The organism is Psychrobacter sp. M4 (assembly GCF_055699795.1).
The window spans coordinates 2,133,848-2,191,518 of sequence record NZ_CM146740.1 but is presented as its reverse complement, the minus strand read 5'-3'; the positions used below and the strand labels follow the sequence as shown (position 1 = coordinate 2,191,518).

Genomic DNA, 57,671 nt, shown 5'->3' with positions numbered 1-57,671 from the left:
TAACGATGCGGCCACGTTGTACGGCTGGTCGCGCTAAGATAGCTTTTGCCCAGCGCTGCACATGGGTGTAATCATCGACTTGCAAAAAGTCCTTGGCCTCATACTGATTACCCAACACCAAATTGCCATACCAAGGCCAAGTGGCAATATCAGCGATACTATACTCATCACCAGCAATAAATTCATTTTTTGCTAATTGCTTATCGAGTACGTCCAACTGGCGCTTGGTTTCCATTGTAAAGCGATTGATGGCATATTCAAACTTTTCGGGAGCATAAGCATAAAAATGCCCGAAACCGCCCCCTAAGTAGGGCGCAGAACCATGCAGCCAAAATAGCCAGTTAAAGACTTGGGTGCGTTTGCTGCCTTTTTCAGGCAGTAGTACGTCAAACTTTTCAGCAAGATAAACTAAAATAGAAGCAGATTCAAATACCGTTTCAGACTCAGTGCCAGAGTAATCAACGAAAGCTGGAATTTTAGAGTTAGGATTGATATCTACAAAGCCTGATGAAAACTGATCGCCTTCGCCAATATTGATCATATGGGCGTCATATTCTGCGTCTTTGCCTAATGCTAATAACTCTTCTAACATGATAGTGACTTTTTGACCGTTAGGCGTGCCCATTGAGTACAGTTGCAAAGCATGTTTGCCTACTGGTAATTCTTTCTCATGGGTAGCACCTGAAACGGGGCGGTTCACACTGGCCCACTTACCGCCACTCTCTGCATCATGTGTCCAGACTTTTGGGGGTATATATTGGTTTTCCATTATTATTCCTATTTTTATGTGTATTGTTATGTTTGGGGTTATTCAGCGTTTTTCGCAAAGTTTTGTGGATATAGGGCACGTGCAGCTGCGTCATCAAAGTCAGATTTGAACACAACGTCTTTAGCAATATTGCGCGCTCTATCTACAGCAGGACGAGCATTGATACTAGCAAACCAACGTTTGAGGTTAGGGTAGTTGTCTAACCCTTCTTCGCCCAATACAAACGTTGCCTTATCAACCCAGCCCCAAGCTGAGATATCAGCAATAGAGTAGTCGTTACCAACCAGATATTCACGGTCTTCCATATGCTTATCTAGCACCTCATAATGACGCTCGGCTTCACGAAGATAGCGATTGATCGCATAAGGAACTTTTTCGGGTGCTTTATGTCTAAAATGCACAGATTGACCAGAAAATGGACCCAAGCCTGTCGCGATAAACATCAGCCATGACAGCATCTCGCCTCTATCTTCTGGCTTTCCTGCCAGCTTGCCTGTCTTTTCAGCCAAGTACATCAAGATAGCCGTCGAATCAAAGACACGGTTGCCATCATCTTCGATAGCGGGCGTTTTACCATTCGGGTTGATAGCGCGATACTCAGGCGTATGTTGCTCACCTTTCATCGTATCTATTGGCATTAATTCGTACGCTAACCCCGTCTCCATCAGATAAAGAGCTACTTTCATAGGGTTAGGTGTTTGGTGAAAATAAAACTTAAGCATAGTAGTATCCTAAACAACATAAAGGGTTTGAGGGTAAGTCTTAAACCACTATAAACAAAAATGAACGACCGTTCAAGTATGGTTTGAGTAGTTGTTCATGCCACTAAAGTTAAATATATAAAGATTGCTTACTAAGCAGATTTTTGTGCTCGTAATAATAAGGCAAGTCCAATGGCGACAAAGGCAGCAATGCCAGATACCAGATAACTAATGCTAAAGTCTCCCGTGATTTCTGCAAGATAACCCGCTGCTACTGGTCCAAGAGCCTGTCCACCCGAAAAGGCAAAAGTCAGCGCCGCCAGCGCACTTGCCGCCGCTGCAGGCCCAAAATAATCGCCAGCACAGGCTGCCATAATGACAGGAACGCTCCAAACTACTAAGCCAAACAGGATAATGGACAAATACAGACCTAAGGTCCAATCGGTCAGTCCAACCAGCAGATAAGCGATGGCAAGGAAGAAGAAGGCTAGCGCGAGCCCAAGGCGTCTGCCAATGTGGTCAGAGATCCAGCCAAAGAGCATGCCTGAAAAGACACTTAGCAGACCAATCCATGCCCAAATACCACCCGCGGTTGCTTCACTCAGCTGATACGAACCCACCATGCTAGTCACGATAAAGGTCACATAGACCATATAAGTGGCACCATAAATAGCAAAGATAATGCCCAAATGTACGAGCAGTTTGATATTAGCGCGTTCTAGTTTTTTCTTATTTTTGATAGGTGAGGTAGGCAGACGTCCAAAAGGATTTTGATTGACATCGTCTGGATGATTGCGGATCAAAGTAAAGGTAAGCCAAGCCACCACAATATTAATAAGGGCAAAAATCAGCCAGCCTGTCTGCCAAGAAAGTAAACCAGAGATGGGTAAGAGTTTTGGAACCACAAAGCCCGATAGAATAATGCCAAACCCGGGGCCAGCCATGACCAGTCCTAAGGCAAGTCCGCGATGCGACGGGAAAAACCAATGCGACATAACGCTCATCATCGGTAAGACCACGCCACCGCTACCAATGCCAGTCAATACGTAAAGTGCGCAGAGTAGGGGAAAGCTTGTGGTAATAGCCATACCAAGCATAGAGACGGCGATTAAAAGCAGGCTGGCAGTACCAGTGATTCGAGTACCAAATCGAGGTATGATTAGCGGGCTTAAAAGAACGGCAACCAGATATCCTATCAGGTTAGTGAAGCCCAATATTCCGCTTTGAGTATAATTTAATCCCAAAGAAGCCGACATCGACGGCAGCAACATACCGAACGCAAATCGACCTAAGCCAAGTCCGCAGAACATCGCTATAGAGCCTGTAGCGGCTACAATCCAAGCATAATCTAACCTGCCTAGTCTGAGCGGAGGCGTACGACCTTGGTCTTTTTGTTGGATGATTCGATCATGCATCACAGATCTCCGATAAGTCGAAGAATTTGATAGTTTGTGATATCAATCGTCATCGCGTTTAGGCCAAAGAACACTATTTCCTTATCTTGGAGTTTATCCATTTTACACTCATCCCTTTGTGCTTAGTTTCTGTAGACCTTTAAACAATTATGTTTATTATTTTTACAAAATTATGTGCTACAGAAAGGAGTATAACTCTACCTGAACGTTCGTTCAATTGATAATCAAAAAATATTTGAAATTATTTAGGACTTCTTCATTTTATTTGTTGACATCAATAAGTATGACTGGTAATTTTAGTTGAAAAGTAAAGTAATTATTCTAAGACCATGATTTTTTATACCTTTTTTCTATAGATAAAAGACGACTAACCATCAAGAAAGGATTCTATGATGAAAATGATGACACCCTTAGCCATGACTCTGGCGGTTCTACTAAGCTTTACAGGCTGCTCAAACGAACAAAGTACGGTTGTAGATAGTACAGATACTAATGGATCAGCAAATAGTAAAGAGGTAACCACATTGCGTTTCTCGCATTTATGGCCAGCTACAGCAGCTATGAATGTTGAGGCTTTTGAGCCTTGGGCAAAAAAGATTGCAGAAGAGTCTGACGGTAGACTTAAGGTAGAGATCTATCCTTCAGCCACGCTAAGTAAGCCTGATGTGACTTATGATGCGGTAGCTAACGGTACTGTCGATATAGGGTTACAGGTACAGGGTTATATTAATGGCCGCTTTCCATTGACTCAAATTGCTGAGCTGCCAGGGTTATCAGATTCTGCAGGTCAGATGAGCTGCATACTGCAAACTCTGTATGATGATGGAGTGATTGCGAATGAATACGAAGACACGCATTTGTTGTTTATGATCGGTAGTGAGCCTAGCACCATACACACTGTAGATAAACCTATACGCAAACCTGACGATATGAAAGGGATGCGTATTCGCAGGCCTTCAGCTATTGGCGGCGATATTATTGAAGCGGCTGGCGGTGCTCCTGTTGGTCTGCCCGCCACTGACCTTTATAATTCGTTGCAGCGCGGCGTTATCGATGGTATGGCTTTTCCTTGGAGTCCTACTGGATCTTTTAGGCTCACTGAGATTGTAAACACCCATACCAACATGCCTTTTTATAGTTCTGCACTGATGGTCACTATGAACAAAGATAAGTATGAAAGCCTTCCCGATGATCTCAAAGAGGTTATTGATAATAACTCTGGTACCGTGATGGCTGATATTACTGCTAATGTCTTTGATACCGAAGCGGCTAAGTTTTATGAAGAAGCCAAAGCGCGTGGAGACGTGATGATCGATATTCCTGATCCGCTCAATGATCCTGACTGGAGAGTACCATTAGAAGCGGGGACAGAAAAATATTTATCCGACGTTGAAGCACTAGGGCTAGACGCGCAAGGCGTGTATGTCAAAGCGCAACAGGCAAGCGTAGCGTGTGAATCTTAATAACTTACAAAGCTAAGTTTTATTTGATAGAGAAACAGCCCCCATAAGTTGCATAAACTTATGGGGGCTGTTTTATGAGCTATTTTTGATATGTTCTAAGCATTACGCTTTAGTCATCGCTATGCTCTAAATTGTCGAAAAGCCTTTTACTTAGCTCAAGAAAGGTTTCAATCTCTGCAGTTGAAAAGCTGGCAAACACATCTTCAAACATAGGCGCTGTTGCCTCGACGATCATGTTGACTTGAGATAGTCCTTGCGCTGTTAATTGGACTAATCTGACCCGGCCATCGCTTTTTTGTTTATAGACGGTGACTAAGCCCTCTTTTTCCATGCGCTGCACAATTTTGGTAATGGTTGGAATCTTCATTAATGCCTCATTGGCAATCTCTGAAATTGTCAACTCTGTATGTCTGCGTAGTAGCAGTCCTACCCGCCATCGGGATGCATCCATACCGACCTTTTTGAGCGTTTTTTCCATCTCTTGCGTGTACAAAGACTCTACGCGAGCTATCCAATAAAAAGGAAATTTTTGATAGTCAAATTGCTCACTATTTGGAAAGTATTTCTCTTTATTCGCCTGCATTTTCTCGTTTCCCAGTCATTTTATTTTTTTACTTGTATGATTTTTAAACAAATTTAGCTAAAGTATTTGACATTTCAACTAAATTTTAGGATACTTTTAATCAGGAGCAGTAATCAAGAAATGAGATTGAAAGGACTCAAACATGGACAGTTTTACAGTCACTTATCCATCATCAATGGCTACTGATCAGCCAACCGTTGCCATAAAAGACAGTATTGATGTCGCTGGAACACCCACGCGGCTAGGAAGTGCTGCCTGCTCTGATAATTTACCTGCCAACCAAGATTCAGCCGTTGTCAAACATCTAAAACATAACGGTTTTTCTATCACTGGAAAAACAGTAATGCACGAATTAGCCTTTGGCATGACAGGGGTTAATCACGCCTATGGTACACCAATCAATCCATTATATCCTAATCTAATCCCTGGCGGCTCATCTAGCGGCTCTGCAACAGCGGTCGCTGGCGGAGCCGTTGATGTAGCTATCGGAACCGATACTGGCGGTTCGGTACGCATGCCCGCTGCCTGCTGCGGTATTTATGGGTTTAAGCCTACTTTTGGTTTAGTGAGTCGAGAAGGGGTTTGGCCTACCGAAACTTTATTAGATTGTGTGGGTGTTTTTGCAAGAACGCCAGAATTGATCACTCAAACTATGCAAGCCATCGCACCAGAATTTAAAGCCATTGAGCTAAATCAAAATACGTTTGAATTAGGGTGGCTCACCGTTGAAGCCAATGATGACATCAGTGCTACTATCAAAAATGCTTTATTGCAATGCACAGGCATAGATCTTACTCCTGTGCATTTACCTGACTTTGATAATGCTTTTGAGGCCGGGCTGACCATTATTAATCGTGAAACTTGGCTGGCATGCAAAGATTTTTATGCGACTGGCAAACTTGGAGAGGATGTCGCAAAGCGTCTGGAAAAAGCCAGTCACACCACTGACGAAGCTGTCTTGCAAGCCAAAAAGCTACGAGCAGCATTCATTGCACAAGTAGATGCCGCTTTAGAAAAAACCCGGATTTTAGTATTGCCCACTCTGCCGCATTTCCCGATGACGCGCGCGCATGCTTTGGCGGGCGATACCGATATGACGATCTCTAAACTGGTGCGACCCTTTAATTTATCAGGGCATCCTGCGTTAAGTATGCCTTGCCCATCAACACTTGATTTGCCGATTAGTATACAGCTGGTTGGTCGCCGCGGCGATGATGCATTCTTATGCGCGTTTGCCGAGCATCTTGCCAAGCTGCTTTCTCAATAGTCAGATACTCATAGGAGTAATTACTATGAAAAATTTAACACCATTAACTGAGCATCCTAAGCTCAATGGTTTACTCGCAGACATTCGTAAGCGAGCAGATAACTTTGAAGAACAGCGCTACATCGATATGGATATTATTGAGCGTTTTAAAGATATAGGCGTGTATCGCTCTTTTGTGCCCAAGCGTTTTGGCGGCGATGAGCGTAGCCCTAGCGACTTTTTAAGACTGATTGAAACGATCTCTATGGCAGATGGCGCGGCAGGCTGGGTTGCAAGCTTTGGGATGCACCCCTTTTATTTAGGGGCATTACCTCTTGAGACTATTGAGAAGATATGGGCTGATAGTCCTGACATCGTGTTTGCTGGCGCTGTCTTCCCAGTACAACCGGCTCAAAAAACTAAGGATGGCTATACGATCTCTGGGCGCTGGAAGTTTGCCAGTGGCTGTATGGGCGCTTCATTGATGGGCGTCGGTATCAAACCTGAAGAAGAGGGGGAACTACCACGTATGGCGGTATTACCAGCGGATAAGTCTTATATCGATGAGACTTGGGATATGATCGGCATGCAGGCAACCGGCAGCCATGATATCGTTTTGGATAAAGCTCAGGTACCAGAAGAGTGGACGTTTATTCGTGGCAGCAAACCCAATTTGACCGAGCCCTTATTTAAGTACCCCACCTTATCTTATGCCACCCAAGTTCTCGCGGTAACCGCACTCGGCCTAGCTAGAGAAGCGCTAGAGATTATTAAGAATGAAGCTAAAGGCCGAAAATCCGTCACGGGTGCGCCCAATCTAGGCGAGCGTGAATACGTACAAATCGCTATCGGTAAAGCCCAAGCCAAAGTTTGTGCTAGCAAAGCTTTCTTCTATCAGGCGACTGATAATGTTTGGGAGACGATACTAGCAGGTGATGAGCCAAGCGATGAGCAAATCAATCTGCTGCGCTTATCCAGCTCGCACTTAACTCATGAATGTGTAGACGTGGTGCGCACGGTTTATGAGATGATGGGGATGACTAGCGCACAAAACAGTCATCCTATGACCCGTATCTTGCAAAATGTATCACTGGTTTCACAGCATGCGTTTATGGGGCAGATTACCTTTAGAAATGCCGGGGCAATGGTCTTTGGACATAAACCTTATCCCGGTTATATATAATTTGTGATTCAAATTTACCTAAATAAAATCAGATTTGTTTAAAAAGGAGAAAACAATGGAAAAGTCAAAATCACACCGCGTACTGTTTTGTATTGGTATTAATCAGAATTTTATGAGTGCACCAGCTGAAGAGATGAAACACGTTTGGCAAGCTTTTAGTCAAATGATGCAAAGCGTTGATAGCTTGCCCGGGGTAGATATCTTAGGCATTATGGATGATGATTGTATTCAAGTCGGTCCTTCTGCAGACGCTCCCTGGACGGCTTATATCATGGCTGACGTACCCGATCTTGAAACGGTCATTGAGGCCTGTAATTTCTTTAGAACCATTCCAGTCGGCGATGGTACTTACAAGTTATGGAAATACTGCAAGGTTGAAGCCCGAATCGGCAGAAAACTGGTCGTTCCTGAAGACGCGATCAGTAAGTAACTTGGTAGACGACTTTGTAAATGATTTCATAAGTAAATCGCTAGATAATAAGTAAGCCACTAGATAAACAGGTACTTTGATGACCGAAGAAATTATATCAAGAGCAACCCTTGCCAGTCTTAATAAACGCATCTGGATGCTTGAGCAAGAAAGAGAAGTGCGCGCCTGTATGCAGCGCTATATGGCACTGTGTGATGTTTTAGATGTGGGCTTTGATCTGTCTTTACTCATGGATTTATTTACAGAGGATGCGGTTTGGCAAGGGGTTGGTAAGCGTTATCAAAAAACCTTTGGTGCTTATGAAGGTAAAGAAGCCATCGCAAAAATGTTTGAAAAGTATACGGTGCCGCCAGCGCATTTTGCATTAAACTCACATTTTCTCACCAATGAATTTATTAACGTTGCAGAAGAGACGGCTGATGGTACATGGTTATTACTGCAAACGGCAACGTTTCATGATGGACGCTCACAGCTAAGTAGCGCCAAACTGACGGTAAAGTTTAGCCTTGAAAAAGAGCAATGGAAAATCAAATATTTTCAAACGGAAAGCTTATTTAATCGACCTATGGACACCCCATGGGATGTGGATAAAGACTTACCCACACCGAATAAATAAGTAAAAATCTTTTAAATGGATATAAAACTAATTAAAGGAGATAGAGATGTTAAAGGAAAATCGAATCCAGTTTAGCGAATTTGTCGCTCCAGAAGGCGATAAAGTGCTATCAGAGATGTACACCGATGAGCAACTGTTTGAAAGAGAAATGGATGCCATTTTTAATAACACTTGGGTGTGGGTTGGGCACGAAAGCGAGATTGCGAACAAAGGCGATTACAAAACCGCGCGAGTCGGTAAGCATTCAGTGATCGTCTCACGCGACCGAAAAATGAATATCCATGTCTTGGTAAATCGTTGTCGTCACCGCGGTGCCACCCTTTGTGAAAAAAACAAAGGCAATGCACGTAGTTTCGTTTGTCCTTATCATGGTTGGGGCTACGGCCAAGATGGTACTTTGCGCGCCATTCCCAACCCTGATCCTTACGAGGGCGTGATAAACAAAGAAGATTTTCCGCTCATCAGTTTGCGTACCGAGTCTTATCAAGGGATGATTTTTGCCACCTTCAAAGAGGACATCGAACCGTTAGAAGACTTCTTAGGCGGCGCTAAAAAATGGATGGACTTGTTTATGAAACAAGGCGGCGGCTATCCGATTAAAACTTTAGGCTCGCACCGCTTTCGCTTCCCCGGTAACTGGAAGATTCAGCTAGAAAATACGACCGATGCTTATCATTTCCCAGTTATTCATAAATCCTTTATCTCCTCACTCGATGGCAACACAGCTGAGATTTTTGACTTTCTAGACGGTGATGGTTATGTCGAAGATTTAGGTAACGGCCATAGCGTTATGGTCATGATTCCTGACTTAGTGGACTTAGAGGAAGATCTTGATAAGCCAATTCCTGAGCGCTTTCAAGCTTTGGCAGATGAGCTAAAAAAAGAAGGTCGCAGTGATGAGGAGATCAAAAAACTGGTTCGCGCAGCAGGCGGTTCAGGATTTAATTTGAACTTATTTCCTAATGTTGCTTGTTCAATGGCGTTCTTTCGAGTTTTAGCGCCGATCTCTACCAATGAAACAGAGATTCACCATGTAGCCATTGGTGGCGATGGTGCGCCTGCCGCATTTAACCAAGTACGTATGCGCCTGCATGAGCATTTCCAAGGGCCGATGGGTTTTGGCACTCCCGATGATTCAGAAGCGTGGGAGCGCGTTCAAAGCGGTGCTAAAAACGGCAACGATGAATGGATCTTGGTCAATCGCGGTCAAGTGATGGCAGAAGAAAACGAGCTTGGTAATAGCTATAGCAGCGTCTGCTCGGAGGTTGGCATGAAAGCCGCTTACCGCCAGTGGCAAAAAATGATGCGTGCCGCTGAGATAGGAGAATAACGATGAATAACGAGATATATGTAAAAGTTGCCGCCTTTATCGATTTCGAGAACGACTTGTTAGACGCGCAGCAATATGATGAATGGCTTACCTTGTGGCAACCAGAGGGGATGTACATCGTGCCCATTGATTTGGAAAATGATGATTACGTCAACCAGCTCAACTATGCTTATGACAATGCCGCTATGCGCCGAATGCGAGTGGCACGTTTGAGCAGTGGCGAGTCTATCTCTGTTGAAGCTAATGGCGGCACTATTCGTCTGACTTCGCGTCTGCGGATATTTGAGGCGGATAATGATATGGTTAAAGCGCGCTGTGCCCTGCTAATCAATGAGAGTCGCCTTGGCAATAATCAGCAATTTGTGGGCAATGTTGAGTATCAGCTAGTGCCTAACGAAGAAACTTTTACGATACAACAAAAGATTGTCAAACTGATCAATGCTGAAGATTATCTGCGAGCAATTAGTTATATTCTATAAACCGGTTAAGAGAGAACCCTAATGAAAGACGTCGTTGTAATAACAGGTGCCGCTCAAGGCCTAGGCGCATGTATCGCCAAAGCACTGCTTGCTAACGGTTTTTGCGTAGCTATAACAGATATCAGTGAAAAAGATGCTGTTGCGACTGCAAAAAGACTTAGTAGTGGTAGTGATAATGATGATAATAGCGGCGACGTTGCTGGGTTTAAATTAGATGTCACCCAAAAATCGGATTTCGAGCAAACGTTAGCAGCTGTCGAAGCGCATTTCGGTCAAGTCAATGGTTTGGTTAACAATGCTGCCCTTACGTTAACAACTCCTGTTATGGAGGTAACTGCCGAGGAATTTGATAACGTTCTCAATGTTAATCTGCGTGGTACGTTGTTTGGTTGCCAAGTATTTGGCGCCTACCTTGCCCAAAAAGGCTATGGCCGAATAGTCAATATCGCCTCACTCGCTGGTCAAAACGGCGGCGCGGCGGCGGGCGTGCATTATTCTTCTAGCAAAGGTGGTATTTTAACCATGACTAAAGTGTTTGCCGGCAACTTAGCCGCCAACGGCGTCACCGTTAATGCGATCGCTCCGGGTCCCATGGATTTACCGATTGTGCATGAGCTGGTACCACCTGAGAAGCTTGAGCATTTATTAGAAAATGTGATTCCTGTTAAAGCATTAGGTAGTCCGGATTTTGTCGGCGGCATTGTCGCGCAGTTGATGCAGCGCGATGCGTTTGGCGTTACGGGGGCTACGTGGGATATCAATGGCGGCTTGTTTATGCGCTAACTTTAATCTTTAAGCCAATGAATGAGTAAGCGCAGGAAGTTTTTAAGCGCAAAAGACCTACAGGCAACTTTTAACCCTTCAATCAAATCTATAAGGGAATTTAAGAGATGATGAAAAATTTGATAACGGTAACGATTGCCGAACGACAAGCTTTATCTTCTGACACGATAGCATTGACTTTGGTGAAGCCAGATCGCTCGCTTTTGCCTAAGTTTGATGCAGGGGCGCACATTGATGTCCATATTAATGATCATACGATTCGCCAATATTCGCTTTGTAGCTCGCCAAGCGAGACCGGATTTTATCGCTTGGGTATCCTAAAAGATCCCAAATCTCGGGGCGGCTCGATCGCCATTCACGATGAGCTACAAGCGGGAGATACAATTACCATCACTGAACCCAATAATTTATTTCCTTTAGATATGACTGCAGAGCACAGTATCTTGGCAGGTGGGGGCATTGGTATTACGCCGATGGTCGCAATGGCGCATAGTCTTAAAGCTGCTGGCAAATCATTTGATTTACATTATTGCGTACGGGCGCACGAAAATGTAGCGTTTTTGGATGAATTACAACGGGAGTTTGGTGATGCTTTAAAGCTGCATTGTGATGATTTAGACGACGCGCAGCGCTTGAATCCAGCTGTAGATTTTGGTGAAGCTGCGCCTAATACACACCTTTATACTTGTGGTCCCTCAGGTTTCATGGATTGGGTGATGGATTCGGCAAGAGAGCTAGGTTTTGATGATAGCAACATACACTGCGAATATTTTAATGTAGAGATTGATAGTAGTGGTGAAGCGTTTACGGTGATTGCTGAGCAAAGCGGTAAAACCATTCCCGTATCAGAGAGTCAAACGATTGTCCAAGCATTAGCCGATGCTGGGATAAAAGTAGAGGTGTCTTGTGAGCAAGGAATATGCGGTACTTGTATTTGTGATGTTATCGAAGGCGTTCCTGACCATAGAGATCAGTTTTTAACCGATGAAGAAAAAGCCGATAACGATCAAATTGCAGTTTGCTGTTCACGTTCTAAGTCATCTACGCTGATTTTAGATATCTAATTTTGTTCATAATATAGAGATAATAATGTTGCTTGACTGTTATTATTAATTGGCTTCTAGGAGAACACCATGCCAACTTTTGAACCTAAAGCGCTGCGCCAAGTTTTTAGTCAGTTCCCGACCGGCGTTACGGTTATTACCACTCGCAACGCTGAAGGCGCACCGATAGGCATGACGGCCAGTAGTTTTAATTCAGTCTCTGTTGATCCTGCACTTATTTTGTGGAGTATTGACAAAGGCGCTTATAGCTTAGAGGCTTTCAAAGATTGTGATTATTTTGCCGTCAATATTTTAAGTGATCAGCAAATTGCGCTCTCAAACCGGTTTGCTGGACGCGGCGAAGATAAGTTTCATGGGTTTGAATATACCAATGGTTTAGGAGACAGTCCTTTATTGCCTGAAGCACTGGCACAGCTTCAATGTAAAAACTGGAGTATTTATGAAGGCGGTGACCATCTTATTATGGTAGGAGAAGTTATTGACTATAAGATCACTGAAAATGAGCGACCACTCGTTTTTTCTCAAGGGTCTTATGCACAAGCTAGCCCGCATTATGATTCATTAAATAATTCGTTAGATGCGAATCAAATGGAGACCATCGGCCAACGAGAGTTTTTGGATGATCACCTACTTTATTTACTAAGAGCAGCCTATAATCAGTTAAGCGAGGTTTTTTACCAGCGCCTAAATACGGCCACCGGAGTAAGTCCAGATATGTGGCGTATTTATGCTTGTCTTGCTGATGGCCAGCCTTTATCGTTAGATGTTTTGGAAGGTTTTGTCATGCAACCTAGAGATGCTTTGTTAGACACTTTAGCTAGTATCGGTTCCAACATACACTTCGACAATGAAACCGTTCAATTGACAGATAAAGGTATGCAAATAGCACAAAAATTATTAATGATTGAAAAGGAGTATAAACAAGAAGTGTCAAATCGTGTTGACGATAACAGTTATGCTGAGATGAAGAGAACCTTACGTAAGTTATTCTAAATACTTTTAATAAAATAATCATACACTGAGTATGGTTACACTCATTCTTTGTTTATTTTATGAAATTAATTTTAATCGTCAAAAGGAATTGATAATGAAATTAACGCCACTTTGTACGATCGGGGTGTTGGCCGTTGTTAGTCTATTGGGTTGTTCTAATCCATCTGACACTGATGATGATAGCGCCACTAATGCCGCGCAAGACACGACGACGTTGCGCTTTTCATACTATTGGCCTGCTACTTCCAATATGAGTAAAGAGGTATTTGAGCCTTGGGCTAAGCAAATAGAAACGGATTCTGATGGTCGTTTGAAGGTTGAATTATATCCTTCAGCCACACTTAGTAAGCCTGAGGTTACCTATGATGCTGCGGTAAAAGGAACGGTTGATATTGGTTCTCAGGCTCATGGTTTCACCAGTGGTCGTTTTCCCTTAACTCAAATTGCAGAGCTTCCGGGTCTATCCAGCTCAGCCACACAAATGGGCTGTATCCTGCAAACTCTTTACGATGAAGGCAGTATTGCCAGTGAGTATGAAGATTCACACCTCCTGTTTATGTATGGTGCTGGACCTGGCGCGCTTCATAGTACCAATAAGCTGATCCAGACTCCTGAAGATATGCAAGGTATGCGGATACGTCATCCTTCATCGGTGGCCGCAAACATTATTGAGAGTATGGGAGCGTCGCCTGTAGGGTTACCGGTTAATGATGTGTATACGTCTTTGCAGCGCGGCGTTATTGAAGGGTTAAGTCTACCTTGGGGCGCGATAGATACTTTTAAAATTGGTGAGATTACAAAATATCACACCAATATACCTTTTTATAGCTCTGCTGCAATGGTGACTATGAACAAGGATAAATATGAGCGTCTACCTGATGACTTAAAGCGAATTATTGATAATAATTCAGGGATGGCGCTTGCTAAAAAGGTGGGTGAAATTCTTGATGCAGAAGATAAAAGCGCGGTACAAAATGCGAAAGATTCAGGCCATGAAATTATAGAAATTCCGGACCCCTTAAATGATCCCGACTGGAGAGATCCTTTGGAAAATGGCACGCAAAAGTATCTTGCCGACGTTAATGCTCTAGGTTTAGATGCTGATGGGGTTTATGAAAAAGCTAAAGCTGCCAGTGCGGCTTGTAGAGTTTAACAAAACACTTTTAGAGTTGTAAATCCTTCCTTTATTTAGCTGTTCAGCTAACATACCCTATTACCTTATTTTTGATAATGCTAAGTACATTGTTAAACAACACTAATAGACTGCTTTCAACTCCTTCTAAAAGCAAGAGTTTGCTATAATTATAGATATTCTGTTTGCAGGATAGGCACCAATTTTTACTTTAATTGGTGCCTTAAATCTAGCATAATTCAGACCATCGAATATAAGTAAAGCTATATTGCGGTTTAATTTATCCTTATTAACCGAGCAAACCATGTCATCAAACAACGCTGTAATAACTAATAAGAATCAAAGTGGCATTCAGTCTCTTGAGATTGGGTTGTCAATACTAGATGTTCTCATAGATCGCAACGAACCTATGATGTTAAAAGATATCGCTCATGCAATGCAAATGCCTGCTGCAAAATCTCATCGTTACTTGGTTAGCCTTATTCGTAAGGGCTATGCTCGCCAGCTTGATGATGGACGTTATAGGCTTGGAGATCGGATTAGTGCCTTAGGATATACTGGAATCAGTCAAAATAATATCCTTGAGCGCTTAACTCAAGTCGCCAACGAGATCAAGAACACTCTAAACTGCGGAGTACAAATTGCCAAATGGTTCAGCGATGGTCCAATCGTTATTCAATTGGTTGAACCTGACAGTCCCATTAGCATCATTACTCGTATAGGCTCACGTATGCCATTGACAACTTCTGCGACGGGTAGGTTATTTGCCAGCTATCAGCCGGACACTATCATTAAGCCTTTGATATTTGCAGAATGGCAGAATAGTAATAATAGCCTACCTGCTCCTAAAAATAGTAAAACTGAGTTATCTGAGCAGTGGGATAATTTTATTAGATTACGGACCACAATTCGCAAGCAAGGCTATGCTACAGTAACGGGCGTTTTGCTAATGGGTATTAATGCCATTAGCATACCTATAATCTCATCTGCTACTACAAATACTACCAACGACAGTCTTTCTGCCAAGATTAAACCATTAGAATATGCGATTACAATCATTGGCACTACTGAACAACTGCCGACAAAAGAGCAATATCAAATGGCAAATCGAATATTGTCTATCGCCCAGCGTTATCAAATGGCCTAATTGTAGTTAAGCCATCTGATAATTAGAGCATTTGATCATCAATAAACTAGTAATCAAAAGTCTGATAACTAAATAAAAAAGTTTAACCTTACTGCTTACTAGTAGGCGATACCTCTACCACACCAACATCTTCAGCATAATCGTTATAATATGCAATTAGACTGTCTAATATACCCGGATATTGATCAGAGATATCAGTGGTTTCGCCTGGGTCTTGAGCCAGATTATACAGCTGCCATTGCTGCGTTGGTATATCACCATCATCTAGTCCTGAAAACCTATGGGTGTTCGCCAGTGCTTTGAAATCTCCAAAACGCACCGTTTTAGCGCCGTTCATTTCTAGCACCTCAGCTTCATAAGGACCTTGTGATTGAACGTTGGGCTGCATTAATTCCGGTATCAACGTTTCACCATCTAATGGCGCTTTGCCTTTAGGCGTCGTTTTTTGTACGCCAGTGATATCCAAAATAGTAGGCGCTAAATCCATCAGATTACTATATTTACCAGATACCATATCTTTAGGGATGTTAGGACCGCTAGCTATTAAAGGCGAGCGCATGCCGCCCTCAGAAGTATAACCTTTGAAAAGACCAAAAGGCATGTTAGACGCTTGTGCCCAGCCTAGTCCTTGCGACACATAGCTATCATAATTACCCATATTCTCAAGCGAGTTATCATGGTCGTTATTGACCCAGTCTTTCCAGCGCCCAGCGGTTTCGCGGTATTTACCAGCAGCGCCATTGTCTGAAAAGAAGAAGATATAAGTGTTATCCAGCTCACCTTTGGCTTCAAGATTAGCTAGGACTCTGCCAATATTGGTATCCATATTATCAATCATCGCTGCATAGATCTGCATACGCTTGATCTCTTTTTGTCTGTCCTCCTCGCTAAAGCTGTCCCATTCAGGATAGGCTACCATGGTCGGCTGCTTAGCAGACTCGGGAATAAAGTTTAGCTTTTTGGCATTCTCGAAACGCTGCTCGGCAAGCGCGCGTGGTCCGTCTTGATAATAGTTATTGTACTTTTCTATGTCTTCGCGCGGTGCTTGCAAAGGCGAATGCGGGGCGGTGAACTGTAGATAAGCAAAGAAAGGCTTGTCGTCTGGACGAGTATTTAAAGATTCCATCAGAAAATCAGCATAAGAGGTCGATGAGTAAAAATCATCGGGTAGCTCAGTAAGCTCGCCATTTAGGCGATAGGGCTGATCGCCATCAGGACCGTCTGGATAATTATCACGTTTATAATGATTACCATCACCTTTTAGATAGACAAAAGACTCATCAAAGCCCCAGTTGATAGGTGCGTCTTCCTCTTCAGTACCCAAATGCCATTTACCAGAGATTACCGTATAATAGCCCGCTTGCTGTAAGCGCTGTGCAATGGTCAGTGCTTTATCATTGAGATGACCGACATAATCAGGGTCCGCGTTTTGCTCAGGTGTATTGAATACAAATAAATTACCTAAGCCGACTTCATGCGGATCTGAACCCGTCAAAAAAGCGGCTCTTGAAGGAGCAGAGTAGGGCGTCACCGAAAAATCAGTAAAGCTTACACCGTTTTCTGCTAGCATTTGAAGATTGGGAGTTTGGATCTCGCCGCCATAAGGAGAGATGTCCGAAAACCCCAAATCGTCAGCCATAATAACTAGAACGTTAGGCGGTTTTTGGTTGTCAGTATTAGAAACAAGATCAGTAGCAGTAGCTGCATGACCCGCCGACATTCCGGTCAGTACTACCCCTGAGCCTATCATTAGTTTATGATTAAAAACACTCATTACTTACATCCTTATATTATGTTAAGTCAGTTTAAATCCATTGGTAGTGGTATCTTGAAAATAGTGATTTATAAATTAGCTATAAATCACTATCTATAAGGTTATTGAAGAGGCAGTACTACCCAAGCAACGTCAGGGAGATCGCCGGGAAAGCGACTAGAATAGCCAGCCGTATAAAGTCCGAGACAATGAACGGTGCCACCCCCCGAAACATCTCACTAAGCTTAATATGCGGCGCCACCGCCTTAATCACAAAGATATTCATCCCCATCGGCGGCGTAATCAGTCCCAGCTCCACCGTCAATACCGCCACAATCCCAAACCAGACCGGATCAAACCCTAAGGCAAGAATAATAGGGAACACCACCGGAATGGTAATCACCAGCATCGCTAAGGCATCCATAAACAAACCCAAAAGGAAGTACATCAGCAAGATTGCCAGTAGCACCACCATCGGACTGACCGCCAATCCCCCAATCCAGGACGCTAGGGAATACGACAGACGCGACACCGAGATAAAGTAGCCCAGCGCTTCTGCACCTAAGAGCATAAAGAACACCACCGCTGACAACGCCAAGGTCTCAACCAACGACTGCTTTAAACCTTGCAGGCGCATCCCTTTGGCTGCGGCATACGCCCATGAGGCAAACGCACCCACTGCTGCGCCTTCGGTTGGAGTAAACAGACCAAAGAAGATACCAGCGATGATAATCACAAAGATAAAACCAAAGGGAATCAGACCGGTCAAGGATAATATCTTCGCTTTCCAGGAGGTCTTCTCGCCGCGCTGCGCCAAATGCGGCTTCCAGCGCACCATGATCATCACGGTTAAAGAGTACATGACCATGCCAAGGATACCGGGCAAGAAGCCGGCGATAAACATATCGCCCACCGACTGCTCGGTTAAGATGGCATAGACCAGTAGGGCAATACTGGGCGGGATCATAATACCCAAAGTACCACCCGCGGCTAAGATACCGCAGGCAAAGCCGGGCTTGTAGCCGTACTTCTCCATCTGCGGCAAGGCTACCCTTGTCATAGTTGAGGCGGTGGCTAAGGACGACCCTGAGATGGAGGCAAAGATACCGGAGGAGCCGATACCGGCAATCCCCAAGCTGCCTCTGACCCCGCCAAAGATGGTACGGGTGGAGTCAAACAGTTTACCGGCCATACCGGAGTGGGTGGCAAACACCCCCATCAAAATAAATAAAGGTATGGCACTAAAGTCGTATTTGGCAAGGACATCTACGGGGATGTCTTTGAGCATCTGCAGGGCGCCATCAGGGGTGGTGACGGCACCAAAACCCACTAGACCGACGCTAAGCATGGCAAGCGCCACTGGGACGCGAACCACGACGAGTATAATCATGACCAATAGGCCAATGGCTCCGATAATTTCTGGACTCATGCGCCGGTCTCCTCGGCGTCATAGAATTCGCCTGTTTTAAAGATGTTGATGGATTCGATCAAAGAGCGAATGGCAAGCAAAACGCTCAGTACTGAACTGATAAGATAGATGGGCATCATGGAGATGCGCAAATCTTGGGTAACTTTGCCAAATTCCATGGCGTCTATGGCACTTTCATACAGACCCCAGGCAAAAACAATGCCCAGTAAGAAAAAGCCCATCATAAAGACGCCCATCATGTAGCCTTTGACGGCTTTGGACATCTTTTGGGTGAAGACGTCGACGATGATTTGCGAGCGCTCGACATAGGCGGCAAAGGCGGCTAGTAGGGCAAAGAGCATAAAGTAGGAGACGATCTCAACGCTACCTTTGACGGTAAAGCCAATCTCGCCGCCGGTAAGCTTGAAGATGTAACGGGCGACAACATCAAGAATGGTGACCAAGACAATGATAACCAGACTGATGCCGCCGATGAATTGACACACTCGGGAGATGAGGGTGCTGAGGCTAACCATAGCGCTCATAAGGGGTTCCTCTAATAAGTTAGACTTTGCAGGCGGCGCTCGCGGCTTTTACTTGCTCGTAAACCGCTTCACCGTCCAAACCTTTTTCTGCAACTTCATTAAGATATCTTTGAGTGCCATCGAGTAGAGGCTCTCTCCAATCAGGATCATTCAAAGGATCAGGGATATCGATCATCGTATCGCCTCTAGCGCGAGCTGCAGCCATAACTTCGGCATTGCTATCATCAAAGATCTTGGCGATACGAGTGGACACCTCTATTCCGGAATTATCGTCGATAACCTTTTTAAGGTCGTCAGGTAGACTGTTGTATTTGTCCTTATTCATAGACATTACAATCGTGGAGTTATAAAAGGGAATATTGGTATGAGTATTGAGCATCTCATCGAGACGAAAAGCCTGAATAGGTTGCCACGTGACGGCCATGCCATCGATGACGCCGCGCTGCAATGAAGTATAAACATCACCCATAGGCAGACCAATAGGAGCTGCATCTAGAGCATCGATAACGTGGCTTGCAACCACAGAGGGCTGGCGGATACGCATACCTTTCATATCTTCAGGCTTGCGAATAGGTGTGTCCACAGTATGCAGTGCACCTTGTCCTGTGCCCATTAAAGATATGAGATGGGTATCGGCGTATTCATCTGAGATGACACCATCATCATAGAGCTTATATAGGATGCAGGTTTGCTGCTGTCCGGTGTTAGATATACCGGGCAGCTCTACTATTTGTGTGAGTGGGAAACGCCCAGCGGTATAACCTTGTACTTGCATACCGATATCGATAGTCCCTTTAGCAGACGCGTCATAAGTAGCGCCTGCCTCACTTAAGGTGGAGGAGGGATAGATCTCAACTTTTAGGCGACCATTTGACTCCTCTTCAATCTTTTGCGCCCAAGGCTCAAAGCCTTCGGTATTGATATTGTCAGTGGCCGTCAGAAAGTGAGAAAATCTAAGCGTAGTGACTTCATCTGAACCACCGTTGGTAGCGGTTTGCTCATTAGACCTCTTGCGAAAGTCACAGGCTATTCTCGAAGTTAACAATACCAGCAAACAGCTTCATTCTTAGATCATAGCGCTTACGTCTGTTTCGATAGCGTTCAGCTATGATTTTAAACAATTTAATTAAACCTATTTTGTGCTCGACTAGAATACGAAACTTAGCTAGATAGTGATTGGCTTGTTTTGCAATCTCGATGAGTCGGCTACCTTTAGGTTTCTTAAATGGTATAAAGGTTCGCTTATGTAGCTTAGCTATGCCTTGATAGCCACTGTCTGCCATGAAGCAAGTATTTTTAGGTAGCCATTTTGGAGACGTCTCTTTATATAATCTAAAGTCATGTACTGAGCCTTTGGAGGTTTGAACATCAAGTATCAGACCCGTTTTCCAATGTACAATAAGCTGTGCTTTTAAGGTATGTCGCTTCTTTTTTCCACTGTAGTAGTCGCTTTGGTTTTTTTTGGACGCTCAATGGGAGTCTCAGTAGCATCGATTATAACCGCTGACCAATTGACGTCTTCACCATTGCCGCGTGGTAATTTTCTTGGTAAGTCAAACTGACCTGAGTTTATCAGAACGTTTTCTACTTTATGAACAATGCGACTGGCAGATGATTCATGAATACCAAAGTCTATGCCAATATGATAAAGCGTTCGATATTCGCGCCAATAAGTTAGTGCTAGCAGTATTTGTGCCTCTAAACTAAGATCACTGGGACGTCCTGACTTAGTCTTAGAGGATTCATGATCTTGCATAGCCTCAAGCATTGCTTGAAAGGTAGTTTTATGAATACCAGTGTAGCGCTTAAAACCTGCATCACTTTGTTTGAGTAGTTTGGTTATGTCTGGCATATTTGTTAAACCATTAAAGTTCAATGATATACGTTGTGTCTTAAAACTACTTTTGCAAGAGGTCTATTATTAGAGCAACCCGCTAAGGTCATGCCGAACACAGCAATTACAGTAGCCAAAGTGATTCTAGTAGAGGGCTTATGTTTGTAGAGCTTAGTTTTACAAAGCCTAGTTTCACAAAGTTTGGTTTTCATCATAGAATCCTTTCCTGATGGGTGATCTTTAGTGGTCGAATATCTACGCAAAAACATAGCGCTACATTTATAATTATTCGACCTTGGTTCTTGGATTAAACTTTACAGCCAACACTAGCGGCTTTTACTTGCTCATAAACGCCTTCACCGTCAAGACCAAGCTCTGCTAATTCGTCAAGATAACTTTGCGTGCCTTGTAATAATGGCTCTCTCCAATTAGGATCATTCAAAGGATCAGGAATATCGATCATGGTATCGCCTTTCTCCCGAGCGGCTGCCATCGCGGCTTCATTACTTTCGTCAAAGATTCTGGCGATACGAGTTGACATCTCTATGCCTGAGTTGTCATCGATAACCTTTTGAAGATCTTCAGGAAGGCTTTCGTACTTATCCTTATTCATGGTCACTACAAAGGTTGAGTTATAAAAAGGGATATTGGTATGATGATTAAGTAGCTCATCAAGACGGAAGGCTTGAATAGGCTGCCAAGTAAAGGCTAGGCCATCAATGACGCCGCGTTGTACTGAGGTGTAAGTATCACTAGCAGGCATACCGACAGGAGCGGCACCAATAGCATCGATGACGTGAGTGGCAACTACAGAAGGCTGACGAATACGCAGACCTTTCATATCCTCTGGGGTACGAATAGGCTGATCAGTGGTGTGTAGCGCGCCCTGTCCTGAGCCCATTAACGATAACAGATGTGTGTCTTCATATTCGTCAGAGATCGCACCGTTATTATATAGCTCATACAAGATACACGTTTGCTCTTCAGCAGTGTTAGAGATGCCCGGTAGCTCCACAACTTGAGTCAAAGGAAAACGCCCAGCAGTATAACCCTGTACTTGCATACCAATATCAACAGTACCTTTGGCAGCAGCATCATAAGTGGCACCGGGTTTACTCAAGGTAGCAGAAGGATAAATCTCAACTTTTAGGCGACCATTTGAGTCCTCTTCAATCTTGCGCGCCCAAGGCTCAAAACCTTCGGTATTGATATTGTCGTTAGCGGTCATAAAGTGAGAGAATCTAAGAGTCGTAACCTCATCTGCGCCGCCATCGGCTGAAGCGGCTTGATCGTTATTGGAGCAAGCTGACAATGCCAGTCCAGAGAGGGTCATTACCGTAGCTAGTGATATTGAAGTAGATAGTTTAGTTTTCATCCTAGAGTCCTTTCTTGATGGTTGGTTTTTATCGTCATGCTTGATAGTCATATGATTGAGGTCAATTAATCCTCAAACATTAAAGCTTGATTAATTATGGTAATAAAGCTCTCTTTGTGACTTAACTTTGTCACTTAAAATGTTCGCATTTAATACTGTCAACTTTACTAAAAACAGTTCACGCTATTAACAAAACAACTTTAACACTATATTTAGCCAGCATAATCGCCGTAGTCATGCCTATGAGACCGGCACCAACTATGGTAACGGTCTGGTCGTCGGATTGGATATCCTGTTGACTATAAAAATAGGGATAGACTTGATAGTCAAAATACAATGACTGCCTAGGCATTTGTGACGGAATATGCATGTTTAAAGTCCTTTTAAACGGCTGCAGAAGTTTTTAAAGTATCGCTAGTAATACAGCTTATTCACCTATAGGTACATGCTTTTTAGCTTCCTCAAGCTCATCGGCATGCAAAAACTGCGTATGCGCGGGGGCACGCTTGGTGCGTGACCATTCATCGAGCATATCGTGCTTCATCTCTTCGGTGATCATAGAGATCTTTGATTCTGCTGCAGAATCGTCGTAGGTCAGCTCTAAACGATGACCATTAGGATCAAAGAAATAAATGGAGTGGAAAATACCATGATTGGTAACCCCAACGATATCAATGCCAGCTGACTCTAGATGCTCTTTGGCAGCCATGAGCTCGTCACGATCTTTTACTTTAAGCGCTAAATGCTGAACCCAACTTGGAGTGTTGGGATCAAACCCCATCTCAGGCTGATTAGGTACTTCGAAAAATGCTAAGACATTACCATTGCCTGAGTCCAAAAATACATGCATATAAGGATCAAAAGCTTTGGTAGATGGCACATGATCTTCAGCAAAAGCTAGCACGAAATCCATGTTTAAATGTTTTTGGTACCATTCCACTGTTTCTTTAGCGTCTTTACAGCGGTAAGCCACATGATGAATTTTTTCTATTTTAAAGCTCATATCAATATCCTTTTGATAGGGCGTAAAACTTTGAGCTGATTCTAAAGCTATTAAGAGTTACTGTTATTAAGAGTTACCAAAAATCACTCTAGTCATCTAACTCAAATAGAAAAACTATCGTTATGAACCATTATTGACGATAGTAGTTGATCGTCTTACGCCTGTTTTATACAAAATTTATGTGTCGAAATTAAAATCTAAGGCAGGTAGTACTTTACCGCGTACTTCACCAAAGCCAACACGGACACCGTCTTTTTCGCTATAACCTTTCATAATAACGGTATCGCCATCTTCGATAAAGGTGCGGGTCTCACCGCTCTTAAGCTCAACAGGTTTGGTCGCATTCCAAGCAATCTCCAGCATCGAGCCATAAGAGTCAGGCGTTGGACCTGAGATAGTGCCAGAACCCATCATATCACCGACTTCTACCTTACAACCTGTAATGGTGTGATGAGCCAATTGCTGCGCCATCGACCAATACATATATTTAAAGTTGGTTTCACCAATGACCGTAGCGCTATCATCATTCTCTGCCAGCAGCTCCACTGAGAGATTGATATCAAAGCTGCTATCAGATTTTGTCTCCCGTAGATAAGCCAGTGGCTTTGGATCTTGCGTGGGCAGCTCAGTTTTAAAAGGCGCTAGCGCATCCATAGTAACGATCCAAGGAGAGATCTCAGAGGCAAAAGTTTTGGCATTAAAAGGTCCTAACGGGACATATTCCCACTTTTGAATATCGCGTGCTGACCAATCATTAAATAACACCATACCAAAGATATGATCCCAAGCATCCTCGACAGCTATAGGCTCACCAATCTTGTTAGGTTTACCGACAATAAAGGCAGTCTCAAGCTCGAAGTCAAGGCGCTTACAAGGGGCAAAAATAGGCCGCTCATCAGGATTGGGCTTAAGCTGACCTGAGGGGCGAATAATATCTGTTGAACCGGTTACAAAGACTGTACTGGCGCGACCATTATAGCCGACTGGCATCTCTTTCCAGTTGGGCAGTAGGGCATTGTTGGGGTCACGAAATAGAGTACCAACGTTGGTTGCATGCTCTTTAGAGGAATAAAAATCAGTATAGCCTGGCACATGGACAGGCAAATGCATAGTTACGTCCGCTTGCTTAAATAGAGCTTTTTTCTGCAAGTCTTGATTGTCACGTAAAGCATCGTTGTCAGCAGAAAGCAAAGACTGAATGGCTTTACGCGCATGAGTCCAATTGTCCCGACCAGAATCAATAAAGGCATTTAGCGTGGGCTGATCAAAATAGCTACCACCGTCTATTTTGAGCAAACCTTCTTTTTCAAGAACAGATAAATCCAAGACATGTTCACCAATAGCTACACCAGCACGGCGCGTGCCATCAGCAGTTTCACTAAAGATGCCATAAGGCAGATTATGAATGGAGAAGTCAGAATCGGACGCAATGTCGATAAATGATGAAAGGTTGGTGTCAATCGTTGACATAATAGCTCCTTGCTTAAGTAAGACGGATTAAAATAAGATGAATTATTACGGTATAGTTAATCTGTTTCTTATAATGTAATTTATAGTGAATTAGATTGCAAGAATTTTATACCTTTTGATGTGATTATATGAATATATACTATAAGGTAACAGTTATAAATTATATTTATATGTCGTTTAAATGGTTGACTCGTGCTTATAATCATTTGGTCTTATTATTAAAGTATAAATTGGGCATTTAATAAAGATCTAAAACTGGTTATTATTGATTTATAATGTTTCCCACACCATCAATTAAAATTAAGGAAGATGACCATGGTAGATTTATTCGAAAACCCAATGGGTCTACAAGGTTTTGACTTTGTTGAGTTCGCCTCACCTGATCCTGAGGCAGTAGAAGCGCTATTTGAGCAGCTTGGATTTACCCACGTCGCTAACCATAGATCAAAGGATGTCTCTTTGTACCGTCAAGGTGATATCAATCTTATCTTGAACCGTGAACCTAGAAGCCAAGCCAGCTACTTTGTAGAAGAGCATGGGGCAGGTGCTTGTAGCATGGGCTTTCGGGTTAAAGACGCTAAAAAAGCCTACGAGATGACAATTGAAAATGGTGCGCAGCCGATTGAGGTACCTACAGGAGTGATGGAGCTAAGGTTGCCGGCCATTAAAGGTATTGGCGGCTCACTTATCTACCTGATTGATCGCTTTAAAGACGGCGAATCTATTTATGATGTGGATTTTGTATTTTTCCCAGAGGTTGATCGACGTCCTGTTGGTCATGGCTTTAAGGTTATTGATCATTTAACCCATAATGTTTATCGTGGCCGAATGACTTATTGGGCGAAATTTTATGAGCGCATATTCAACTTTCGTGAGATTCGCTATTTTGATATCAAAGGCGAATATACGGGGCTGACCAGTAAAGCTATGACCGCGCCTGATGGCAAGATTCGCATTCCTTTAAATGAAGAGGCTAAACAGGGCGGTGGTCAAATCGAAGAGTACCTTATGAGCTTTAATGGCGAGGGCATTCAGCATATTGCGCTGGCAAGCGACGATTTGCTTGCCAGTATCGACAAGCTAAAAGAGGCAGGCATTCCTTTGATGACTGCGCCTACCGCCGCTTATTATGAGATGCTTGATGAGCGTTTGCCTAATCATGGCGAAAAAGTCTCTGACTTACAAACTCGAGGTATTTTATTAGATGGCACCACAGAAGGTGGTACGCCGCGTTTGCTATTGCAGATTTTCTCTGAGCCTATCTTAGGTAGCCCTGTATTCTTTGAATTTATCCAACGTAAAGGCGATTATGATGAAGGCTTTGGCGAGGGTAACTTTAAGGCGCTATTTGAATCAATTGAGCGCGATCAAGTGCGCCGCGGCGCTGTTGGTCAGTCTGAGAGCGAGACAGATTAAAGGTATTGGTTGATAAGACTTAGCTTAATAGCCTGCCACATAAACGATGAAGGCAGGTGATTGATGTGCAGTAAAACCTGACAAAGTTTCGCGCTAATATGGTAAAGCGCTACTGAGTTGAGATAATAAATCATATTAGATATAAGGATACCTTATGCTGTCAGAAACATTGACTCAGTTTTCGCCCAAGCTCGCCTTTACCATAGCAGCGCTAGTTATCGCTATCATGGGTGTGACTATGATAGGTTTTGGCTGGGTACCTCATTTGTCATTGATACTAGCTATTTGTTTTTTGTTGGCTATTGGTCTGTTTAAGAAGCTTAGCTTTAACGATATGCAGGCAAAAATGGCCGAAGGGGTCATGAGTGGTATCGGGGCTATTTATCTATTCTTCTTTATTGGCTTAATGATTGCCGCGTTAATGATGTCTGGAGCAATACCGACCATCATGTATTATGGCTTTGAGATGATATCGCCTGAGTTCTATTATATCTCCGCCTTTGTGCTGACCTCGATTATTGGGATAGCTTTGGGCAGTAGTTTGACCACAGCGGCTACGTTGGGTGTGGCTTTTATTGGTATGAGTAATGCCTTTGATGCCAATGTCGCTATTGCAGCAGGGGCAATAGTATCAGGGGCCTTCTTTGGGGACAAAATGTCGCCGTTATCTGATACCTGTACCATTGCCTCATCAGTTGTAGGTATTGATTTATTCGCCCACATTCGCAACATGATGTACACCACCGTCCCTGCATGGATCATTACGGTAGCGCTATTTTGGTTTTTCTCCGGACAAACGGTTAGCTCTGATCTCAGTCAAGTGCAAGTACTGCAAGGACAATTGATTGATAGCGGTTTGGTACAGGGTTATGCGGTGCTACCATTTTTGGTATTAGTAGGACTAGCCGTATTTCGAGTCAATGCTATTTATACCATTATCTGTACTATAATCGTCGCCTTAATCATCACTTATCTGCATAGCACGCCCTCTATTGAGCAGCTTGGTGGCTATTTTTTTGCCGGTTATACGCCAGCTGAATCCTTAGATTTAGGAGAAGTGGGCGGGTTACTGTCTCGCGGCGGCGTGCAAAGTATGTTTTTCACCCAAACTATCGTGATACTAGCACTTAGCCTTGGCGGACTTCTTAGCGCTTTAGGGATTTTGCCTGCCTTGTTATCAGGTATCAAAGATCATTTGACTAGCTCAGGCCGCGCTATATTCGCCGCTGCTATGTCAGCGCTTAGCATCAATGTACTCATTGGTGAGCAGTATTTAAGTTTGCTATTGTCAGGCACCGCTTTTCGCTCAACCTTTGAGCGACTCAATCTACATCCTAAAAACTTATCTCGCACTATTGAAGATGCGGGTACGGTTATCAATCCGCTCGTGCCTTGGAGCGTGTGCGGGGTGTTTATCAGTCAAGCTTTAGGCGTACCGGTGCTTGATTATCTGCCCTATGCTTTTTTCTGCTATTTGTCTTTATTATTGACCTTGTTGTTTGGTTTTACTGGGATAACGATTAGTAAAGCAGATAACAGCTTATAGAGATAAAAAGAGCGGCTTATTCGAAGATAAGCCGCTCTTTTATAAGTTAAATAATACCTTTGTCATTATTAAATAAAAATTTATGCAAATGGCTACTCTTTTAAAACCTCAACCATAGCGTTAGCGACATAATCGATGTTATCGACGTTTAATCCCGCTATACACATGCGTGAATTAGAGATCAGATAAACGCCAAACTCGCTTTGTAAACGCTCAATTTGCTCAGGGTTAAGTCCAGTAAAGCTAAACATACCGTTTTGGCGGGTAATATAATCAAAATTTTGCTCAGGCAGTTTGGCTTCTAGCACTGATTTAAGCTTGAGGCGCATGGCCTTGATGCGATCGCGCATGCCGTAAACTTCGCCCACCCACTGCTGATATAATTTGTCATCGTTCATGACGATATCGACTACATGACCACCATGTGACGGCGGGCTTGAGTAGATGCTACGTACCACAAAATTAAGTTGTCCAAAGACGCGCTCGGCTTCATCAGCACTTGGACAAACAACCGATAAGCCGCCAACGCGCTCGCCGTATAACGATAAATTCTTAGAAAATGAGTTGCTGACAAATACCGGTAATCCCATATCGACGGCCTTACGAATGGCGTAAGCGTCACTGTCCATATCTTCGCCAAAACCTTGATAAGCGATGTCCATAAAGGGAATAAGCTCACGCTGCTTAATCACCTCTAATACTTTATCCCATTGTTCACGCGTTAAGTCCATGCCTGTCGGGTTATGACAGCAAGGATGCAAAAGTACCACGTCATGCTTGTTTAGTTTTTCGATAAATTCAAGCATTTCATCAAACTTAATGCGACTATTGGCTTTATCGTAATAAGGATAACTACCGACCTCAATACCGCTACCCTCAAAGATAGCAATGTGGTTGCCCCAAGTCGGGTCGCTCACATAGCACTTTGACTTTGGAAACCATCTATGAATAAATTCCGCGCCGACTCTTAAAGCGCCCGAGCCGCCAATGGTCGCGATAGTCGCCACGCGTCCTTGTTGTAAAACTGGTGCGTCTTTACCGAATAGCAAGTTTTGACAACCTAAGCGATGTCCAAGTAGTCCTGCCATCGGCAAATAAGGCCTTGGCGTGATGGGATCAGCAATGCGCTGCTCAGCCGTTTTTACGCACTCAAGTACGGGTAGTTTGCTGTCTTCATCGTAATAGATACCGATGCTTAGATTGACTTTGTTGGGATTGCTATCGGCAAAGAATTTATCTACCAGCCCTAAAATCGGGTCGCCTGCGTAATAATCGACGTCTTTAAACATCTTGTTTTCCTATTGTTTTTTATAAAATAAATGCAACTACTTAAGATCATAAATTACATTCAGTAGGCATTCAATGCTAGATTTATTTACTGTACTGATAAGTTGATTATAGATGCTTTGATAGGGCTTTAGATAGTTAGTAGATTATTATTAAATATTTGTTAAACAGGAATTTAAATACTTATTAAAAGTTATTTAATAAGAACATTAATGGGTGTTATTATTAAAGTAATATTTAACCAAAAATCTTTTAAAGGCTCAAAATCTATTATTTAATTAAACATTTAAGGATAGACTATGACAACACAACAGCACATTTTAGCTTGTGTCGATGGATCGGCAGTCACTGAATCGGTCTGTGACTATGCAGCATGGTATGCTGGTAGATTGAACATACCCGTTGCTGTACTAAACGTTATTGATGTTCCCGACACCGCAAGGCGCGATTTATCAAAGGCAATAGGTGCTCATAGTCGCCGCGATTTATTATTTGCATTAACACAGATGGATGAGCAAAGAGCCGAGATTGCTGAAAGCTACAGTAAGGCACTAATACATGATGCAAAAAGCTATATCAATAGTCACTCTGATGTAGAAGTTAAAACTCACCAAAGCCGCGGTAAGCTATTGCCAGCTATCGAACTCCTCAAAACCCAAAATCGTGCGCTGGTTATGGGACGACGCGGAGAGGATCATAAAGGCAGTCAAATCAATATTGGTAGCCAAATCGAAACCGTTGCTCGAGCCTCAAGTACGCCGATTTTGATTTGCTCAGAGGACTTTAAAACGCCTCAATCGTACATGGTTGCGTTTGACGCTAGCAAAACTGCGATCAAAGCCACCCAAAAAATTGCAAGAAGTGAAGTACTAAGAGGAATGCAAGGTCATATCGTCATGGTGGGTCATAATAATAGCAACTCCAAAAATATTTTAGCTGCCGCCGCTGCCCAGTTAGATGCAGCCGGATTTAAGGTAGCCGCGCATCACTTGCCTGAAATGGATGTCGTCGATGGGTTATTAGGGTTTCAGGCGGACAATAATGTCGATCTTATTGTGATTGGCGCTTATGGACATGCCAAATGGCAACGATTATTTTTGGGTAGCACGACAACAAAACTTATTGCCAATACCGTCTCGCCTATTATTTTAGTGCACTAGTGAGTTAAGGTTTTTAGAGGGTAAATAATTAAGTAGTTATTTATCAGAGCATCATCAGAGCACCAGATACGTGCAATAAGCAATAGGAGAACAAGTTTTAATGAACAGTCGCTTTGCTAATATTAAAACGTGGCTGTTCGTGCCCGCTACCAAATTAGAGTTAATCTCAAAAGCTTTTGCTAGCGGCGCGGACGCGGTTATCGTTGATTTGGAAGATGCAGTTGCTGACAAGGACAAGGCGCAAGCGCAGGCAGATTTAAAGCAATACTTTGAGGCGCAAAACATTAGTCAAAGTAGTATAAGCAGTCAAAGCCGTAACGAAAGCAACCAACCGCTTTGGCTACGCATTAATAAAGCGGGCAGTAGCGAATTTGCTGAGGACCTAAAACTATGCCAGCAGTTGCCAAGCCTTACTGGAGTCATATTAGCTAAAGCAGAACAAGCGGCAGATATCGAGCACGTTAATCGAGAAATTGGATTACCCGTCATTGCCTTGATAGAAAGCGCAGTAGGGCTGTATAACCTTGATACCATGGCGAAAGCCTCAGGAATCTACGCTTTTAGCTATGGGTTTTTGGATTTATGCAACGATTTAGGCGTACAGGTCAACACCAACGCCGCTGATATTGTTGCCAATCAAATCCGCTATCAGCTCGTTATTGCTTCAAAAGTCCATCAATTATCAGCGCCTATTGATACCGTGTATCCAGACTTTAATGACAGCGCAGGACTCACGCAGCGCGTGCAACTGTGGTCGCAGATGGGCATGTCGGGAATGCTGTGTATTCATCCCAAGCAAGTGGCTATCGTTCAGCAAGCGCTACAGCCTACATTGGAGGAGCTAGAATTTGCCAAACGGGTAGTGGAGGAGTATGAGCGCAGCGGGCAGGCGGTATTTAAAATAGATGGTAATATGGTGGATGCGCCAGTGATTGCGCGTTGTCGGGAGTTGTTAGGCAATTAGTCCTTTTATGAATAGCGCCACCTTGTGAATAATAAAGCTGCCCTAATAACTATTTTTTATACAATACATATTACAACCAACACACACTAATTATATTAACTACAAACTATGATATTTATAAATAACAACATTAGTCTTGATGACAACGAGGTAGACATTAGCGCCATTCGCGCGCAAGGGGCAGGCGGGCAAAACGTTAATAAAGTGTCCTCCGCCATTCATCTGCGCTTTGATATCAATGCCTCAAGTCTAAACGATATTAATAAACAGCGCTTATTAAATAGCAAAGACAATCGCATTACCAAAGACGGCGTCTTAGTTATTAAAGCACAGCAGCATCGCACCCAAGAGCGCAATAGAGATGATGCCATTGACCGCCTTAGAAGCTTTATCATAGACGCTACCTATGTCCATAAAACTCGCAAACCTACCAAACCAAGCAGAAATGCTAAGCGTAAACGAGTCGATAAAAAAGTCCAGCGCGGCCGAACTAAGGCGCTACGAGGCAAGGTTGATATTTAAATAAATTCGCAGATTTTTGACGGTCTGTAATCTTTCTAATTTTTGCAATTTAAAATAGTTTGGGATTTTATCTATGTTAATCAATGCCGATTTTACGCTACCAGCGGCACTTGCGCCGCACAAATATCAATGGACGCCGTCACCGCAAAAAGGAGTCGAACGAGTAATGCTCGATCGCGTTGGCGCAGAAAAAGCGCGCGCCACCAGCCTAGTACGCTATGCACCCAACTCGTATTTCCCCCGTCATGAGCACCCAGGCGGTGAGGAGATTTTAGTATTGTCCGGTACTTTTTCTGCTGACGATCAGCATTATCCGGCAGGCTGGTATCTGCGTAATCCACCGACCTCAAAGCACATGCCATTTAGTGAGGATGGCGCAGTGATCTTCGTCAAACTATGGCAAATGCCGTCTGATGAAACCCGTCAAGTCTTTATCAATACCAACGATGATGACAATTGGCACAAGAAAGACGGCCGCGAGATTTGTCCTTTATTTGCAGCAGATTATGAACACGTTAGCTTGCAGCGTTTGCGTGCAGATGAAGCTTTATTTGCCGAAACTATAAAAGGCGGCGCTGAGCTGTTGGTACTAGAAGGTGAGCTGATCAATGAGGATCAGACTTATCAGCGCGGCGGCTGGATACGTCTGCCGGTAGGCGGGCAGACGCAAATTAGAGCAGGTAAAAAGGGCGTCATTATCTATCTTAAGTTGGGGCATCTATTAAACGTGATTGGTATTAATAATCAATAAATCATATACCAATTATTTTATTTAATCTCTAAATTGCAGATAAGCGGTACTAATGGCATCGGCATCTTCAATCTGGGGATAGTGACCCAAATCTGGCATGACAGTAATGTTAGCATTAGGAATCAGGGTGCGGTAACGCTCAATCATATGCTGCCCTGAGATGGGGTCCTTGGCGCCAGCGATCAGTTTGATAGGTACAGGGCTATCGATAATTGCTCCGACCCAGCGCTTGCGATATTTTTTGCGTTGCGGGATGTAATTTATCAGTTTATGCATGACGCCCAGACCGTTATTGTGCGTGAGCAGCTGCCATAGGGTATCGATGACCTCAGTATTTGGCGGTGTCTTCGGGCCGAATATGCGTTGCAAATTGGCTGCAAATTTCTGCTTACTAATTAGCTTAGATACTAAGGGTCCTAGTGGTGACAGTAGTAGCTTTTGGACTAAGATAGGTCGGTGCGTCTCAGGAAACAGACCTCCATTTAGAAAACAAACACTATGAATAGTCAGCTTACTACTGCCATTAACTTGCCGAGCTAACAGCTCCTGCGCTACGGTATCGCCGTAATCATGCGCCAAAATATGATAATTATTAACGCCAAGGGTTTGCAAAAAACTCTCGAAAATATCAGCTTGTTCGCTAATTAAATAACTTGCGTCTTTAGGCTTATCAGACAAGCCAAACCCTAGCATATCAAGGGTAATCACATAATAGCGCTCGGTAAGCTCATCCCACATACCCTCCCAGTCCCAGCTGGCACTTGGATAGCCGTGAATCAGTAGTAAAGCGGGCATGTTCTTGTCGCCGCCCTGACGCGTAAAGATTTGCCGCTCTTTTATCTTCTCATACTGTCCTTGTTGCTCCCACTCCTTAAGACTTATCATCGCCGTATTACTCCGCAAAAGAGGGGTCAGTGCGGTATAGTTTGCGCAGTAGCGCCGGCCACGCGATACCGCCGCCGGCCTCTTTGGTCACCGCTTGTGAGGCTGCTTGAATGCCCGCTAATATTTGCGGCGGTATATGAGTCAAAGTGCTAGCGCCGCTTTGTGCTTTGATTTGGACCTCACAGGCTCTTTGCATGATGTACATAAATAAAAACGCATCGGCCACCGTACTGGCACACGTAAGCAAGCCATGATTGCGCAGGATCATAAAATTGGCATCGCCTAAATTGGCGACCAAACGCACCTTTTCTTCTGGATTAAGCGCGACGCCTTCGTAGTCATGATAGGCTAAATTAGACAAGGGAAAAAGAGATTGCTGTGAGATGGGAAGGAGGCCTTGCTCTTGCGCGGATACCGCAACACCTTCGCTAGTATGCAAATGAATAACGCATTGCGCATCATGACGTGCTTCATGTACCGCGCTATGAATAGTAAAGCCTGCTGGATTAATATCGTACTCTGATGCGCCAATCTTCTCACCCGCTTGATTGACTTTAACGAGGTTTGAGGCGGTAATCTCTTCAAATAATAATCCATACGGATTAATCAAGAACGCATCTTCAGTATCGGGAACGCGAGCAGAGATATGGGTAAACACCAAATCATCCCAGCCGTATAAAGCAATTAGTCGGTAGCAGGCGGCCAGATTGACACGCATTTGCCATTCTTGTTCGCTTACCTGTGTTTTTATACTGTCCTTTTTATTCGTCAGTGCATCGCTTGTCATAGTGTCATCCTTTACTGTTGAAGATAGGGTCAGTATACCCTTACCAACTGGACTCAGGTTTATAAATTTTGCTTAATTTATTGGCTGACTCTACTACTAAAGAAGTTATGTGCTGCTCAAAATAATCACGGGTAAAGGTATCTACCGGACAGCTAATGGATAAAGCGTAAATATTTTCATTAGAAGCTCGATTCTTAACTGGTGCTGCGCAAGCAATCATATCATTATTAAATTTTTGCCAACTGGTCAGATGTTGTTTTTTCCGCGCGTGATCTACTGCTTCTAACAACTCCTCAAGATTTTTGGGAGTAGCATCGGAATAAGTTTTCCAATCTGTAAAATCATTATACCTTTGTCTTATCTCATCATCAGACAAACTGCCCAATAGTATTTGGCCAATCACAGTGGCATAGGCCGGCCATCTCAATCCTGGCAATATACTTGATATAAAATTACCCGAAGGCTGGATATTCTGCAAGTTGACGATGTCTATACCATCTAAAGTAAATAGGTGTACGGCTGTTCCTGTATCGTTCTTCAATTGCTCCATAACCGCATAGGCTTCTTGTTTGAATGAAGTGGAGCTTAAATAAGAGTAAGACAGATCGACAACCTTAATATCTAATTGGTAGTTTTTATTACTGTCTCTTTTTATGTAGCCCATTTTCTCTAAAGTAAATAACAATCTGTAGGCACTAGACTTGTTAATGTTTAAACTTGCAGCAATCTGTGATAGCGACATCTCAGTCATACCATTGTCGTTAAATAATTCCATTAATAGCAAACCATTGCGAAGACTGTTCACCATGTATTTATCATCAGATAATGCTATAGACATAATCTATCTCTCAAATTTAGTTGCGATGATTTTATCATATAAGGTAGTACTTTAGCTCAGTCTCTATACGTCTAAACATTAAATAGACGCGAGCCAATACAGTTTATTTCAATACACTTTATAGCAGTAAATTTGCTAAAGACTTAACCTTTTTTATCCAGCCTAAATATATTTCTTCATATTCCTATTTCAAGGGTGAAAACTGGTTCACTGCGTTTTTACATTATCTCGTTTTATATTGTTTAATCCTCTTTAACTTTAGTCCATATTTTGTACTCTAAACTAAATAATAGTGGTGTTCACTAATATTTAAAAGTTAATTAAATTTTTAATATTTATTTGTTATTTATAAGATATTGATTATATTGCTATTTTATAAGTATTTACTTATATAAATATTATGCAATTTAGTGTTGACATCTACAGAAAATCTAAGCTATATTAAGTTTTACCTATTAAATATAGTTTTACATGCAAAACTTTCTTACAAGGCTTATGACAAGACTAAGGATGGTTAAATGGATTGGTTACACGTATGCGATGTATCGGATGTCAACGAAGATGACCCTAAAGGCGTAGAGGTTAATGGTAAAAGGATCGGAATTTACCAAGTTGAAGACGAGTACTTTGCCCTAGAGAATATATGTCCGCATGCTTACGCCATCATGACAGATGGGTTCGCTGAGGATGACACCATAGAATGTCCTTTGCATGAAGCTATCTTTGAGATCAAAACCGGAAAATTGCTATCAGGTCCAGCTGAGCGCGGGCTATGCAGTTATGCGGTAAAGGTCGAAGACGACAAGATATACGTGCAAGACAAAGACGAAAAATCCGAATAACAGGGAGAATACAATGCAACTAGATAACGAGCACTATAACGAAGGTTTAGTCAGCTGGAAGCAGCATAGACCTAGTAAGCACGCTGGTATTAATAATATTCAGGTGCCAGGAGACTCAAAACTTATTGTTTGGCAAACCCGCGATCATGAACCGACTGACTATGAGTTGTCTTTAGCAAAAAATCTAATCGCAGCCTTTTCCTCTGGTGCTGAAACTTTAGAAGAAGTGGTTGATGCTCTTAATAATCAAGGCATGCTACTTGGGAATGGTAAGCCATTTACTCCCGAGTCGTTTGAAAGAGAAATGGAGCGGTTGGGTTACTAAATACTAGTTTGGGTCACTAAGTAAGGTGATGGGGAAACCAAGCAAAAATCAGTCAGGGAGTACAGAATCATGAGACAGTTTAATTCGTTAGACGAATATTTATCACTAGGACTTAGAAATTATTGGCATCCTGTTTTGGCCTCTTGGGAGATAAAAGCCAATCCAGTAGGGATTACCCGCTTAGGAGAAAATCTAGTCCTATGGCGAGACGATGATGGCGTAGTACATGCCTTAGAAGACAGATGCCCGCATCGCGGTGCCAGATTATCAATTGGCTGGAACTTGGGTAATAAGGTGGCTTGTTGGTATCACGGCGTAGAAGTTGATGGTACTGGCACTGTCGTCGATGTGCCTGCGGTTAGTGATTGTCCACTAGAAGGGCAGTCTTGTGTTCGCAGCTACCCTGTAGAGGAACACAATGGCGCTGTATTTGTATGGTTTGGCTTAGAAGATGGTCAAGAGCCTACGCCGCTTGAGCTACCAGAACAGTTAGCAAGTGACGACTGGAGTAGCTTCTTGTGCATGGCGGACTGGAAAGTCAATTATCAATACGCTATTGATAATGTGATGGATCCTATGCATGGAGCCTTTTTACATGCAACTTCTCATTCCATGTCTGAGGGTGATAAGCAATCTGAGATGGCATTTAATCGCACTGAAGACGGCTTTATCTTTGAGAAGACTGGACAAAAAGGGGTGAACTTCGACTGGGTCGAATACGGTGATACGGGTAGCCCTTGGTTAAGACTTTCTATCCCTTATAAAAGAGAATTTGGACCAGGCGGGGTATTTTGGATCGTCGGTTTTGCGACGCCCATTGATGAGAATAACACCCGAGTCTTTTTTTGGCGCTGCCGTGAAGTACAAGGCTGGCAACGTCATACTTGGCGCTTTATGTACCGTACCTATCTTGAGCAGCTGCACTGGGATGTGCTTGAGCAAGATAGAATTATTCTAGAAAATATGGCACCAAACGCTATGGAACACGAGTTTTTATATCAACACGATGTTGGACTGGCTCGCCTGAGAAGAATGTTCCAAAAAGAAGGTAAAAAGCAGCTTGCCAAGATTCAAGAGTTGCAAGCTGCCAAACAAGCTGAAAAAGAGACCGCAAGCTCATAACGAATGGTTGCAGTTTTTAGCGTACCACACTTGAAAGGGAGTTCAAGCCTGAATGGATAATTTGTTGCTGAATAAAAGAGTAGTGATATCAGGGGCGGCAAGAGGTCTTGGTTTATCTTTTGCTACTGCCTGTGCCAAGCAAGGCGCAGAGGTGCTCATGCTAGATGTGTTAAAAGATGAGGTGCAGACTCAAGCTAGATTATTAGAGGATCAAGGTCTAAAAGCCGTTGCTGGATATATCGATCTAGCAGATTCTGTCAGTGTTACGCAAGCTGTCGCTGCTTTAGTTGCTAAAAACCAGCAGGTCGACGGCTTGATAAACTGCGGGGCGCTGGCCACCGGTGTTGGTGGTAAAAACATGCTCGATTATGATGAAGATCTATGGGATAGGGTCATGCAGGTCAATATCAAAGGTACTTGGCTACTAAGCAAGGCATTGGTTCCTTATCTTAAAAGCTCTAAAGCGGGCAAGATTGTCAATATCGCTTCTGATACTGCGCTGTGGGGCGCGCCAAACTTGATGGCATATACTGCCAGCAAAGGTGCGATCATGGCGATGACACGCTCTATGGCCCGCGAGCTTGGCGAGTACAACATCTGCGTAAATAGTATCGCTCCTGGTCTCACTATCGTGGAGGCGACCGCCTATGTGCCACAGCAGCGCCATGATCATTATGTTGATGGACGAGCCCTCAATAGAAAGCAGTATCCTGAAGATATTGATGGCACCGCTATCTACTTATTATCCGATCTGTCTTCCTTTGTTACTGGACAAAATATCCCTGTAAACGGTGGTTTTGTATTTAACTAAGTTTAGCCTTAACGGGGTCTAGGCTTAACGAGCTTAACTAAGGAGCTTGAAATGATAAACGGAATTAAAACTTTAAAATTCGGTGTTGAAGATAAAGATCAATGTCAAAACTTTGCCACTGACTTTGGACTTAAACCTGTCGATTCAGATATTGATGACACCATAAAGTTCAGTATGGACAATGGTAGTGCCATCTATGTTTATGACAAAGATGACACTAGATTGCCACCTGCTTTTGAAGACGGTTCCACGCTTAGAGAGATAACATGGGCGGTCAATCGCCAAGAAGATCTTAATAAGCTAAGAGACAATCTACAAAATGTCGATGGCTTTCAAGATGAAGGTGATCTTTTATACTGCCGTGATCCTAATGGACTGACATTATCTTTTGAAGTTAGCATAATGCGGACCAATCTTGAGAAAATAAGCGTTGGGATAAATCAATACGGTTCTATTAATAGAATCAATCAAGCCAGTCCTGTATATGAAAAAGCCTCACCCTTAGGCGTGGGTCATATCGTACTGTTTAGTCCCAATCTTGCGGATTCCCAAAAGTTTTATGAAGAGAAACTAGGCTTTTATCTCTCCGATGCCTATAACGATCGCGGCGCGTTTATGCGCTGCGCTGCCGAAGGATGGCACCACAATATATTTCTATTAAAGCTACCTAACCGCAAAGAGCCGGGACTTAATCACGTAGCCTTTATCGTCAGAGACATCCACGAGGTTATCGGTGGCGGTCTGAATATGAACAGAAAAAAATGGGATTCGTTTATCGGTCCCGGTCGTCATCCCGTATCGTCTGCCTATTTTTGGTACGTGCATTCACCGTTTGGTGGCGCTTTTGAATACTACACCAACGACGATTATCTAACGCCTGAGTGGCAACCAAGATTCTATGACTATTCGCTCGATTTATTTACCGAATGGGCGGTCGAAGGTGGCATTGATGTCGAAACCAGACGACAGCTCAACAATATGTAAATAAGTGGTTGATAAATAGATAGATTGTGTAGTGTATAGACGGATAAAGCATAGATAAGGAAGTTTATTATGAATAGCGTTGTCGTAATCGGTGCCGGTCAAGCAGCTATATGGACCGCAAAAACCTTAAGAGCTGATGGTTATACGGGTGATATTACTATCATTGGTGACGAAGATTATGCGTTCTATGAGCGTCCTCCTTTATCCAAACAAGTCCTACTAGGTCAAGCTGACCATGATTCTTTAAAGATATTTAAAGATGACGCAGTTGATGAGCTGAACATAACCTTATTAAAACCTGTCAGAGTCACGCATATTGATCGGCAAAGCAAACACGTCTATACCAATGATGACCAAGAGATTGCCTACGACAAGCTACTGATTGCCACCGGTAGTAAAGCGAAGATTCCGGTTGAGCAGTGGTCCTCTTATCCTAACATCGTTAGCCTGCGTAATATTGAAGACAGTAAACTTATCGAGCAAAAACTCAATGGTGTAGATAAAGTTGGCATCATAGGTGGTGGCTGGATTGGTTTGGAGGTAGCGGCGTCTTTATCGGAAAGAGACGTCGAGGTCACTGTATATGAGATGAATGACAGACTATGCGCCAGAAGCGTGAGTAAAGAGGTGTCAGACTATCTATTAAACCTGCATCAAGCCCATGGCACCAAGATAAAACTGTCGTTTGATCATCTTGATTTGCTCCAAGCTGATAGTGAGGAGAGTGTCAGCGTAAAAATCAACAATGATGAGCAAGATAGTGCCCGTTATGATTTGGTTTTATTAGGGACCGGCGCTCACATTAATAAAGAGATCGGCGAGATGTCAGGTTTAGAAACCAGAGACGGCATCATTGTCGATGAATATTGTCAAACCAGCGATCCTGATATTTATGCCGCAGGGGATGTCGCGATTCACCCAGGTTTGGGTTTTTGTATTCAGTCATGGTCCAATGCTCAAAATCAAGGAATTATAGCAGCCAAATCTATGTTGGATCTAGGAGTGGCTTATGATGACATCCCATGGCTGTGGTCGGATCAATACGACAAAAATATTCAAATACTAGGCTCTCCTGTCGATATCGAAAACTGTCAGCTGGTTATTCGAGAAGATGAAGACAACAATCCCTGCTTTTTTTATCTAGACGATGAGAAAAAGCTGCGCTACTTAGTAGCCATTAATAATAACAAAATTGTCAAGATTGCGAAGAGGTGGATGAAAGCAGATATGGCGCTTGATCCAGAGACTTTGCAAGACACTTCAGTGAACCTTATGAAAATAAGACCTAAGTAGGTAATCATTTTTATGCTCAATACTTTTATAGCCAGAAGGAGCTTTTGATAAATAGTTTTGAGGATTATATAAAGGGTTATTTAATTAAATATTAATTAATAAAAATTTGAGTTAATTATCAAGGATGATAAATATGGATACTACCATAGACAATGTAGATGCTGTCGGTGTGAAAAGAAATAGACCTGGAGGGTTTAAATACTGGGTTCCAGCCATTGTACTGATGATAACGGTCGTACTGGCTTTTTTTGACAAAATTAGTATTGCTGTGCTTTTTGCTGATCCTGAGTTTTTGTCCGATCTTGGTATTACAGGAGACAAAGCTAAACTTGGCTGGCTGATGAGTATTTTCTTATTAGCTTATGGTCTCTCTTCGGTCTTTCTGAGTTTTGTGGGCGATATTTTTGGTCCCAAAAAGATACTGTTGGCAGGTATAACCAGTTGGGGCGTACTGATGTTCCTAATGGGTTTGACCAGCAATTTCTATCTGCTGCTGTTTTATCGCGTTTTGCTTGGTATCGCTGAAGGGCCATTATTGGCATTGTGTTTTAGTATCGTGAAGCAAAACTATACCCCATCAGAGCAGGCGCGGGCATCCACTTTGTTTTTACTAGGCACACCTATAGGTGCCGCTTTAGGATTTCCTCTTACGGCCATTATTCTGCAGAACTACAATTGGCATGCCACCTTCTTTTTCATGTCTTTTATTACCCTATTTTTATTAGTGCTGGTGTACTTTGGACTCAAAGGCGTGACCTATGTCAAAGCCAATAGAAAGTCAGTCGACCACAAAACCAACTTTAAAAAACTACTCAGCAGTAGACCCTTTTGGCTGCTTACCTTTTTTAACGTCGGCACCTTGGCTTATCTTTGGGGGCTAAACAGTTGGATACCTACTTACTTAATAGAAGCTAAAGGTTTTAATTTAAAGCAGTTTGGTAACCTATCCATGATTCCGTTTGTCGCTATGCTTGTCGGTGAGATATTGGGTGCCTTTAATTCTGATAGATTTCCAAATAGAAGAGCGATACAAGTCTTTGGAGGGTTACTTGGTGCTGGTATTACGATGTTCTTACTTATTTATCAAGAAGGCATAGTCAACGTTTTAATCTTTATGTCTGCCAGTGCTTTTTTATGGGGCTTTAACGTCTCGGCCATTTTTGCACTACTAGCTAATATCACGGCAAAAGAGGTGGCGACGACAGCGGGCGGTATCTTCAATGGTTTTGGGAACTTTGGTAGTGCCTTAGCACCGGTAATTATAGGTTATATCGTGGTTTACACGGGCAATATTAATCACGGCATTATGTTTTTGGCAGGCATAGCTATCGTGTCTTCTTTATTCTTAATACCATTACTCAAAAAGTACTAATTTTAAAAGTACTAATTTTAAGAGCTGATTTTAATAGGCACTTATTTAATAGGCACTTATTTAATAGGTACTTATATTGAGAATACTAAGCTTAAGCAGCACCAAGCTTAGTCCAAATCAACCTAATATGTAAGGAATACTGATATGAATACTGAAACAGCTACTAAAAACATCAATACTTCAAAAAGACCAGAAGGCAGCTCTTTAGAAGATTGGATCTCAACTCGCGTGGCAAGATTTGAAGACCGTCAGTACGATTTTAGCGCCTTAAAGTTCCAAGCGGACTATGATCCTAAATACCGCCGCGCACAAATGCGTTATATGGGCACGGGGGCAACCGGAGTGTCTGGTGACAGCAATACCGTTCAGGCAGAGAACTTTACCTTCTCTACTATGTTATTGCCAGCAGGCTGCGAAGGTCCTCCGCACGTACATACTGATGCAGAAGAGGTCTTCTTCATGCTGCGCGGATCGATCACCTTGACGGTTGAGGATCAAGGCGAGGAGACGTCTATGGAGCTAAACTATCGCGATCTGATCTCAGTACCGCCTGGCGTCTATAGAGGTTTGCACAACCATACCCAAGAAGATGCCTTGATGTGCGTGATGATTGGTAATCCAAAGCCCGTTATCCCCACTTATCCAGACGATCATCCATTATCTAAAATCAAACGCTAACTTTGGTTTATAGGTTGGTTGAGACATGGAGTGAATCGGTTTTGTTGAACCTAACAGGTTTGACGGATACCGCTTTGGCAATTGGCTTTGACGACTAGCTCTAACAATTAGCTTCGGCAATGAATAGTTGTAAAAGATGACAGTAAAAAGGACTCTTTATGGCGCACTTAGACAAGCAGTACGACTCAGCAAGTGAAATTGAGTTTATTCAAAACCATAAACAATCTGATGAAACCATTGTCTTTTTACATGGGATCAGCTCAGGCGCGGACTCTTGGATAAAGCAGCTCGACTACTTCGCTGATAAAGCCTCGGTGTTGGCTTGGAGTGCGCCAGGCTACGGACAAAGCGCACCAATGCAAGAGCAGATACCCACTGCTTTGGATTACAGTAGACGTCTCTTAACGCTGCTTGAATCAAGCGGTATCAAGCGTGTGAGTCTAGTGGGTCACTCGCTGGGCGCGCTTATCGCCTCAGGCTTTACCGCCGAGTATCCGCAGATGGTGAATAAAGTAATACTAGCCAATGCAGCACAAGGTTATGGTGAGTTCGATCAGGCCAAGCAAGATGAGGTGGCTCAAAAGCGTCCCAAGCTGTTAAAAGAGCTTGGCGGTACTGAGATGGCGCGGCAAAGAAGCCATGCCTTGCTGTTTGATGCCAGCGACGACAAGGTGAAGCTACTTGAGCAAATTATGGAGCAAATCAGTGCTGAGGGTTTTGAGAAATCCTCACAGCTGCTCGCGCGCGATAGTATGCATCATTATTTGGATCAAATAGACAAGCCTGTCGATTTAATCTATGGCGCTGAGGACGGCATTACCCCGCCTAGGATTATGTTTGAGATTGCCGATCGGCACAAAAATGTCTCATTGCATCCTATTGAATCTGCTAGTCATTTGTCGTATTTGGATCAACCTGAGCGTTTTAATCAACTACTGCTATCAATCATTAAGGGTAATGGTTTATGAGTTTTCAAGTAAAAGATAAGGTGGTTATAGTCACTGGCGGATCATCTGGCATAGGGCTAAAGCTGGTAAAGCTATTTCTGCTACAAGGCGCGAAAGTCGCTTGGTGCGGCAGAAATAATGAAAGATTACAGTCCACTTATGATGAGCTAAGTCAACAGCACGATATAGAGCAGATGTTTATCCATCAGTGCGATGTGCTGCAAAAAGAGCAAGTAGCTACGTTCGTCGACGCCGTTGTAGAGCGCTTTGGCGCTATCGATATGCTGGTTAACAATGCCGGTCAAGGTAAGGTAGCAGATTTCTTTAATACCGACGAGCAAGATTGGGTGGACGAGCTAAAGCTAAAGGTCTTTAGCGTGGTCAACATGATCAACACCACCTTGCCTTACTTAAAAAAGTCCGACATCGCCTCAATCACTAATGTTAATTCCCTTTTAGGTCTCAAACCAGAAACCCATATGGTCGCAACCTCGGTTGCTAGAGCAGGACTGTTAAATTTGAGCAAAAACCTAGCTAATGAGTTGGTCAAAGACAACATCAGGGTCAATTCTATCTTAATTGGGTTAGTGGAGTCTGGACAATGGCGCAGACGTTTTGAGAATCGATCAGATAAGTCCAAAAATTGGGATGAGTGGATCGCAGAGGTAGCCAGCAAAAAAGGCATACCACTAGGCCGATTAGGAAAGCCTGAGGAAGCCGCTTATGCGCTGCTGTTCTTAGCATCGCCTTTGTCCTCTTATACCACAGGATCGGTGATCGATGTCTCAGGTGGTTTGAGTAAAGAGATTTAAGTCAGAAGGTTTAAGTTAAAAGATCTAAGCTAAAAAATTTGGGTAGAAAAAGCTAAAACGAGATAGAGGTTAATTATGAAGCGCGTCATGTTTGTAGGTTATGGATCTATGGCAAGAAAGGTACACGAGATGCTGCCTAAAAACATTGTGCTCTCGGTAGTGCTTGCCAGCTCCAGAAGTGCAGAGCGTATCAAAGCTGAGCTTGGCGATACTATCGAGGTGATTACTTCGGTTGACGAGCTGGTAGAAAAACCTGATTTGGCCGTTGAGATGGCAGGACAAGGCGGACTCAAAGCTCATGCTATTAATATATTAGAGAAGGGCATTCCCCTTGGCGTTGTCTCGGTTGGCGCTTTTACCGACGATAGCTTTGCTGCCAAACTAGCTGATACGGCAGAGAAAAACGGGGTAAAAGTGCATATCTTAGCAGGAGCGGTTGCTGGTATCGATGGTATCAATGCGGCAAGTCTAGCTGGACTGAATAAGGTAGTTTATCAAGGCAGAAAACAGCCCGCCAGCTGGCAGGGCAGTCACGCTGATGAGCTGCTTGATTACGATAATTTATCCGAGGCGACTGTTTTTTTTACCGGCACAGCAAGAGAGGCGGCAGCTTTATTCCCGGCCAATTCAAACGTTGCCGCTACTATTGCGCTGGCAGGCGTGGGGCTTGATGATACAACGGTAGAGCTCATTGCCGATCCTACGCTTGAGCATAATATTCATCATATCACTGCCCAAGGGGTCTTTGGCAAGCTTGAGATTAGCATGGCCGGATTGCCACTTGCTGAAAATCCTAAGACGTCAAGCTTAGCTGCTTTTAGTGCGCTGCGACTGTGCTGTCAGCTTGAGCAAACCTTACAGCTATAAAGCATTATTAAAAGCACACCAAAGCTACTGAGTATATATAACGCTTGAGCATACAACTCTACTAAGCAGGCCATATTAAAAGAGACATTATTATGAAAAATACAGTAAAAGAAGGCGCGGTAACAGAAGATACAGTAAAAGAAGGCACGGTAACAGAAGACACGGTAAAAAAGATATTTATAGCCGGCGAGTGGAAGCTCGGTGGCGGCGCTACTATCAAAAGCCACTATCCAGCCGATCATTCAGTCAATGCAGAAATCTCTACGGCCAGCTTAGATGATATTAATGAAGCTATAGAGGCGGCCGACAAAGCATGGCGCGATCCAAGTTGGCGCGATAAGTTGCCTTCAGAAAAATCGGCGGTACTGTTTAAAGCGGCCAACATTATGGAGCAGAAAAAACAATTTTTGGCTGAGCTGCAAACCAGAGATAACGGTAAGCCGCTGGCAGAAACCTTTGCTTTGGTAAGTAGCGCTATCGCAACGACGCGCTATATCGCCAGTAGCCTTGAGACTCTTGATAACGAGCTGACCAATCAGCGTATCAAGGCGCTGATGACCTTTACTACCTATGAGCCTTTAGGTGTGGTCGCGGCTATTACCCCATGGAACTCGCCCATTGCTTCAGAGATTCAAAAAATTGTCCCCGCCTTAGCAGGGGGTAATGCGGTTATTTTAAAACCTGCTGAGGCAACCTCGCTGATAGCGCTTGAATTGGCTAAAGTGTTTGAAGAAGCAGGCTTGCCTAAAGGTCTGTTTAGCGTACTCACAGGTAAGGGTTCTGTGGTTGGTGAAGAGATCGTCAAGCATCCGCTAGTACAAAAGATCTCTTTTACCGGTAGTACCAGTACCGGTCGGCACTTAGCGCACGTGGCAGCGGATAAGCTGATCTCAACTTCATTAGAGCTTGGCGGCAAGTCGCCGACCATCGTTTTTGAAGATGCAAACTTTGATATCGCTGTAAACGGGGTGATTTACGGTATCTTTAGCTCATCTGGTCAAGCTTGTATCGCTGGTTCAAGACTGTTTATCCATGAAAGCATCTATGATGATTTTCTAGACGCTTTGATTAAGAAAACCGAAAACATCGTGGTTGGTGATCCTGAAGCAGAGGGCACGCAGATGGGGCCGCTGATCAGTGAGGATCATCTCAATAGTGTCGATCGTTATGTTCAAATGGCTAAAGGTGAGGGCGGTACTATAGTTGCAGGCGGGCATCGGCTGACAGGCGAGGCGTACGATAAAGGCTCTTATTACGCGCCAACCATCATCACCGGTCTAAAAAATGACGCGCAGGTTTGCCAAGAAGAGATATTCGGACCTGTGTTAGTCGTCATACCTTATAGCGATGAAGAGACATTATTAGGACATGCGAACCACAGTATCTACGGTCTGGCAGCAGGCATATGGACAGAAGATTATCGTAAGGCCCTACATATTGCCAAAGCGCTTGAAGCGGGTACCATTTGGATCAACACTTACAAGAAATTCTCTATCGCCACGCCTTTTGCTGGCTACAAAGAGAGCGGGGTGGGTAAAGAGAAAGGTAGATTAGGCATTTTGGATTATATGCTCACCAAAAGTATCTTCCTAAATCTGGATGAAACCCCCAATCCATGGTCTGATCCTAAATAGCCATATTAAATAATGATATAAAACCGCTGTATTAAATCATCTTAACTCTTTTTAACTCTTTATAAACAGGGACGATATTATGACAACCAAAGTGACCGTCGGGGAATTGATAGCTCGAGTATTAGAGGCGCATGGGGTAGAAGATATTTTTGGTTTGATCTCTATTCATAATTTGCCAATTGCCGATGCGATTGGCAGAAGGGAGAAAATCAATTTTGTCTGTGCTCGCGGCGAAGCAGGCTGCGTCACTATGGCCGATGCTTATGCTCGATTTAAAGGTTTAGGCGTTGCGCTTACCAGCACCGGCGCAGGATCAGGCAATGCTATCGGTTCTATGGTTGAGGCCAGTAACGCGGGCAGTCCGGTTATTCATATCACAGGACAAGTTGAAAAAGAGTATTTAGATCGTGATGCCAGCTTTATTCACGAAGCCAATGATCAACTTGGCTATCTAAAATCTAGCAGCAAGGCCGCTTTTAGAATCTTAAGTCCAGAACATGCTGTTGGTATGGTACGAGAAGCAATACGCGTGGCAACGACCGTACCCAAAGGCCCGGTCAGCATTGAGATACCTATCGACGTCCAAGCAACCACTATTGATCTGCCCGCTGAGCTGTCTTATGTTGGCGCTATGCAGTTGCCTGAAGCGCCGCAAGAGGCCGTAGATCTAGTGGCAGAGCAAATCAAGTCAGCCAAAAAACCTATTTTGTGGATAGGCGGCGGCTGTCTTGAAGCCAGTGCAGAAGTTACAAAGCTTGCTAATATGGGTATTCCTGTCGTGTCCTCAACCCATGCCCGCGGCGTATTGCCAGATTCGCATCCTAGAAGCTTAAATGCCTTTCATAACTCCTCAGCGGTCGAAGAGCTGATTACCGATAGCGATGTCTGTATCGTCGTCGGCTCGCGCCTGCGTAGTAATGAGACCAAAACTTATTCTTTAAAGTTCCCAGAAAACCTCATTCAAATTGACGCCACCCCTATGGCGCAGCAACGAAACTATGCGGTCAAGCACTTCTTTTGTGCTGAAGCCAAATCGTTTTTGCAAAGAGTCAACGCACAGCTGGGAGATATCTCCAAAGTCGATGCCGACTATGATGAGCGTATCAAAGCAGCCAAAACATTTGCGATCGATGCTTTAGAGACTCAGTTAGGGCCTTATGCTGATATTTGTTACTCCCTACGTAAAGCCCTGCCCGATGACGGTATTTTGGTCAGAGATATCACCATGTCTGGTAGTACTTGGGGCAGCAGGCTATTTCCCGTCAACGAGCCGCTAAAAAATATTCACTCTTTAGCTGGCGCTATTGGCTTAGGACTAGCGCACGGTATCGGTACGGCAATCGCCAATCCTGATAAAAAGACGGTAGCGCTAGTCGGTGATGGTGGCCTTATGCTCGGCATAGGCGAGATCGCCACCGCCATTCAAGAGAACACCAACCTAGTGTTATTGGTGATGAATGACGGCGGCTACGGGGTTATGCGCGGTATTCAAAAGCAGTATTTTGATGGTAGGCAGTACTATAATGAGCTGCATACGCCATCTTTTGTCGCCCTTGGTGAAGCTATGGGCTGCAAGTCATATAAAGCTGAGTCATTAGAAGAGTTCGATACAACTATTAACCAAGCAATGAAGGAGGAAGGCATGAGTTTGGTGGAGGTCAACATGACGGCGATTGGCCCGCTCAAGTTCGCAGGACCGCCACAAAAGAAACTGTATTAAAAGCTGTACTAAGTAAGAGCTGTAATAAAATTGCGCTAAAGAGTAGCGGCAATTGGTTTTAGAAATGGAATTTACTAATACGTCAACAGGGAGTTATAGATCATGTGTAATCTAAAAAAGCTAACCTTAGCGTTAGCAGCGCTAGCACTATGTAGCAACGCACAAGCTATTGAATTAATAAACGACGGCGACACCACGGTAAATTTGGGCGGGTTTGTTAAAGCAGAAGGGGTATTTACCTCTGCTGATGACGACGTCCCTGAGAATAATGTCTCAGATTTTGAAGGCGACGTGCGTGAATCACGCATCAACCTTGAAGCCAAAACCGTAGTCGATGATAGAAACCTAAAAGCGTTTATTGAAACCGACTTTTATGGCGGCGATATTGCCAACGACCAAGCGGAGCTGCGCCTGCGTCATGCCTTTATACAAGTCGATGATGTCACCTTTGGTAAGACGTGGAACGGACAGTTCTTTGCTGTCGCGCCGCTATTAACCGAACAGCTGGACTTTTGGGGCGTAGCCGTCGGTACTGTTGCGGGTAGTGGCCTTAATGTCCGTCCCGATCTAACCGTACACTATGCCAAAAACGGCTTTCGAGTTACCGCGCAGGAGCCTGTCAATGATGACGCCGATCTACCAGACTTAGTGGCAAGCTATACTGCCAATACCTCTGATTTTGGTTATGCTAATGCCCCTGATCTGGACTTTATCGTCGGGGTGATGGGGCGAGATGTGAATAAAAGCGTTGAGGACGATTCAGACTCAAAGATCGGCATAGGCGGCTCATTAGCCACGAGGTTGAACCTAGCTGAGAATCGGTGGGGTAAAGGCTCGCTACATGCCAGTGTCTATACCGGGGATGGTATGGGGGTTTATTCTGGACTATGTGCCTCAGGCCCGCTAAACCCGGCAGTAGAACAAGGCTGTGATGCTGAGGATGGTGATCTGGTGTCGCAAACCGGCTTTAGTGTGGGGTATCGGCAAGTGTTTTCACCCAAACTGCGCGCTAACCTACGTTATGGTGAGGTCAATGTAGACAATGAGGAGGATACGACTTTAGATGTCAAAAGCGTCAACCTGATCTATACTTACTTGCCCGGTCTGGATTTTGGTGTCGAATGGCGCGATCGTAGTCGTACTACGCTGCCTTGGAGACTGGGCGGTCAAGAGGTTGAGGTGATGGCGAGGTATAAGTTTTAAACAAACCACTAAAGCGCCTTAGCCCTACTCAGACGACTGTATGTATGAGCGCGCATCGTGGCTCATACATTACAAATTTTGTATACCTCTCAATATATAAATAAAGAGCTATTTGGACAAACGTTTATCATTAAGCTTTTTCAGTCATATAAGGATATAATAATGATTGCTTTTAATCATAAGCTAATCATAGGCTCAGGGATGATGCTGACGGGCATATCAGCAGGGCATACAGCAACCGATACCAACATGGTTTCTAATACCGTTACTCCAAAGTCGCCCAATGTGTTGGTGATTATGGCAGATGACTTAGGGTTTTCAGATATCTCACCTTATGGCAGTGAGATTCAAACTCCCAATCTTGAGATGCTAGCGAACAATGGTATAAGCTTTACTGACTTTTCAGTGACACCTTATTCTTCGCCTTCTAGAGCGTCATTTTTAACAGGATCTGATCCGCATGAGGTCGGTGTGGGTAATCTACTTGAAATAAGCTCTCCTGAGCAAAAGGCAGATCCTAGTTACGTCGGTTATCTCAATGAAAACGCACTAACTATTGCTCAGCGCTTACAGCAAGCAGGCTATTATACGTTGATGTCAGGAAAGTGGCATCTAGGGACTGAGCCTGAGCAAGCGCCTACCAACTGGGGATTTGACGAGTTTTTCGGCTTGCTAAAAGGTGAGGCCAATCATTTTAAACGTCCCAATTATCCAGAAGGTCCTTATGGGCCAGAACTTTATCGCTTAAATGGCGAGCTGACTGACATACCTGATGACTTTTATTCATCAAAAACTTATGCAGATTTTTTAATAGACTCTTTAAATAGTCGTCCAGATGACAGACCGTTTTTTGCTTATTTGCAGTTCACCGCTCCGCACTCACCACTACAGGCCCCGCGCGAAGACATAGAAAAGTACAGTGACTATTATAAAGATGGACCACGCGCACTTGCCAAGCGACGCTTTGAAAACGTCAAAAATCTAGGTTTTATCCCTAAAAGTGCCAAACAACCAACTATAAAAGGCTACCCTGAATGGGAGATCTTTAGCGAGGAGGACAGACAAAAAGAGATCAAGCGCATGCAGCTTTATGCAGCGATGATTGATAATATGGACGCCAATATCGGTAGAGTAATAGATAATCTAAAGGCAACAGGTGAGCTGGACAATACCTATATATTCTTTTTTTCAGATAATGGCGCTGCTGGTAAATATAGTGAGTTAGGACCTTGGAAGGATTGGGTCAATAATGACCATGATAACTCGCTTGCAAATATGGGGAATTTTGATAGTTATGTCTCAATGGGAATAGGCTGGGCACAAGCTGCTAATATGCCGTTCTCACTAATTAAAGGCTATACTGCTGAGGGAGGTATGCGCTCTCCTTTTATAGTTAGTGGTCCTAACATTCCTAAAGATACTTTATCTGGTAAGTATAGTAATCTTACAGATCTAGCACCTACTATTTTAGATATCGCCGGCGTGAGCAAAGTGACACCGCCAGGCAAAGCACCATTAGATGGTGAGTCCTTGATGCAAGAACTGACGCAGCCTAACATCGGCATAAAAGTACCTTATAAGTCTAAAGTGCTAGAGATGAATGGTTCAAAGACAGTACGCCGAGGGCATTACAAAGCCTTGGCCAATACGGATAAATTCGCTGGTTTAGGCGAGGTAATACCTACTCAAAAGTGGCAACTATACAATATCGAGCAAGATCCTAGCGAAACCACTGACATTGCTGATCAATATCCAGAAATATTGGATAACTTAATTGCCGAGTACGATAGCTATGCTCAAGATGTCGGCGTGGTTGAAGTATCACCTACAAGTAGATAACAAAAATTGGAAGCAAAACAATATCTGAATCACAAAGCTCTACTTATGAATAAGATGGTTTATGTATTGCTCAGAGGTTTCATGAATGAGCTGCTATAAAATCGGCAATATACTTATTGACAATTTCAGGCTGCTCGAGCGCAACCGAATGGCCTGCTTTTGGTACTACAAACATCTCACTATCAGCTACCGTTTGAACGATATTCTCTGACAGTGGCACCTCATAAGCATGATCCTGCTCACCTGCCAACACTAGTAGTGGAACCTTTAAGTCTTTAAGCTCATCCAATACGCCAGCTCGATGAATCACCCCATGCGCGCTACGTGCGATATCAGGTCCTAATTGCAGCATATAATTACGCCAGTATTCGCGCTCGCTAGCATGGGATGCATCTGCTAAATAGTCGTCACCAAACATAATATACATTAGCGTATCGATAAATGGCTCAGTGCCTTGGACATTGACCCCATCAATTAAAGGGGAGAACTCGGCCAGTTTGTATTCAAGCTCTCCGCTTGAGCCAAGGACAATACAGCCCTTTAGCAAGTCTGGATAGCGCGCCGCTAAACGCAAAGCGACAAAGCCGCCCATAGAGTTACCAGCAAAGAAGCACGGCTCTATATTGAGCGCTTCTATTAGTGCTGCTGCATCATCGGTTAGGGTATCCATATCGACGCTTGTTAAGTCTGAGCGCGCGCTTTGGCCTTGATCGCGATGATCATAGCGGATAATGCGAATATCTTTAGAGAGCTGTTCTACTTGATGCGCAAACATTTTATGATCAAAAAATAGCGAGTGACTAAGCACCAAAACCGGCGCATCTTTGGGGCCTTGATCCTCATAAAATAGCGTCGTTCCGTTGACATTAATATTTGGCATGATGAACTTCCTTGTTAAAACATTATTAAATGATAAGGTAGTAGTAGACAAGCTGTTGCGTTTTATCTTTGCTTATCAGATAGATAGCGCTAGGCATACTTGTTTATCATAGCACCAATTTGCTTGTTATTATTCTAAATTACCTTTCTCTAAATTCGCCAAAAACCCAGCAAAGCCCTCTGTCACGCGAGCATCAAGGCGACTACTTGTGGTTACGCGGACGCGATTGCTCCAAATGATATCGTAGTTTTGCTCTTCAAACTTTTTAACCAAATCCACATCTTCGTGACAAGGCAGTTTGGTAAAGCCGCCCACAGCCAGATAAGCCTTAGCGCTAAAGCTTAGATTAGCGCCATGGATATGACGGTGTCCCATCTTATCTTGATAATGCGCGATATAAGCCTGTTTGGTTTGCGGGGTTAAATGCGCCCAGCTATCCACGCTGACCACGCCGCAGATCATATCAGGCGTCTGCTCGGTGATATGTTTGATTTGCTCTACCAGCCAATCGGGGGGCACGACTGAATCGGCGTCGGTACAAGCCAGCCACGTTGCGCCCTTGTCAATAGCGTGACGAATGCCCAAATCGCGCACCCGTCCTACATGGCGATAGCTGCAAGATAAATAATCAACCCCTGCACGTTTAACTAGGGACTCGGTATCGTCAGTACAGCTATCGAGCACCACCAGCGGATAGGCTGTGATGTTTGCAGGCAGCTGCTCAATAGCGGTTTGTACCGATGCTAAGCACTCCTTAATAGTCAGCGCTTCGTTATGAGCCGGAATCACAATACCAATTTTCATATGGTTCATATGTTTTTCTTTCATGCTAAGTTTTCTTGCATAGCCACCGTCTTTGGGGTGTTTTGCCAAATGTCTAATAAAAAATCACTATCGACAAGCTGGCTCTGATGTGTAAAAGCTGGATAGGTACAATCTGACTTATCTTGATTAAATGCTTGCTGTAAGCGCTGATGTACCGTCTCGCCCGTCATCACAAAGCCATCAATGGTATACCGCCAATGACAGCAGAGTAAAGTGCCGCCTACTGCAAGGTTGTGTTTAATCCAATCGATAACCGTATCAATATCAGTGGGCGATAAATAATATAAAATCTCACTAATAATGATTAAGTCATAAGGTGGTTTATAAGTAGGCGCGTCATCTAGCTGTGATAAAAGCGGCGCTTTTAAAAGCCCGTTTTTTAGCTTAAGTAGTACGTTAGGAATTACCCCTTGTATCACTTTGACGTGAGAGATGTCTATCAAGCGCTGTTCGGCCAATTGCACCGCTTTATGATTGCCATCTATACTGACCAAAGCCTGACATCGACGCGCAAGCAAGCTACTAAACACGCCATTGCCGCAGCCAAGCTCAATGGCGTTGCCATACTTAGCTTGTGGCAATATTGCAAGACACATATCGCGTTTGCGCTGCTCATACCAGCGCGTTTGATACTGCCATGGGTCACTATTGTCGCTATATAAGCCATCAAAATAAGTCTCTGAATAGGCAGAAGACTGGGTATCATCATCAATAGATGGCGTCGCTTTAGGTGTGTGGCTCATATAAATAAACTTCCCAAGGTTGACTGATTCTGGCAATAGTTTGTTCTGATAAAACAGGCGGCTTACCTGTACTCTCATCAACGGTGATTTGGCTCTCAAAACAAGCAATCGCTTGCGCTTTACGCTGTAGCTGCTCAGTGCTTAAATCCACTCGCGCAGCCCAATGCCAAGGAATACGGCTATCGGCAGGCTCGGCCCAATGCCATGCCCAAATCAGTACCTGATAGCAGTCCAAACGGTGACGCTTGGCAAAGGCGGTAACCACTTGCCCCGTGGCTTCATGGTCAGGATGCCCATCAAACCTAAACGGTGTCACCAAGATGTCATCAGGCTGGATAATGGTAGCCAGCTTTTGCTGGAACAAAGCTTGCTCAGTAAACACATTGCCATCGCTCAAATCTAGCGCAATAGTGGTCACTTGCGAAGCAATACCCAAGACCTTCAAAGCATCAAGGCTCTCCTTTGGCCGGATAGTATTAAGCGTCTCAGGCGAATAAAGCGATGAGTCCGGATGGCTTTGGGTGCCGTTGGTCACGTGAATAATGGTAATAGGATTGCCATTCGCCGCCAGCTGTTGCAGCAAACCGCCGCAGCCTAAAGTTTCATCATCAGGGTGCGGAGCAAAGATACAAACGCGCTGCTGTGCTGGAAAGCAAGTAGCAATATCTAACCGCGGTAAGTCCTGCAAACCTTGCCAGTTTTGCCAAGCGTCCTGACTGGTGCCATCGCCCTCTATCACACGGTCACCCACAATCGGGTGCAGCTCTTTTATAGGGCTATCTTCTATAATTGCAGCCCCACTAGGCGTTACAGTTGCCATAAATTTTCCTGTCTTTTAGATTCATTACCCGTGGCTTTGCTAGTCAAGTTGGTAGCTGATGCACTTGTCAGCTCGCCAATCTTTTGTAAGTCAAACGCACCATGACTTTGGCGAATAAACACGGGTAAATCTGCTGCTAATCTAGCGAAATGAGCATTGGTACAAAACGGCGCGGCTCCTAATGCTTGACCAGCACGCTCTAAAACTTGACGCGCTAGCTGTTCAACGTTTGCCCGAAGCGTACGTATGGTCAGCTCATGGCTATATTGATGTTGATGTTTCGGCTCACTATCTATCAGGTTTGCTACATAATAAAAATACTGCTGGGTGAGCGCCATTGCTGTGCTAATCTCACCTAAATACATGGCTTTATAATCGTTCGGTTTGTGCTGATAAGACGTCAGTAAGTAATTTGCCAGATAAGCCGTTGCCCCATACCAGCAAGCCGCAACGCCCGCTGCACCATGCCAGAATCCTACGCGCTCTAAATACGCATTTGCCGCGCCAACTTGCTCTGCTGCTACGTCTGTAAACTCTATGGTAGCGGTATCGGTCGCCTGCATACCGACCGCTTGCCAACTACTGTTATCAATGGCGATGCCTTCTTGCTGCATATCTACGATAAGCAATTGCGAATCACCATTTTTATCGCGATAAGTCATAAGTCCATAATCAACGATATGCGCCCCTGAACACCAAGCTTTAATACCATTGGCAATACCGTAGACAGTGCCGTTGACTTTGCCTTGCTGGCTCGTTTTATCTTGTTGATTAGCTGTGTCTTGTTCAAAGTTTAAAGGAGGCCCTTCGGCGGCCCAAACTGCCCACAGTCCTGACAGCTGTGATAGCGAGTCTTGCACTGATTTTTGCGCGTCTGTTTTTTGAGAGCCTGTGTCATAGCCAACTTCATGCAAGATACTTAAGGCATCTAAATGCGACTCGAACCATTTGACAATGGTTAAATCAATGCTGGCAACATACGCTAATACTTGCCAGCGCAGTAGGGTGTTTGCAGGCGCATTGTTGCCATTACCATGACTACGACCATGACCGCTGGCAGGGTGAGGGATGTTATCGCTATAGGAGACTAGAACATTCAATATCTCGCGACGTAATTTATCAGTAATATGCAGCGTATCAAATGTTTGCTTATCAGCGGCTACAATATCTTCTACAGCCGCTTTTATGTTTAGTAATAATAGGTTTTTTACTTCCTTATTTACCATAAATTTTCCTAATTATTATTGTTCGTTAGGTATTACGACGGGTTGTTATAAACGATTTTATTCTCCGTTAGATTGACGACTTGAATACAAGTCTTCTAAAAAACTGTGCTGCCAAGTATGAATATCATACGCTGTGAGGCCTTGCATCAAGGTCTGATAACGCTCTTGGCGCTCAGCAAGGGGCATAGTTAGAGCGGTCTTTAATCCCTGAATGATACTTATGGGCTGCTGCGGGTCGATAATCACCGCCGCCTGCATTTGCGCGGCCGCGCCAGCATAACGAGATAATAATAACACGCCCGGATTATCTGGATTTTGCGCGGCAATATATTCTTTGGCCACAAGATTCATACCGTCCTTAAGCGAATTCACCCAGCCAATATCACTATAATGAAACGCGGTCATTAACTTTTCATGGCCCAATACGTTTTCGCTATAAGTGATAGCTTGCCAATCGGTTTTGACATCATTTATACCATTTTTACAACTATCTATAACATCATCATCCTGACAAGTATCCGCTGTAATACTGTTGGTTATAATACTATCGCCTCTAACACGGTTAGCTTTAAAATTATGTGCTTCACCCGTAGCTTCATATAAGCCATTAGAGCAGTACTGAGCGCTTTTGGTAGGTGTAAACTGCTCATTGACCTCATTGACGGCTTGCCTAACCTCATTATAAAGCTGCTGATAAACGGGCAAATCCAAACGACTTGGGCAGGCAATTTGTAAAAAATTAAGCTGGTTTTGGTACTGTGGGTTTTGCTGTAAAAAAGTGCGATACGCAGAAAAACGCTCTAATAATCCTTTAGAATAATCAATCCTATCTACGGCAATAATTTGCTGCGTGGTAGGTTTTATAGTGTCTTTTTGGACGTTTTTGGCAACAGACAAAGGTGAAGATAAACCACTGACTTGCTGCTGGATTCTAGCGACATTAACGCCAATAGGATAATCCTTGATAGTCAAGCTATGCGCCGCGTCCAAATCTAAATTGAGCGTAAGCTGCGTACTGTCCGAGTGTTTATATTGCTCTAGCTTAGTAAAAGATTGCTTATTAGCGTTAGGCGCTACACTTGGATTATCTAATAAATGCTCTTTTAAATAGTGCTGGCAAACGCTAAAGCAATTGGCTTTATCTTGCTCAGTCTGGGTGCCAACTACATCATAATGAGCGAGATGATGAATCAGCTCAGTGCTGTTATCAAGATCTTGCCAAAGATCCAGAGGTGCAAACGGAATATGCAAAAATAGACCGATACGATTACTCATGCCCAGCTGCCGGCAGTGATACGCGACGCTTAAAAAATGATAGTCATGAACCCAAATCACATCATCAGGTTCGGCGATAGTTTTTAACGCTTTAGCAAATAAACGGTTGACGACTTGATAGCCAGCATAATCCTCTGGCGCTTGAGAGATCAAGCTTGGCTGCTCATGCATCAAAGGCCACAACACACTATTGGCAAAGCCGCAGTAATAGTGCTGGTACTGTTTGGAAGTGAGAGCGGTGGTCACATAAGTGATGGTGCTACTGGTTTTTTGAATATCTGTATCGCTGCTTTTAACGGTCCGCTCTTGCTGACTAAACTCATTGCTATCCCTGTTATTAACTCTATTGTTATCCGTGTCGTCAATGTCACCATTCCAGCCCATCCAAATGACAGAACGACCTTTTAATACATCGTTTAATGCAACGGCCAGTCCACCTGCCATTGGACCATTATCAGGTAATTTAACCCGATTAGATAAGGCGATTAAACGGCTCATATTATTTACCCCGGTGTTTTGAAGAGAGAATATAATGGTTTTTTGCTAAGTTAGGATGTAACTGATAAGAGTTAGAA

Annotated in this window: 57 protein-coding genes and 1 pseudogene (2 of these 58 running past the window's edge); 33 read left to right on the top strand and 25 right to left on the bottom strand. The window is 43.7% G+C overall.

The window, feature by feature from the left end:
• The 3 genes from yghU to ACR63N_RS09005 all read right to left on the bottom strand — a co-directional run.
• Window positions 1–772, bottom strand: the 5' portion of a protein-coding gene (gene yghU / locus ACR63N_RS09015) for a glutathione-dependent disulfide-bond oxidoreductase (RefSeq protein WP_367104180.1). It extends 89 nt beyond the left edge of the window; the window shows 772 of its 861 coding nt (coding positions 1–772); the start codon lies at window positions 770–772; the stop codon falls past the left edge of the window.
• A gap of 35 nt (window positions 773–807) precedes the next feature.
• Window positions 808–1,491 (bottom strand): glutathione S-transferase family protein, encoded by a 684-nt coding sequence (locus ACR63N_RS09010; protein ID WP_367107030.1) that lies wholly within the window; start codon window positions 1,489–1,491, stop codon window positions 808–810.
• Window positions 1,492–1,622: 131 nt separating this feature from the next.
• On the bottom strand, window positions 1,623–2,885 hold the full coding sequence (locus ACR63N_RS09005; RefSeq protein WP_367104146.1) for a YbfB/YjiJ family MFS transporter: 1,263 nt from the start codon (window positions 2,883–2,885) through the stop codon (window positions 1,623–1,625).
• 392 nt (window positions 2,886–3,277) lie between these two features.
• Here ACR63N_RS09005 and ACR63N_RS09000 point away from each other — a divergent pair, with 392 nt between their 5' ends.
• Window positions 3,278–4,348, top strand: a complete 1,071-nt coding sequence (locus ACR63N_RS09000) for a TRAP transporter substrate-binding protein (protein ID WP_367104147.1) — start codon at window positions 3,278–3,280, stop codon at window positions 4,346–4,348.
• 109 nt (window positions 4,349–4,457) lie between these two features.
• On the opposite strand, the gene ACR63N_RS08995 is transcribed toward ACR63N_RS09000, so the two are convergent.
• Window positions 4,458–4,931, bottom strand: coding sequence for a MarR family winged helix-turn-helix transcriptional regulator (locus tag ACR63N_RS08995; RefSeq protein ID WP_367104148.1), 474 nt, complete (start codon window positions 4,929–4,931; stop codon window positions 4,458–4,460).
• Between the two features lie 142 nt (window positions 4,932–5,073).
• Between ACR63N_RS08995 and ACR63N_RS08990 the strand changes: the two genes are divergently transcribed.
• The 11 genes from ACR63N_RS08990 (at window position 5,074) to ACR63N_RS08940 (ending at window position 15,334) form a co-directional block, all read left to right on the top strand.
• The gene (locus ACR63N_RS08990; RefSeq protein ID WP_472781895.1) at window positions 5,074–6,198 is read left to right on the top strand and encodes an amidase; all 1,125 of its coding nucleotides are present in this window, start codon (window positions 5,074–5,076) and stop codon (window positions 6,196–6,198) included.
• 25 nt (window positions 6,199–6,223) lie between these two features.
• Entirely contained in the window at window positions 6,224–7,360 is a 1,137-nt protein-coding gene (locus ACR63N_RS08985; RefSeq protein WP_472781894.1) for an acyl-CoA dehydrogenase family protein, read from the top strand.
• Between the two features lie 55 nt (window positions 7,361–7,415).
• Window positions 7,416–7,790, top strand: coding sequence for an IacB protein (locus tag ACR63N_RS08980; RefSeq protein ID WP_367104151.1), 375 nt, complete (start codon window positions 7,416–7,418; stop codon window positions 7,788–7,790).
• Window positions 7,791–7,869: 79 nt separating this feature from the next.
• Complete coding sequence (locus ACR63N_RS08975) at window positions 7,870–8,406, top strand: nuclear transport factor 2 family protein (RefSeq protein WP_472781893.1); 537 nt, start codon at window positions 7,870–7,872, stop codon at window positions 8,404–8,406.
• A gap of 46 nt (window positions 8,407–8,452) precedes the next feature.
• Entirely contained in the window at window positions 8,453–9,736 is a 1,284-nt protein-coding gene (locus ACR63N_RS08970) for an aromatic ring-hydroxylating oxygenase subunit alpha (protein WP_367104153.1), read from the top strand.
• Between the two features lie 2 nt (window positions 9,737–9,738).
• Window positions 9,739–10,215: an aromatic-ring-hydroxylating dioxygenase subunit beta gene (locus ACR63N_RS08965; RefSeq protein WP_367104154.1), complete on the top strand. Its 477-nt coding sequence runs from the start codon at window positions 9,739–9,741 to the stop codon at window positions 10,213–10,215.
• Window positions 10,216–10,236: 21 nt separating this feature from the next.
• Window positions 10,237–10,998, top strand: a complete 762-nt coding sequence (locus ACR63N_RS08960; protein WP_367104155.1) for an SDR family NAD(P)-dependent oxidoreductase — start codon at window positions 10,237–10,239, stop codon at window positions 10,996–10,998.
• Window positions 10,999–11,108: 110 nt separating this feature from the next.
• Complete coding sequence (locus ACR63N_RS08955; protein ID WP_472782731.1) at window positions 11,109–12,062, top strand: PDR/VanB family oxidoreductase; 954 nt, start codon at window positions 11,109–11,111, stop codon at window positions 12,060–12,062.
• A gap of 69 nt (window positions 12,063–12,131) precedes the next feature.
• Window positions 12,132–13,055: a flavin reductase family protein gene (locus tag ACR63N_RS08950; protein ID WP_367104157.1), complete on the top strand. Its 924-nt coding sequence runs from the start codon at window positions 12,132–12,134 to the stop codon at window positions 13,053–13,055.
• A gap of 94 nt (window positions 13,056–13,149) precedes the next feature.
• A complete protein-coding gene (locus ACR63N_RS08945) occupies window positions 13,150–14,208 on the top strand; it encodes a TRAP transporter substrate-binding protein (protein ID WP_472781892.1) in 1,059 nt (352 codons plus the stop codon).
• Window positions 14,209–14,491: 283 nt separating this feature from the next.
• The gene (locus ACR63N_RS08940) at window positions 14,492–15,334 is read left to right on the top strand and encodes an IclR family transcriptional regulator (RefSeq protein WP_472781891.1); all 843 of its coding nucleotides are present in this window, start codon (window positions 14,492–14,494) and stop codon (window positions 15,332–15,334) included.
• Window positions 15,335–15,422: 88 nt separating this feature from the next.
• Here the strand turns inward: ACR63N_RS08940 and ACR63N_RS08935 are convergent, their stop codons facing one another.
• The 10 genes and pseudogenes from ACR63N_RS08935 to fahA all read right to left on the bottom strand — a co-directional run bounded on the left by ACR63N_RS08935 (window position 15,423) and on the right by fahA (window position 24,722).
• On the bottom strand, window positions 15,423–17,108 hold the full coding sequence (locus ACR63N_RS08935; protein ID WP_472781890.1) for an arylsulfatase: 1,686 nt from the start codon (window positions 17,106–17,108) through the stop codon (window positions 15,423–15,425).
• A gap of 118 nt (window positions 17,109–17,226) precedes the next feature.
• Window positions 17,227–18,516, bottom strand: coding sequence for a TRAP transporter large permease (locus ACR63N_RS08930; protein WP_298523247.1), 1,290 nt, complete (start codon window positions 18,514–18,516; stop codon window positions 17,227–17,229).
• Window positions 18,513–19,001: a TRAP transporter small permease gene (locus ACR63N_RS08925; protein WP_472781889.1), complete on the bottom strand. Its 489-nt coding sequence runs from the start codon at window positions 18,999–19,001 to the stop codon at window positions 18,513–18,515. The genes ACR63N_RS08930 and ACR63N_RS08925 overlap by 4 nt, the downstream gene beginning before the upstream one ends.
• A 58-nt stretch (window positions 19,002–19,059) precedes the next feature.
• Window positions 19,060–20,094, bottom strand: coding sequence for a TRAP transporter substrate-binding protein (locus ACR63N_RS08920; RefSeq protein WP_472781888.1), 1,035 nt, complete (start codon window positions 20,092–20,094; stop codon window positions 19,060–19,062).
• Window positions 20,060–20,443 (bottom strand): annotated as a pseudogene (locus ACR63N_RS08915) (transposase family protein); the annotation flags it as partial. The gene ACR63N_RS08920 and the pseudogene ACR63N_RS08915, both read right to left, overlap by 35 nt.
• Window positions 20,444–20,451: 8 nt before the next feature.
• Entirely contained in the window at window positions 20,452–20,892 is a 441-nt protein-coding gene (locus tag ACR63N_RS08910) for a transposase family protein (RefSeq protein WP_367105914.1), read from the bottom strand.
• Between the two features lie 289 nt (window positions 20,893–21,181).
• Complete coding sequence (locus ACR63N_RS08905) at window positions 21,182–22,249, bottom strand: TRAP transporter substrate-binding protein (RefSeq protein WP_472781887.1); 1,068 nt, start codon at window positions 22,247–22,249, stop codon at window positions 21,182–21,184.
• A gap of 178 nt (window positions 22,250–22,427) precedes the next feature.
• Complete coding sequence (locus tag ACR63N_RS08900) at window positions 22,428–22,619, bottom strand: hypothetical protein (protein ID WP_367107547.1); 192 nt, start codon at window positions 22,617–22,619, stop codon at window positions 22,428–22,430.
• A 57-nt stretch (window positions 22,620–22,676) separates the two neighbouring features.
• On the bottom strand, window positions 22,677–23,252 hold the full coding sequence (locus ACR63N_RS08895; RefSeq protein ID WP_367104183.1) for a VOC family protein: 576 nt from the start codon (window positions 23,250–23,252) through the stop codon (window positions 22,677–22,679).
• 177 nt (window positions 23,253–23,429) lie between these two features.
• A complete protein-coding gene (gene fahA / locus ACR63N_RS08890) occupies window positions 23,430–24,722 on the bottom strand; it encodes a fumarylacetoacetase (RefSeq protein WP_367107546.1) in 1,293 nt (430 codons plus the stop codon).
• A gap of 315 nt (window positions 24,723–25,037) precedes the next feature.
• Here fahA and hppD point away from each other — a divergent pair, with 315 nt between their 5' ends.
• Together hppD and nhaC are read left to right on the top strand one after the other, a co-directional pair.
• Window positions 25,038–26,138, top strand: a complete 1,101-nt coding sequence (gene hppD, locus ACR63N_RS08885; RefSeq protein ID WP_367107545.1) for a 4-hydroxyphenylpyruvate dioxygenase — start codon at window positions 25,038–25,040, stop codon at window positions 26,136–26,138.
• Window positions 26,139–26,292: 154 nt separating this feature from the next.
• Entirely contained in the window at window positions 26,293–27,684 is a 1,392-nt protein-coding gene (nhaC, locus tag ACR63N_RS08880) for a Na+/H+ antiporter NhaC (RefSeq protein WP_367107544.1), read from the top strand.
• A gap of 92 nt (window positions 27,685–27,776) precedes the next feature.
• On the opposite strand, the gene ACR63N_RS08875 is transcribed toward nhaC, so the two are convergent.
• Entirely contained in the window at window positions 27,777–28,973 is a 1,197-nt protein-coding gene (locus tag ACR63N_RS08875; protein ID WP_367107543.1) for an amino acid aminotransferase, read from the bottom strand.
• A gap of 297 nt (window positions 28,974–29,270) precedes the next feature.
• Here ACR63N_RS08875 and ACR63N_RS08870 point away from each other — a divergent pair, with 297 nt between their 5' ends.
• The 4 genes from ACR63N_RS08870 (at window position 29,271) to ACR63N_RS08855 (ending at window position 32,368) form a co-directional block, all read left to right on the top strand.
• Window positions 29,271–30,131, top strand: a complete 861-nt coding sequence (locus ACR63N_RS08870; RefSeq protein ID WP_367104188.1) for a universal stress protein — start codon at window positions 29,271–29,273, stop codon at window positions 30,129–30,131.
• A 100-nt stretch (window positions 30,132–30,231) separates the two neighbouring features.
• Window positions 30,232–31,095, top strand: coding sequence for an HpcH/HpaI aldolase/citrate lyase family protein (locus ACR63N_RS08865; protein ID WP_367107542.1), 864 nt, complete (start codon window positions 30,232–30,234; stop codon window positions 31,093–31,095).
• A 108-nt stretch (window positions 31,096–31,203) separates the two neighbouring features.
• Window positions 31,204–31,617, top strand: a complete 414-nt coding sequence (gene arfB, locus ACR63N_RS08860) for an alternative ribosome rescue aminoacyl-tRNA hydrolase ArfB (RefSeq protein WP_367104190.1) — start codon at window positions 31,204–31,206, stop codon at window positions 31,615–31,617.
• 73 nt (window positions 31,618–31,690) lie between these two features.
• Complete coding sequence (locus tag ACR63N_RS08855; protein WP_367107541.1) at window positions 31,691–32,368, top strand: cupin domain-containing protein; 678 nt, start codon at window positions 31,691–31,693, stop codon at window positions 32,366–32,368.
• 21 nt (window positions 32,369–32,389) lie between these two features.
• Here ACR63N_RS08855 and ACR63N_RS08850 read toward each other — a convergent pair whose 3' ends face one another.
• From ACR63N_RS08850 to ACR63N_RS08840, 3 genes are read right to left on the bottom strand one after another with little or no spacing between them, the layout of a single operon-like run.
• The gene (locus tag ACR63N_RS08850; protein ID WP_367107540.1) at window positions 32,390–33,253 is read right to left on the bottom strand and encodes an alpha/beta fold hydrolase; all 864 of its coding nucleotides are present in this window, start codon (window positions 33,251–33,253) and stop codon (window positions 32,390–32,392) included.
• A gap of 7 nt (window positions 33,254–33,260) precedes the next feature.
• Window positions 33,261–34,040 carry a class II aldolase/adducin family protein gene (locus ACR63N_RS08845; protein ID WP_367107539.1) on the bottom strand — a complete coding sequence of 260 codons (780 nt, stop codon included), beginning with the start codon at window positions 34,038–34,040 and terminating at the stop codon, window positions 33,261–33,263.
• 40 nt (window positions 34,041–34,080) lie between these two features.
• Complete coding sequence (locus ACR63N_RS08840) at window positions 34,081–34,878, bottom strand: IclR family transcriptional regulator (protein ID WP_367104194.1); 798 nt, start codon at window positions 34,876–34,878, stop codon at window positions 34,081–34,083.
• Window positions 34,879–35,396: 518 nt separating this feature from the next.
• On the opposite strand from ACR63N_RS08840, the gene ACR63N_RS08835 reads away from it, so the two are divergent.
• The 15 genes from ACR63N_RS08835 (at window position 35,397) to ACR63N_RS08765 (ending at window position 51,327) form a co-directional block, all read left to right on the top strand.
• Entirely contained in the window at window positions 35,397–35,720 is a 324-nt protein-coding gene (locus ACR63N_RS08835; RefSeq protein WP_367104195.1) for a non-heme iron oxygenase ferredoxin subunit, read from the top strand.
• A gap of 13 nt (window positions 35,721–35,733) precedes the next feature.
• Window positions 35,734–36,045, top strand: a complete 312-nt coding sequence (locus tag ACR63N_RS08830; protein WP_367104196.1) for a recombinase-like helix-turn-helix domain-containing protein — start codon at window positions 35,734–35,736, stop codon at window positions 36,043–36,045.
• A 69-nt stretch (window positions 36,046–36,114) separates the two neighbouring features.
• Window positions 36,115–37,167, top strand: a complete 1,053-nt coding sequence (locus ACR63N_RS08825; protein ID WP_367107538.1) for an aromatic ring-hydroxylating dioxygenase subunit alpha — start codon at window positions 36,115–36,117, stop codon at window positions 37,165–37,167.
• A gap of 52 nt (window positions 37,168–37,219) precedes the next feature.
• Window positions 37,220–37,978: an SDR family oxidoreductase gene (locus tag ACR63N_RS08820; RefSeq protein ID WP_367104198.1), complete on the top strand. Its 759-nt coding sequence runs from the start codon at window positions 37,220–37,222 to the stop codon at window positions 37,976–37,978.
• A 51-nt stretch (window positions 37,979–38,029) separates the two neighbouring features.
• Window positions 38,030–38,962: a VOC family protein gene (locus ACR63N_RS08815; RefSeq protein ID WP_472781886.1), complete on the top strand. Its 933-nt coding sequence runs from the start codon at window positions 38,030–38,032 to the stop codon at window positions 38,960–38,962.
• A gap of 69 nt (window positions 38,963–39,031) precedes the next feature.
• Complete coding sequence (locus ACR63N_RS08810; RefSeq protein ID WP_472781885.1) at window positions 39,032–40,255, top strand: NAD(P)/FAD-dependent oxidoreductase; 1,224 nt, start codon at window positions 39,032–39,034, stop codon at window positions 40,253–40,255.
• 133 nt (window positions 40,256–40,388) lie between these two features.
• Window positions 40,389–41,627, top strand: coding sequence for an MFS transporter (locus ACR63N_RS08805; RefSeq protein ID WP_367111592.1), 1,239 nt, complete (start codon window positions 40,389–40,391; stop codon window positions 41,625–41,627).
• A 144-nt stretch (window positions 41,628–41,771) separates the two neighbouring features.
• Window positions 41,772–42,305, top strand: a complete 534-nt coding sequence (locus tag ACR63N_RS08800) for a cupin domain-containing protein (RefSeq protein ID WP_367111591.1) — start codon at window positions 41,772–41,774, stop codon at window positions 42,303–42,305.
• 158 nt (window positions 42,306–42,463) lie between these two features.
• A complete protein-coding gene (locus ACR63N_RS08795) occupies window positions 42,464–43,273 on the top strand; it encodes an alpha/beta fold hydrolase (protein WP_472781884.1) in 810 nt (269 codons plus the stop codon).
• Window positions 43,270–44,064 carry an SDR family oxidoreductase gene (locus ACR63N_RS08790; RefSeq protein ID WP_367107533.1) on the top strand — a complete coding sequence of 265 codons (795 nt, stop codon included), beginning with the start codon at window positions 43,270–43,272 and terminating at the stop codon, window positions 44,062–44,064. The genes ACR63N_RS08795 and ACR63N_RS08790 overlap by 4 nt, the downstream gene beginning before the upstream one ends.
• 75 nt (window positions 44,065–44,139) lie before the next feature.
• Window positions 44,140–44,931 carry an aspartate dehydrogenase gene (locus tag ACR63N_RS08785; protein WP_367107532.1) on the top strand — a complete coding sequence of 264 codons (792 nt, stop codon included), beginning with the start codon at window positions 44,140–44,142 and terminating at the stop codon, window positions 44,929–44,931.
• Between the two features lie 92 nt (window positions 44,932–45,023).
• Entirely contained in the window at window positions 45,024–46,565 is a 1,542-nt protein-coding gene (locus ACR63N_RS08780) for an aldehyde dehydrogenase (protein ID WP_472781883.1), read from the top strand.
• 79 nt (window positions 46,566–46,644) lie between these two features.
• Window positions 46,645–48,285 (top strand): thiamine pyrophosphate-binding protein, encoded by a 1,641-nt coding sequence (locus ACR63N_RS08775; RefSeq protein WP_472781882.1) that lies wholly within the window; start codon window positions 46,645–46,647, stop codon window positions 48,283–48,285.
• Between the two features lie 102 nt (window positions 48,286–48,387).
• On the top strand, window positions 48,388–49,488 hold the full coding sequence (locus ACR63N_RS08770) for a hypothetical protein (RefSeq protein WP_472781881.1): 1,101 nt from the start codon (window positions 48,388–48,390) through the stop codon (window positions 49,486–49,488).
• 162 nt (window positions 49,489–49,650) lie between these two features.
• Window positions 49,651–51,327: an arylsulfatase gene (locus ACR63N_RS08765; protein ID WP_367104209.1), complete on the top strand. Its 1,677-nt coding sequence runs from the start codon at window positions 49,651–49,653 to the stop codon at window positions 51,325–51,327.
• Window positions 51,328–51,406: 79 nt separating this feature from the next.
• On the opposite strand, the gene ACR63N_RS08760 is transcribed toward ACR63N_RS08765, so the two are convergent.
• The 7 genes from ACR63N_RS08760 to otsB form a co-directional block, all read right to left on the bottom strand.
• Window positions 51,407–52,207, bottom strand: a complete 801-nt coding sequence (locus tag ACR63N_RS08760) for an alpha/beta fold hydrolase (protein ID WP_472781880.1) — start codon at window positions 52,205–52,207, stop codon at window positions 51,407–51,409.
• 129 nt (window positions 52,208–52,336) lie between these two features.
• A complete protein-coding gene (locus ACR63N_RS08755; RefSeq protein WP_472782730.1) occupies window positions 52,337–53,011 on the bottom strand; it encodes a glycosyltransferase family 2 protein in 675 nt (224 codons plus the stop codon).
• 20 nt (window positions 53,012–53,031) lie between these two features.
• On the bottom strand, window positions 53,032–53,775 hold the full coding sequence (locus ACR63N_RS08750) for a class I SAM-dependent DNA methyltransferase (protein WP_472781879.1): 744 nt from the start codon (window positions 53,773–53,775) through the stop codon (window positions 53,032–53,034).
• On the bottom strand, window positions 53,759–54,595 hold the full coding sequence (locus ACR63N_RS08745) for a PIG-L deacetylase family protein (RefSeq protein ID WP_367104212.1): 837 nt from the start codon (window positions 54,593–54,595) through the stop codon (window positions 53,759–53,761). Before ACR63N_RS08745 ends, ACR63N_RS08750 begins: the two co-directional genes overlap by 17 nt.
• Window positions 54,583–55,821 carry an acyl-CoA dehydrogenase gene (locus ACR63N_RS08740; protein WP_472781878.1) on the bottom strand — a complete coding sequence of 413 codons (1,239 nt, stop codon included), beginning with the start codon at window positions 55,819–55,821 and terminating at the stop codon, window positions 54,583–54,585. The genes ACR63N_RS08745 and ACR63N_RS08740 overlap by 13 nt, the downstream gene beginning before the upstream one ends.
• 57 nt (window positions 55,822–55,878) lie before the next feature.
• Entirely contained in the window at window positions 55,879–57,594 is a 1,716-nt protein-coding gene (locus ACR63N_RS08735) for an alpha,alpha-trehalose-phosphate synthase (UDP-forming) (protein WP_472781877.1), read from the bottom strand.
• A gap of 1 nt (window position 57,595) precedes the next feature.
• A protein-coding gene (otsB, locus tag ACR63N_RS08730) for a trehalose-phosphatase (RefSeq protein ID WP_367107483.1) crosses the window boundary here: on the bottom strand, window positions 57,596–57,671 show its final stretch. The gene runs 848 nt beyond the window's last position; 76 of the gene's 924 nt are visible here — the last part of the coding sequence; its start codon lies off the right edge, out of view — the gene reads right to left on this strand; the stop codon is at window positions 57,596–57,598.

What these genes read in the sequence shown, in the direction of transcription:
- ACR63N_RS09010 (WP_367107030.1), bottom strand. Translation starts at nt 1,491, where the DNA reads ATGCTTAAGTTTTATTTTCACCAAACACCTAACCCTATGAAAGTAGCT.
- ACR63N_RS09005 (WP_367104146.1), bottom strand. Translation starts at nt 2,885, where the DNA reads ATGCATGATCGAATCATCCAACAAAAAGACCAAGGTCGTACGCCTCCG.
- ACR63N_RS09000 (WP_367104147.1), top strand. Translation starts at nt 3,278, where the DNA reads ATGAAAATGATGACACCCTTAGCCATGACTCTGGCGGTTCTACTAAGC.
- ACR63N_RS08995 (WP_367104148.1), bottom strand. Translation starts at nt 4,931, where the DNA reads ATGCAGGCGAATAAAGAGAAATACTTTCCAAATAGTGAGCAATTTGAC.
- ACR63N_RS08990 (WP_472781895.1), top strand. Translation starts at nt 5,074, where the DNA reads ATGGACAGTTTTACAGTCACTTATCCATCATCAATGGCTACTGATCAG.
- ACR63N_RS08985 (WP_472781894.1), top strand. Translation starts at nt 6,224, where the DNA reads ATGAAAAATTTAACACCATTAACTGAGCATCCTAAGCTCAATGGTTTA.
- ACR63N_RS08980 (WP_367104151.1), top strand. Translation starts at nt 7,416, where the DNA reads ATGGAAAAGTCAAAATCACACCGCGTACTGTTTTGTATTGGTATTAAT.
- ACR63N_RS08975 (WP_472781893.1), top strand. Translation starts at nt 7,870, where the DNA reads ATGACCGAAGAAATTATATCAAGAGCAACCCTTGCCAGTCTTAATAAA.
- ACR63N_RS08970 (WP_367104153.1), top strand. Translation starts at nt 8,453, where the DNA reads ATGTTAAAGGAAAATCGAATCCAGTTTAGCGAATTTGTCGCTCCAGAA.
- ACR63N_RS08965 (WP_367104154.1), top strand. Translation starts at nt 9,739, where the DNA reads ATGAATAACGAGATATATGTAAAAGTTGCCGCCTTTATCGATTTCGAG.
- ACR63N_RS08960 (WP_367104155.1), top strand. Translation starts at nt 10,237, where the DNA reads ATGAAAGACGTCGTTGTAATAACAGGTGCCGCTCAAGGCCTAGGCGCA.
- ACR63N_RS08955 (WP_472782731.1), top strand. Translation starts at nt 11,109, where the DNA reads ATGAAAAATTTGATAACGGTAACGATTGCCGAACGACAAGCTTTATCT.
- ACR63N_RS08950 (WP_367104157.1), top strand. Translation starts at nt 12,132, where the DNA reads ATGCCAACTTTTGAACCTAAAGCGCTGCGCCAAGTTTTTAGTCAGTTC.
- ACR63N_RS08945 (WP_472781892.1), top strand. Translation starts at nt 13,150, where the DNA reads ATGAAATTAACGCCACTTTGTACGATCGGGGTGTTGGCCGTTGTTAGT.
- ACR63N_RS08940 (WP_472781891.1), top strand. Translation starts at nt 14,492, where the DNA reads ATGTCATCAAACAACGCTGTAATAACTAATAAGAATCAAAGTGGCATT.
- ACR63N_RS08935 (WP_472781890.1), bottom strand. Translation starts at nt 17,108, where the DNA reads ATGAGTGTTTTTAATCATAAACTAATGATAGGCTCAGGGGTAGTACTG.
- ACR63N_RS08930 (WP_298523247.1), bottom strand. Translation starts at nt 18,516, where the DNA reads ATGAGTCCAGAAATTATCGGAGCCATTGGCCTATTGGTCATGATTATA.
- ACR63N_RS08910 (WP_367105914.1), bottom strand. Translation starts at nt 20,892, where the DNA reads ATGCCAGACATAACCAAACTACTCAAACAAAGTGATGCAGGTTTTAAG.
- ACR63N_RS08905 (WP_472781887.1), bottom strand. Translation starts at nt 22,249, where the DNA reads ATGAAAACTAAACTATCTACTTCAATATCACTAGCTACGGTAATGACC.
- ACR63N_RS08900 (WP_367107547.1), bottom strand. Translation starts at nt 22,619, where the DNA reads ATGCATATTCCGTCACAAATGCCTAGGCAGTCATTGTATTTTGACTAT.
- ACR63N_RS08895 (WP_367104183.1), bottom strand. Translation starts at nt 23,252, where the DNA reads ATGAGCTTTAAAATAGAAAAAATTCATCATGTGGCTTACCGCTGTAAA.
- fahA (WP_367107546.1), bottom strand. Translation starts at nt 24,722, where the DNA reads ATGTCAACGATTGACACCAACCTTTCATCATTTATCGACATTGCGTCC.
- hppD (WP_367107545.1), top strand. Translation starts at nt 25,038, where the DNA reads ATGGTAGATTTATTCGAAAACCCAATGGGTCTACAAGGTTTTGACTTT.
- nhaC (WP_367107544.1), top strand. Translation starts at nt 26,293, where the DNA reads ATGCTGTCAGAAACATTGACTCAGTTTTCGCCCAAGCTCGCCTTTACC.
- ACR63N_RS08875 (WP_367107543.1), bottom strand. Translation starts at nt 28,973, where the DNA reads ATGTTTAAAGACGTCGATTATTACGCAGGCGACCCGATTTTAGGGCTG.
- ACR63N_RS08870 (WP_367104188.1), top strand. Translation starts at nt 29,271, where the DNA reads ATGACAACACAACAGCACATTTTAGCTTGTGTCGATGGATCGGCAGTC.
- ACR63N_RS08865 (WP_367107542.1), top strand. Translation starts at nt 30,232, where the DNA reads ATGAACAGTCGCTTTGCTAATATTAAAACGTGGCTGTTCGTGCCCGCT.
- arfB (WP_367104190.1), top strand. Translation starts at nt 31,204, where the DNA reads ATGATATTTATAAATAACAACATTAGTCTTGATGACAACGAGGTAGAC.
- ACR63N_RS08855 (WP_367107541.1), top strand. Translation starts at nt 31,691, where the DNA reads ATGTTAATCAATGCCGATTTTACGCTACCAGCGGCACTTGCGCCGCAC.
- ACR63N_RS08850 (WP_367107540.1), bottom strand. Translation starts at nt 33,253, where the DNA reads ATGATAAGTCTTAAGGAGTGGGAGCAACAAGGACAGTATGAGAAGATA.
- ACR63N_RS08845 (WP_367107539.1), bottom strand. Translation starts at nt 34,040, where the DNA reads ATGACAAGCGATGCACTGACGAATAAAAAGGACAGTATAAAAACACAG.
- ACR63N_RS08840 (WP_367104194.1), bottom strand. Translation starts at nt 34,878, where the DNA reads ATGTCTATAGCATTATCTGATGATAAATACATGGTGAACAGTCTTCGC.
- ACR63N_RS08835 (WP_367104195.1), top strand. Translation starts at nt 35,397, where the DNA reads ATGGATTGGTTACACGTATGCGATGTATCGGATGTCAACGAAGATGAC.
- ACR63N_RS08830 (WP_367104196.1), top strand. Translation starts at nt 35,734, where the DNA reads ATGCAACTAGATAACGAGCACTATAACGAAGGTTTAGTCAGCTGGAAG.
- ACR63N_RS08825 (WP_367107538.1), top strand. Translation starts at nt 36,115, where the DNA reads ATGAGACAGTTTAATTCGTTAGACGAATATTTATCACTAGGACTTAGA.
- ACR63N_RS08820 (WP_367104198.1), top strand. Translation starts at nt 37,220, where the DNA reads ATGGATAATTTGTTGCTGAATAAAAGAGTAGTGATATCAGGGGCGGCA.
- ACR63N_RS08815 (WP_472781886.1), top strand. Translation starts at nt 38,030, where the DNA reads ATGATAAACGGAATTAAAACTTTAAAATTCGGTGTTGAAGATAAAGAT.
- ACR63N_RS08810 (WP_472781885.1), top strand. Translation starts at nt 39,032, where the DNA reads ATGAATAGCGTTGTCGTAATCGGTGCCGGTCAAGCAGCTATATGGACC.
- ACR63N_RS08805 (WP_367111592.1), top strand. Translation starts at nt 40,389, where the DNA reads ATGGATACTACCATAGACAATGTAGATGCTGTCGGTGTGAAAAGAAAT.
- ACR63N_RS08800 (WP_367111591.1), top strand. Translation starts at nt 41,772, where the DNA reads ATGAATACTGAAACAGCTACTAAAAACATCAATACTTCAAAAAGACCA.
- ACR63N_RS08795 (WP_472781884.1), top strand. Translation starts at nt 42,464, where the DNA reads ATGGCGCACTTAGACAAGCAGTACGACTCAGCAAGTGAAATTGAGTTT.
- ACR63N_RS08790 (WP_367107533.1), top strand. Translation starts at nt 43,270, where the DNA reads ATGAGTTTTCAAGTAAAAGATAAGGTGGTTATAGTCACTGGCGGATCA.
- ACR63N_RS08785 (WP_367107532.1), top strand. Translation starts at nt 44,140, where the DNA reads ATGAAGCGCGTCATGTTTGTAGGTTATGGATCTATGGCAAGAAAGGTA.
- ACR63N_RS08780 (WP_472781883.1), top strand. Translation starts at nt 45,024, where the DNA reads ATGAAAAATACAGTAAAAGAAGGCGCGGTAACAGAAGATACAGTAAAA.
- ACR63N_RS08775 (WP_472781882.1), top strand. Translation starts at nt 46,645, where the DNA reads ATGACAACCAAAGTGACCGTCGGGGAATTGATAGCTCGAGTATTAGAG.
- ACR63N_RS08770 (WP_472781881.1), top strand. Translation starts at nt 48,388, where the DNA reads ATGTGTAATCTAAAAAAGCTAACCTTAGCGTTAGCAGCGCTAGCACTA.
- ACR63N_RS08765 (WP_367104209.1), top strand. Translation starts at nt 49,651, where the DNA reads ATGATTGCTTTTAATCATAAGCTAATCATAGGCTCAGGGATGATGCTG.
- ACR63N_RS08760 (WP_472781880.1), bottom strand. Translation starts at nt 52,207, where the DNA reads ATGCCAAATATTAATGTCAACGGAACGACGCTATTTTATGAGGATCAA.
- ACR63N_RS08755 (WP_472782730.1), bottom strand. Translation starts at nt 53,011, where the DNA reads ATGAAAATTGGTATTGTGATTCCGGCTCATAACGAAGCGCTGACTATT.
- ACR63N_RS08750 (WP_472781879.1), bottom strand. Translation starts at nt 53,775, where the DNA reads ATGAGCCACACACCTAAAGCGACGCCATCTATTGATGATGATACCCAG.
- ACR63N_RS08745 (WP_367104212.1), bottom strand. Translation starts at nt 54,595, where the DNA reads ATGGCAACTGTAACGCCTAGTGGGGCTGCAATTATAGAAGATAGCCCT.
- ACR63N_RS08740 (WP_472781878.1), bottom strand. Translation starts at nt 55,821, where the DNA reads ATGGTAAATAAGGAAGTAAAAAACCTATTATTACTAAACATAAAAGCG.
- ACR63N_RS08735 (WP_472781877.1), bottom strand. Translation starts at nt 57,594, where the DNA reads ATGAGCCGTTTAATCGCCTTATCTAATCGGGTTAAATTACCTGATAAT.